Below are 54512 nucleotides of genomic sequence, written 5' to 3'. Positions count from 1 at the left end.
AGCTCCGGCGGGGTCATGGGCAAGATGGTCGACGCCCAGTCGATCGTGGTCGCCTCCACCGCCACCCGCTGGTACGGGCATGAAGGGGAAATCCTGCGTTATGTGTTTTTCCACTCGATCATCCTGGCGATTCTGGTCGGTGGTTTGGTGACGTTGCAGGCGTATGTGGCGCCCTTCAGTCATATGGTGGTGGGTGGGCATTGATGGATGCAGTTCGGCGTGTACACCCCGGTGATCGAATGATCATCGGGGTACGCGGTGTCGACCAACTTCTAGAACTTGAGTAAAAGTCCTCAAAGCCGAAACCGATCCACCGACTGCGAGAGCTTGCCCGCCAGGCTAGACAACTCATCGGTGGTAGAGGCGGTCCGGCCGATGACCTTGCTATTGCCTTCGGACATGCCGGCAATCATTTCGACCTGATGGGCGATTTCATTGCTGGCCAGGCTCTGCTCACCAATGGTGCGGGTGATGTCGTTGACCAGTTGCGTAGTGTTCAGCGTGGCGTCGAGGATTTCGCGGATGGCGCGCTCGACGTCGGCGGTCACCGCCATGCCTTTGTCGACCTGCGCCACGCCCGCCTCCATGCTGGTCACCGCCTCGCGGGTGCTTTGCTGAATGCGTGAAACCATCGTGGCAATTTCCTGGGTGGAGGCGCTGGTGCGTCCCGCCAGGCTGCGCACTTCGTCGGCCACCACGGCAAATCCACGACCCTGCTCACCGGCACGAGCGGCTTCGATCGCGGCGTTGAGCGCCAGCAGGTTGGTTTGATCGGCGATGCCCTTGATCACCTGGATGATGCTGAAAATCCCTTCGGACTCCTTGTCCAGTGTGCGGATCACCTGGGCCGACTGCTGCGCCGAACGCGCAATACCGTCCATGTCGTTGACCACCTGATGGATCACACGACCGCCATCCTTGGCCAATGCCTCGGCCTGATTGGCCATGTTCAACGCACGTTCGGCATGCCGGGTGATTTCCTCGATGCTCGCGGTCATTTCGCTGGCAGCCGCCGCCATGGTGCTGGCGGCAACGCTTTGCTGCTGACTGCTACCGGCCACTTCGTGACAGCCGCTGCTCAATTGTTCACTCATGCCGCTCACGCCGTGGGCGTTGCTGCGCACGGCTTCGATCATGCCGCGCAGGTCGCGCTGCATGGTCGCGAGGCTGCGGATCAGGGCGCTCGCTTCGTCGTTGTGAGTGGGCTCGACAATCGGTTCGCTCAGGTTGCCATGGGCGATGCTGTCGGCGATGCGGCTGGCGGTCTGCAACGGCCCCATGATGCTCAAAATCACCCAGCGGCCTTGGGCCAACAGCAATAGCAGGCTGGCGATCAGGACGCCGCCGAGGGTGAAGTTGGCGTTACTGATGACTGTCTGAGTGCCGACGCTGGTCTGGTGGGTGTTGGTTTCGATCAGCTCACTGAGCGCGGCCATCTGAACTTCCAGCTGGCTGAATACGCTACTGAAACTACCCAGTTGTTGCTGCGCGGCCTCCGGATTTTCCAGCGCCTGCGCGACGATGCGTTCGGCTGCGCTGATGTAGGTATCGAGGCTGGGCTTGATCTTGTTCAGGCCCGCTTTAAGAACGTCGTTGACCGGCAGCTTGAGGTTTTCACCGAGCATTTCACGAAAGTGCGCCGCATGCTCCTCGGTGGAACTGCGCACCTCGGCTTTGCTGCTGGTGCTTTTACCCAGCCCGACCAGCATCGCCGACAGCACGTCGGCGCGTAACGCGTCGTGCATCATGTCGGCTTCGAGGTGATTGCGCAGCAAGGCCATACTGACCTCGTTGTCATTCACCGCCTCAGCCATCCGGGTATTTCCCAGGTAACTGACCAGGCTCATGAGCAACGCAGTAATCAGCCCGGTGCCAATCAGCAGAATCAAACGTAATTTTATGGACACTCTGGGGTTCCTCTCGCGGATTGGGTCGCTCAAGAGGTTATCGACCGGCAAGAGTGGTTAATGAAGCGAATGTCCATACGCGCATGTCTTTACGACATGCGGTATGTTTTTTCGGTTTTGAGGGCGCCTGAATCAGGCAGCGGAGAAGAAGTAGCGCGTCAGGTGAAAGAAGATCGGCGCCGCGAAGCAAATCGAGTCCATGCGATCGAGCATGCCGCCGTGACCTTTGATCATGGTGCCCCAGTCCTTGGCGCTCAGACTGCGTTTGATCGCCGACATGACCAGACCACCGAGGAAGCCCATCACCACGATGACGAACGACATCAGCAGTGACTGCCAGAAGCTGAAGGGAGTCATCCAGAACATGCAGCCACCAATCAGCGTTGCAGACAGCCCGCCACCGACCAGACCTTCGACTGTTTTTGACGGACTCACCAGCGGCGCAACTTTGTGCTTGCCCAAGAGCTTGCCGAACACGTACTGCAACACGTCACTCAACTGAACGACGAACACCAGATAGAACAGCAGCAGCGCGTTTTGGCCGGCGAACCCTTCCAGGTCCAGCAGCAAAAGTGCGGGCGCATGGCTGATGCAATAAATGCAGATCATCACGCCCCACTGGATCTTCGCCGTCCTTTCCAGGAAGCCGTCAGTGTCCTGGCTCAGCACCGCAATCGCCGGTAGCAGGAGGAATGAATACACCGGAATCAGCAGCGTAAACATCGAATACCAGTGCGTGCCGATGAGGATGTATTGCAGCGGGATCAGGATGAAAAACGCCGAAAACAGAGCGTTATGATCACCTCGCCTGGTCGGTGTCAGGGTGATGAATTCCCTGAGCGCGAACAGTGAGATGAAACCGAACAGGACGACTGTTGCATTACCGCCCAGCAGGTAGGACACGAAGAAGATGATGACCATCCCCCACCAGGCATTCACGCGCTGATTGAGGTTTTCGATGGTCGAGACCGCACCTTCCGTTTTGGCCCGCAGGGCTAACAATCGACCGGCCAGCGAAGCAATTGCCAGCAAGCAGGCCAATCCGAAAAAGAACCACAAAAACTTTGCATCAAGAGTCATTTCGACAGCTCCACGATGGCGTTACGCGCGCGTTCCAGAAACACCTGTTTATCCTCGCCAGCAATCCTTTCCATCGGATTGCCGATACGGATCGTGCAGATGATCGGCAGAGGGACGTGTTTGCCTTTGGGCATGGAGCGATGAAGGTTTTCCAGGTAGATCGGCACCAGGTCGACATCGGGAAAGGTCTCGGCCAGCCGGTACAGACCTGATTTGAATTCCCCGGGCAGTGCCTCGGATGAGCGCGTGCCTTCGGGAAAGAAGATGATCGAATGCCCCGCCTGCACCACATCGAAAATGGGCTCCAGTGCGTTTTTACCGGGCGCCGGTTTACGGTCAATCAGCACCGCATTCAGGCCTTTCTGCGAGATGTACGACAGAAACCGGTTCTTTCCCCAGTAATCGGCAGCGGCAATCGGCTTCACATTCAACCGGGCCTCGGGCGGCAGGGCCGCAATGATGGCCAAGGTGTCCATGTGACTGGTGTGATTGGCGAAATAGATTCGCTGACGGGTGAGATCCGGCGGGCTCTCCCATCTGGCCGTGACGCCAATCAACAGTCGAAGAACAGAAATCAGCGCATTACTGATCCACATGGTCGGCCCCTTTCAGCTGCCTGGCGATTGCCAGCGTTCGCGTGACGCAGGTGGCGACGGAGCCGATGGCGATGCCAGCCAGTGCGATCAACAGTACGTAGTGAGTGCCATAAACGCTGGCTTCGACGGCATTCAGCAGCAGTCCTGCGGTCATCACGGCCATTCGATGCTGCTTGGCCATAGGGCCGATGAAGGACTGCTTGAGGCCAATCGAGCCGCCGAACACCCTGACATATGCGGTCAGTGCTGCCGCAAGGGCAGCAAACCATCCGAGGTCGGATTGGCCAATGGCATACCCGAGCCCGACGATCAGCAAGCTGTCGGCGATCCGGTCCGGGAATTCGTTGTAGAGGCTGCCGATATCCGACTTCTTGCCGCCCTCTATCGCCACCATCCCGTCGAAGAGGTTGCACAGCAGGCGCAACTGAATGCCGATCGCGCAGCAAATCGATCCAACGACACCGCTGTCAATATTGAGGGCCACGACGCCGACAAACGCGAAGGCGATGCTGGCGACGGATATCTGATTGGGGGAAATGTCTCTTTTCACCAGCATGTCGGTGAGGTGTCTTGCCCAGCCCGCAGAGCGCGTCTTGATGGGCCTTCTGTTGTCATCCACTGGCCAATATCCCTATAAGTGATGTGTTACTGCGTATTGCATTGTAATGGCGAGTTGCGCTGACCACATCCAGCAATATGAAGACTTTGCCAACAAACCCTGCTTCACCCCATCAAAAATTTTCTGTTCATTTTCGGGATGTCGTTCCGACTTTCAAACCTCGAGACAAGCCCTCAACACCTTGTTCGTTTTTTTCCATGCCTCGTGCTAAGTTGTACGACGACCGACAAGCAACCACCCAAAACAACAAGGAAACCCCCATGAAAAAAGTGAAAGTGCTGATTGGATTCTTGTGCCTCTTCAGTGGCTATGTAGCAGCCGCCCCTGCTTCCGCGGACAAGGATGTTGCGCAAGCCGTCGATCATCTGACACAAGCCATGTTGCACAAGAACATTGCCGAGCTGAACGCGCTGACCGCCGAGAACCTGACCTACGGGCATTCCAGCGGGAAGATCCAGGACAAGAAAGCATTCATCGCCGATATTGAAACCGGCAAAAGCGCGTTCAAAACCCTGGAGATGCAGAACCAGACCATCACCGTATCGGGTGACGTAGCGTTGGTTCGTCATCACTTCTCGGCACAAGCGCTCAAAGGCACCGAAGTGGTTCCAACCGAAATCGAGAACTTCCAGATCTGGCAAAAACAGAAAGGCCACTGGTTGCTGGTAGGCCGACAAGCGTTCAAGTTCTGATTTTTGCGTAACGAAGGGATACCGGTCAGCCCGACTGCGGTGTCCCGACTCTCTCCTTGCTCCGTTCCAGGGCCAGCCCGCTGCCGATCAACTGCTCAGCTTGCCGGTCACTGGGGCGCGGTGAAACGCTACAGCAAAGGCCAGCGAGCCTGATAATTCCGGGCCTTCTGATCGAACAGATCGGGCTGATGATTCACCGGATTGATCCCTTCTTCGACATCTCCGCTTTTCTAGCCAGCAGTCTTAAAAAATAAAATACATCAATGATCTCAGCTCACTCGGTTGCGCCCGCTGCGCTTGGCTTGATAGAGGGCATCATCGGCACGAGTCAGAAGGCTTTCCACATCGTCACCAGATTTGGCGACGGCGACACCCAAAGACGCAGTTACAGTATCCAGCACCTCATCCGTGCCACGAACCTTGATCCGCAGCGCCTGAATTTTCAGGCGCAGCTGCTCAGCAAAAGCATGAGCACTGGTGAGATCAAAACACTCTTGCAGGACTACACAGAACTCTTCACCCCCATAGCGTGCCGCCAAGGCCTGAGGCGGGATTGAGTTCCGTAACACCTGACCAACATGCTCAAGTACGCGGTCGCCCAAAGGATGGCCATAGCGGTCATTGAACTGCTTGAAATGATCGATATCCAACATGACCAATGCCACCCCATGAGGAGCGTTGATCAATGCATGCTCCAGCAAGCGAGTGAAGGTAGCTCGGTTCAACACCTTAGTCAGACCATCCAAAGATGCAGCCAGTTGGGCTCGCTCGAGCTTGTCTCTCAGACTCTTGATTTCATTTTGCGCTGAGTGCAACTGGGACAGGAAAAGCTCTTGCTGATCCTGCATGACCTGGGTGCTCTGTTGCAGCTCGCTCAGAATGGCAGGCAACCTCTGGTCAACCGGCTCCGCGAGCATTTCCATGCAATGGCCAAGACTGGCTTGAAAGTTGGAACTGCCATTCACACTACGCGAGACATTACGCTCCATGTCGTCAACCAGATCGATCGCTTGTTGTTGCCCTGCGCGCGCCTCCTCCAATTCGTCACGAATGATGTAGTCGCGAAAAAGCTTCGTAGCGGATTCTGGAGGGAAACAGTCGAAGTCTTTGACCACCCTGTCCAGATGGCGATTAAGCTCTGGCTCCTGACCTTTGCTGTAGGTGTACCAGAGAGCATAGTGCACGGGGTTTGGTGGAATGTTGTGACGCACCATCAGTGGTACGGCCTGCTTCAGCAGGGCCGCCGCCTCTCGGGAGTCCTCTGGATACAGCGTTAGGGCAGTCGCACGCGTCTCTAGTTGGCTCATAACGTCACTGTGGTTGGTTTTTATTGGCATGCATGAAGTCGGGGGCAGCATATCCTTACGTACACCAACCAGCCATACATAAGGCGTCCCTACCCGGCTGACCCACCGGGATAGCTCGGACGGGTCAACGCGCCCTTGGCCCAAGCCCAACGCAGCATACAGACCAAGAGACGTCACCGAGAATGATCACGCGAGCTTTATGGCTCCGCCCTGGATATCGTCACGCGCCGCTCGTAAGTCCATGGCGTCCTGGTTGAGTCGGTGAATCATGTTGAGCAACCGCTGGCGTAGCACTTCGTCTTGGAGATGCTCTGCTGCGCGCATCATATCTAGCGCCGCTACCTCATTGTTAGTGGCGACGGCGTCGAGCAGTTTGCGCATGCTTCTTGATGGTCGATTCATCTCCAACTCCCTGGATTTCAGTGACGCGAATCATATGGCCAGAATGTTTCGTCAGTATTTCAGCTGCAGGAACCATCTCTGTTTGCAACAACCGCCAGCAGACGCACTGAAGGCGGGTTGTCCGGACGCGTTCAAGTATTAAAACCAGGTTTCCATTTGTATCCCGTATTGCCACACACCTCCGGCGTTGAAGTCCGTCTTGCCGAAGTTGTCTGTGGAACTGTATCTGTCCAGGTCCGAAGACCAGTTCATGAGACTTGCGAACACTCGCAATTCGGGACGTGTGAGAAGGTCTCCAAAATCAGGCTTGAATGTCGGAGCGACCGTGAATTTCCAGAAGTTACCGTCGACCGCATTGCGTTGCATGTAACCCTTGGGGTCGAGGTCCATGGTTTGCCAGCTCATTTCGTAGGCCATCTCGAAATTGCTGTTGATTTCATTGGCCAACCGCACGTTCAGGGTCATCCAGCGGTAGTCGTCACCCTTGACGTATCTGTCCTTGCTCTGTTCGGCCAACAAACTGGGGCCGATACGCCAGCCGGGTGCAATGGGTGTCTCACCATAAAGCGCCAGGCGCAGAGCGCGGGCGTCGTCGATCAGTTCGCCATCCGAACCGATGTTCTTGACCTCTGCCCCCAGACCTTGCCCATAGAGCAGTGCTGTTTTGAAGAAGCCTTCCCTGCCGAAAAAGTTTTTCTGGTGATTGGCCAGCATGCTGTGCAAGCCGGAATCCGCAGGCGCCAGGCCCGCTTCATTGCTGCGAGTGCCAAAGTCGTTTTTCTTTGAGCCAATGCCATTGAACATCCACTGCCACTGACCACTGTCGAAGAACTGGTTGGAGGTCAGGATGTAGCTTTCCACATCGGCGTTGATACCGCCTTCACTGAAATCCCCGTAATTACGCCCGATCAAGGAGTAATTCGAGCGCCAGTCCTTGTTCATCTGCACATCGTAGATCCCACCCCCGGTGCCGGCCAGAAAGACCACGTCCGAGTCCAGCCAGTGGATATCGAAATTGTCCCTGTCGAATCGCTTGCCCGCCCACAGAGTGGAGTTCTCGAACACTGAATTGCCCTTGAAGGCGGCGAGATGATCGAGTTCAGTAAATACCTGACGCACGTTCAGGTTGCTCTCGTCGGCCGTCCAGTCATTGGAGCTTTCCACACCGTCGGCGATGGACACGGTGAATTTGGATCGGGTGCCGTTCTGCGCATGCATCTCTTTCGACAGGTCTATGCGCATGTAGGTGTCGTCTTCGTTACCGAGTCGCCCGACGGCACCACCGACTGAACCGGCAGGCGTTGTATAAGGGCCACCACGACCACCACCCAGCCCATCGTTGATCAGCAATCCGGAGCGGGCGTAGCCCTTGAAGCTGAAGCCGTCAGTGAGGTGTCCGCTGCTGCCCTGCTTTTCCATGCTTTGCTGACGGGCTTCGAGTTTTGCCAGTCGAGTGTCCAAAGCAGGCGCCGAAATGGCTGCTGCAGTAGACGTAGCGGGCTGCAAAGCGGGAGCTGCGAGTTTGATTTGCAGCAATTCCCTGGCAAGTGCCTGGGTTTGCTGTTCGGCTGCGGCTGCACGCTTTTCCGCTGCGCTGGTACGGGCTTCAAACGCAGCCATGCGTTCTTCCAGAGTCGCGGCCTGCGAGGTTGCCGCCGATGTGCCGAGCACGCCTGCGAGTAGCCAGCCTGATGCTTTGTGCATGTGGATTTCCCTGTTTTGTTTTTATTGTTTTGTTCCCGCGACCGGCCATTTTTCGTGAGTTGTAAATTGTCGCAATCAACGAAAAAAAGGATGCCTCATCGCAAATACGCTGCTACATTTGGCGATGTTAACGTTAACTTTTCTAAAAACAAAAATAAAGAGGGCTCTATGAAACAGCTGAAATCTCTTCTTCCAGCAGCACTGCTCACCCTCTGTGCCGGGCTTCCATCCCTCTCGAGCGCGGCCAATTTGACGATCTCGTGCGGTGCGGTGGGTGCTGAGTTACAACTCTGCAAGGAGGCTGTCGAGGCGTGGTCGAAACAGACCGGCAACAACGTCGAGGTGGTTTCCACGCCTAACTCGGCGACCGAGCGGTTGTCGTTCTACCAACAGATCCTCAGTGCGCAGTCCGCCGACATCGACATCATTCAAATCGATATGGTGTGGCCGGGAATGCTGGCCAAACACCTGATGGATCTGCGCGAGGTGCTTCCAGCCAATGCGACCCAGGGTTATTTCCAGGCACAGGTGGATAACGCCACAGTGAACGGACAGCTGGTGACGATGCCGTGGTTCACCGATTCAGGCCTGCTGTATTACCGCAAGGACTTGCTCGAGAAATACGACAAGCAGGTTCCCCAGACCTGGGAGGAAATGACCTCTACCGCAAAGGATGTTCAACAGGCTGAACGCAACGCCGGGAACCCCAATGCGTGGGGTTACATCTTTCAGGGACGCGCCTACGAGGGTCTGACGTGTAACGCGCTGGAGTGGATCAGCAGCCAACCGGAAGGCGGGCTGGTCAATCCAAAAGGTGACATCGTGGTCAACAGTCAGGCCTCAAGAACGGCTTTGACCCTGGCGAAAAGCTGGGTAGGCGACATCTCCCCGCGTGGCGTACTCAATTACACCGAGGAAGAAGGCCGTGGCGTATTCCAGTCGGGCAATGCGCTGTTTATGCGTAACTGGCCGTATGTCTGGGCTCTGGTCCAAAGTCAGGACAGTGCCGTAAAAGACAAGGTCGGGGTCGCTCCCCTGCCCCGCGGCGGCGAGACCGGCAGCCATGCATCCACTCTCGGTGGCTGGGGCCTGGCGGTATCGCGTTACAGCGCCCATCCAAAACTTGCCGCAGAACTGGTGAGCTACCTGACCAGCGCTCAAGAGCAAAAACATCGTGCCCTGATTGGCGCCTATAACCCGGTTATCGAGTCGCTGTATCAAGACCCCGAACTGCTCGCGGCCATGCCTTATTACGCTCAGCTGCACAGCATTCTCAACGATGGAGTCATGCGCCCCGCCTCCATCACTGCCGATCGTTATCCACGGGTCTCCAATGCGTTCTTCGATCGAGTGCATGGCGTGCTGGCGGGCGAGTTGCCTGTCGATCAGGCGCTGGCCGAACTGGAAAACGAACTCACGCGCATCAAACGCCGGAACTGGTAAGCCACAAGGAAGGAAATCACCATGTCTGTCTCTTCTACCCATGCCCCCTGTGATGAGCTGCTGCTCACCAGGGAAACGCCCGTACAACGACGCCGAGTACGCGCTGCCTGGCTGTTTCTGACGCCGATGTTGCTGTGTCTGGCCCTGGTGGCAGCCTGGCCGCTACTGCGCACATTCTGGTTCAGCCTGACCGACGCCAATCTGGCGGATACCGGTGGCGGAACCTTCGTTGGCTTGAGCAATTATCTATTCCACAACGGTACCAACTGGTCGGGCATTCTGGTCGATCCACAATGGTGGAACGCGGTGCGCAACACCTTGCATTTCACCGTGGTGTCGGTGGGACTGGAAGTCGTACTGGGACTGCTGGTGGCGTTGCTGCTGAACATCAAGTTCACCGGCCGTTCGCTGGTGCGGGCGTTGATTCTGATTCCCTGGGCGATTCCGACCATTGTCTCGGCGAAGATCTGGTCATGGATGCTTAACGACCAGTTCGGCATCATCAATCACCTGATGCTGAGCCTCGGCCTGATTGACGCGCCTCTGGCCTGGACGGCCGATGCGGATCTGTCGATGTGGGCGGTGATCATCGTCGATGTCTGGAAGACCGTCCCTTTTGTCACGCTGCTGATGTTGGCCGCCTTGCAGATGTTGCCAAGCGATTGCTACGAAGCCGCCAGGGTCGATGGCATTCATCCACTGAAAGTGTTCTGGCGTGTCACGCTTCCCCTGCTCATGCCCGCACTGCTGGTGGCGGCGATCTTCCGCATCCTCGACTCGCTGCGAGTATTCGACGTGATCTATGTGCTGACCTCGAATTCATCGAGCACCATGAGCATGTCGGTGTATGCCCGCCAGCACCTGGTGGAATTCCAGGACGTCGGTTACGGCAGCGCGGCCTCGACGCTGTTGTTTTTGGTGGTTGCAGTCATCGCCCTGCTTTATCTCTACCTCGGACGCCGTCAACTGGAGGTCCGGTCATGAACCTGCGCCTACTGAAAAAAGCCCTGTTGCGCCTCGGATTCTGGTGTCTGATCGGGGTGTTGCTGCTGTATGCGGTCTTCCCTTTCTACTACGCCATCGTGACGTCGCTGAAGCCGTCCAGCGCCTTGTTCGAGGTGAGTTACTGGATCGAAAACCCCGACTTCTCCAATTACGTGGCAGTGCTCAATCAAGCCTCATTCCTGCGGGCGATCGGCAACTCGCTGGTGGTTGCGCTGTGCGTGGTGACATTGGCGCTGTTCCTCAGCCTGACCGCCGCCTATGCCTTGGGCCGGGTGAAGTTTCGGGGGCGTGGCACGGTCTTGATGATGGTCCTTGGCGTGTCGATGTTTCCTCAGGTCGCGGTGTTGTCGGGGCTGTTCGAAGTGATCCGTGCACTGGGTCTGTACAACACCTCCTGGGCGTTGATCCTGAGCTACACGATTTTCACCCTGCCCTTCACAGTCTGGGTACTGACCACGTTCATGGGGCAACTGCCCCATGAACTGGAAGAAGCGGCAATCATGGATGGCGCCTCGCCCTGGGTCACGCTGACCCGCGTGCTGTTGCCGTTGCTCTGGCCCGCACTGGTCACCACTGGCTTATTGGCCTTCATCGCCGCGTGGAACGAGTTCCTGTTTGCCCTGACCTTCACCCTCACCGACACGCAACGCACGGTGCCGGTCGCCATCGCCTTGATTTCCGGCGGCAGTCCCCATGAGTTGCCTTGGGGGTTATTGATGGCCGCCTCGGTGGTGGTCACCGTCCCACTGGTGATTCTGGTGCTGATCTTCCAGCGCCGAATCGTTTCTGGTCTCACTGCCGGCGCGTTAAAGGGTTGATGCCCAACAAAGACAAGGAACAGCATCGTGATCAAATTGAAACTGGACAACGTGAACAAACAATTGGGCGGCATGCGCATTCTTCGCGACGTCAGCCTGGAAATCGCGGCGGGTGAATTCGTGGTGTTCGTTGGCCCTTCGGGCTGCGGAAAGTCGACCCTGCTGCGACTGATCGCCGGGCTGGATTCGATCTGCGGCGGCGACCTGCTGATCGACGGGCGACGGGTCAACGACCTGGAGCCGCGCGAGCGTGGTGTCGGCATGGTGTTTCAGTCTTATGCGCTGTACCCGCACATGAGCGTCTACGACAACATCAGCTTTGGTCTCAAACTGGCCAAGACGGACAAGACCAGCCTGCGCGAGCGCGTGCTGAAAACCGCACAAATCCTGCAGTTGGACAAACTGCTGCAACGCAAGCCAAAGGAACTGTCCGGTGGGCAGCGTCAGCGTGTGGCCATGGGCAGAGCCATGGCGCGGGAACCGGACATCTTGTTGTTCGATGAGCCGCTTTCCAACCTGGATGCGTCCTTGCGGGTGCAGATGCGCAACGAAATTGCCCGACTGCATGATCGGCTGGGCTCGACCATGATCTACGTCACCCACGATCAGGTTGAAGCGATGACCCTGGCCGACAAAATTGTCGTGCTCAATGGCGGGCGCGTAGAACAGGTCGGCTCACCGCGCGAACTCTATGAACGCCCGGCCAGCCGCTTTGTCGCCGGTTTTCTCGGTTCGCCCAGAATGAATTTTCTGCCGGCGCGCCTACAGACGCCAGGCGAAACCAGCCTGGTGGATACCCTCGTATGGGGTATCACGCCCCTGCCCTTCGACAGCTCGAACCTGGCGACGAGCACGCAGCTGAGCCTGGGGATTCGCCCGGAGCATGTGTCGCTCAAACCGGCAGATGGAACTGCCGGCGTCGTCGTTACCGCGGTCGAATACCTGGGCAGCGAAACCTATGTGCACCTCGAGACAGGTCAAGACGAGCCATTGATCTGTCGTTGCGAAGTCAGCGCCGGATGGCAAGCGGGCGATCGGGTTGAGCTGCAGCTGGACATCGACAACCTGCACCTGTTCGACGCCGACGGCGCGGCCTTGAAGCGTCACCCGCAAACCATTGAAACCCTGCCGGATGGCGTCCCTCTGCGCTCGGCACGAGCAAGCGCCCTATGACTGTGTATTTGAATCCCATGAACGACCCAATGTCTTGCGCCCTTGACCTTGCGCAGCATGCGCTGAGTGATGGCCTGTCTCGCGTCAGCGATGATTATCGTCCCGGTTATCATCTTGCCCCCCCAGCGGGCTGGATGAACGACCCTAACGGGGTGGTGTACTTTCGTGGCGAATACCATGTGTTCTACCAACACCACCCCTTCGACGCGAAATGGGGCCCGATGTATTGGGGGCATGCCAAGAGCGCCGATCTGGTCCATTGGCAGCATTTGCCCATTGCGCTGGCACCCGGCGATGAGTTCGACCGTGACGGTTGTTTTTCCGGCAGCGCGGTGGTGTGCGGGGAGACCTTGGCACTGATCTACACCGGGCACACCTGGCTGGGGGACGTGGGCGACGAGCGCTCGATCCGTCAAGTCCAGTGCCTGGCGACCAGCAGCGACGGCATCCGGTTCGTCAAGCATGGCGCCGTCATCGAGACCGCGCCGCAAGACACGATCATGCACTTTCGCGACCCAAAGGTATGGCAGGAAGATGACTGTTGGTACCTGATTGCCGGCGCACGTCTGGGCGATGTGCCGCTGCTGCCGCTGTACCGTTCCACGGATCTGCACGCCTGGGAATTCCTCGACTATGTGGCCAGCGGCAGCGAGGGTGATGGCTATATGTGGGAGTGCCCGGACCTGTTCCGGCTGAACGGGCGCGATGTGCTGCTCTACTCCCCTCAAGGCATGCAGCCCCAGGGTTACGATCGGCTCAACAAGTACCAGACCGGTTATCGAGTGGGCCGACTCGACAGCGAATGGCACTTTACTGGCGGGCCTTTTATCGAGCTGGATAACGGCCACGATTTCTATGCGGCGCAAACGCTACTGGCCGCCGACGGTCGGCGCCTTGTGTGGGCGTGGCTCGACATGTGGGAAAGCCCGATGCCGAGCCAGGCTCATCACTGGTGCGGCATGCTCGGTTTGCCGCGCGAACTTGAACTGCACGCAGATCGCCTTTGCGTCTATCCGGCACGTGAGCTCACCGCTCTGCGCAAAGCGCCATTGCAGGGCACGCTCTGGTGGGGTGAGTCGGGTACGCGGTCGGTGCCGGAAGTGAATGGCGATATGCTCGAAATCCATGTGCATCTGGATCTGCTCGGCTGCACCGATGGCCACCTCGGAATCGCCTTGCGTTGCAGCGATGATGGCAAGGAAGAAACCCTGCTCTATTACGATGCGTCACTGCAGCGCCTGGTGCTTGACCGCAGCCGCTCGGGTGCGCAAGTCACCGGTCAGCGCAGCGTGGCGATAGACCCGACACAAGGGCAACTGGAACTGCGGGTGTTCCTCGATCGCTCGTCCATCGAGGTGTTCGACGAAAACGGGCGCTTCAGCCTCAGCAGTCGCCTCTATCCGCGGCCCGACAGTCTGGGCGTGAAGCTGCTGGCCAGCGGGAGTGGCGGGCGTGTCTCCATTCCCAAGGCATGGCCTCTGGCCTCGGGATGGTTATGAACAGCGTCAATCGAGTCGCGAGAAGCGCGGGCCCTGTGTCATGATCCTGCGTCAACCTGACCGGCCTCGCCTCGCATGACTTCAGTGAAAGACGTTGCACAGCTGGCCGGCGTGTCCCTGATGACGGTTTCTCGAGCGCTCAACACCCCGGAAAAACTGAGCCCCGAAACCCTTCAGCGGGTACGTCGCGCCATTGATGAACTGCAATTCGTACCGAGCCTGTCGGCGCGCAAGATGCGCGGCGACAACCTCCAGTCGCGCACCATCGGAGTGTTCGCGCTGGACACCGCGACTACACCGTTCGCAGTCGAGTTGCTGCTGTCCATCGAACAGACCGCACAGCAGGCGGGCTGGAATGTGTTCATCCTTAACCTGTTGAGCAACCCGCCCACCGACCAGAACATCGACCTGATGTTGTCGCACCGTCCCGACGGGTTGATCTTCAGCGCCATGGGGTTTCGCCACGTGAACATTCCCGAGCGCTTGAAGAGCAAACCCCTGGTACTCGCCAATTGCCTGGCGGATGACAGTCGCCTGGTGAGTTATGTGCCCGACGACGAAACCGGGCAGTATCGAGCCGTACATCATGCGTTAAGCCAAGGCTATCGGCGCCCTCTGTGTATCAATTTGCCAAAACAGAGTCTGGCCTGGGACCTGCGACAAAAAGGCTTGCTGCGTGCCTGTCAGGCATTCGGTCTTGCGCCTGACGCACTCCTGCAATACGACCTTTCCGATCATGATGCCTATGGTGAAACCGCAGCCATCCTCGACCGGCACATCATTGATGGTCGTCCCCAATTCGACATTCTGATCTGTGGCAATGACCGCATTGCATTTTGTGCCTATCAGCTGTTGTTGGGCCGAGGCCTGAAAATCCCCGACGATGTCGCCGTACTCGGCTATGACAACATGATCGGTATCGCTGAGCTGTTCATCCCGCCGTTGACGACGGTGCAACTGCCGTACTACGAGATCGGTCGCAAGGCTGCCCGGCACCTGATCGAGACCATTGAGGTATCAGGAGCTCAGCCAGTTGATTGTCCATTGGTGGTCAGGGCATCACTGTAAGAATGAGCTCATTCGGTGATTACACGCCCGCTTGCTTTCGATGGGTCGTGAAAGAGCTTCGGGCGGCAACGATGAGGATGCATCAAATCCTGGGGGCTGCCGATGCATTAAAACCGCCTGACGAAAGACCGGGCTCTTGGGTTTCACTCAACCCGGCAGACCGCTAAAGTGGCGCAACCGACACCTGAGAAACGATGAACATGGATGTACTTCACCAAGGAAGTTGCCTGTGCGGCGCAGTGAAATATTACGTGGCCGCCGAGCTGAAAGCGGTTACCCATTGCCATTGCAGCCAATGTCGCAAGGGCCACCGGGCAGCATTCGCGACGTATGCAAGCGCACCCAGGTCGGCGATTACAATCATGGCGGGGGTCGAGACGCTCAAAACCTTTAACTCGTCTGGAGGCGTCGCACGACAGTTCTGTGGCGACTGCGGCTCTTCGCTGTTCTGGTCTGATTCCAAAGGCGAGTTTTCGGATTGGATGTCCGTGGCGATAGGCACGCTGGATACGCTGTTTCTGAATGAAAAACAGAAACACGTGTGTGTTGCATCGAAAGCGCCGTGGTACTCAATCGAGGATCGGTGGCCGCAGACGGAGTGAACGCTTTTGGCCAAAAAAGCGAAAGCACATGAGGTAGATTGAGACCTGATGCCAAATTCACTGATGGGAGGGACCGTACTATGACGACGCGAACTGAAACTGCCATCCTGGCCGGTGGCTGCTTCTGGGGCATGCAGGATTTGCTGAGACGCTACCCCGGCGTAGTGTCCACGCGGGTGGGCTACTCCGGCGGCGATGTGCCCAATGCGACTTACCGCAATCATGGCACGCACGCGGAAGCGATCGAGATTGTGTTCGATCCGGACCAGATCAGCTATCGCCAGATCCTCGAGTTTTTCTTTCAGATTCACGACCCGACGACGAAGAATCGTCAGGGTAACGATGTGGGTATGAGCTACCGCTCGGCGCTCTTCTATCTCAACGATGAACAGAAGCAGGTGGCCGAGGACACGGTGGCCGATGCTGATGCATCCGGCCTCTGGCCCGACAAGGTCGTCACTGAAATCATGCCCGCAGGCCCGTTCTGGGAAGCAGAACCGGAACATCAGGACTACCTCGAACACTACCCCAACGGTTACACCTGCCATTTCATTCGGCCAGACTGGAAACTGCCCAAACGAGGGTAATGGTGCGGCACACTTGCGAAGAGTCGGAGGCAAGATGATTTGTATCGCTCTGTATGTTCGCGGGCGATCTTACACAGCCATACACAACTGCCGGATCAGGACACATACGCAGTACATGAAGGTGAAAAAGTGGGCGGCGTCGCACACCTGATGTTCTCCGATGAACCCAGGCTAAAGAGCCCACCCCCAGCAGGAGTCACCTCATGATCAATGAAATCGAAACCGTGCTTTACACCGGCAAGACCCACACCACCGGAGGCCGTAACGGCGAGGCGCGAAGCGACGATGGACGTTTGGACATCAAGCTTTCCGCCCCTGGTTCGTCAGGGAGTGGCACCAATCCCGAACAGCTGCTGGCTGCGGGTTGGTCGGCCTGTTTCATCGGTGCAATGGCTAAGGCGGCTGTCGCGTTGAAGGTGACCCTGCCGAGTGACGTTGCCGTCGATGCCGAAGTGGACCTGGGCAAGACCGAAGACGCCTTTTTCCTCCAGGCGCGCCTCAATGTCAGCCTTCCGGGTCTGGACCCTGTTGTCGCACGGGCAGTGGTGGATGGTGCCCATCAGCGGTGCCCGTACTCGAAGGCGACCCGTGGCAACATCGACGTCACGATCAATCTGGTTTGATGCTGTTCACTTAGGGTTGGGGGACATATCCGTTTCTGCGGTGATGCCCCCCGACCTTAAGTGAACACCCAGCGGCTGCACCGGCCACTGCAATCAATCATCCTCATGCAACTTGATACCGCGAGCATGCAGCACATACGGAACCAACAGCACCAGCAGCGTCAGCGCAAGGAACGCAGCCGATATCGGTTGCGTCACAAACACCAGCCAGTCTCCCTCGCTGATGGACAACGCATTGCGCAGCTGCTTTTCAGCCATCGGCCCCAGCAGCATGCCGACGATCACCGGCGCGACGGGAAAGTCGAAACGACGCATCAAGACCCCGCCCCACCCAATCGCCAACATCAGCAAAAGATCGAAGGAAGAGTGACGCATGCCGTACACCCCGATGGTGGCAAACACCAGAATCCCCGCGTTCAGGTACGGCCGGGGAATCTGCAGGAGCTTGACCCACAGCCCCACCAACGGAAGATTCAACACCAACAAAATCACGTTGCCGACATACAGCGAAGCCACCAGCGTCCAGACCAATTCTCCCGACGTCTGGAAGAGCATCGGCCCCGGTTGCAGGTTGTAGTTCTGGAACGCGGCCAACAGAATCGCCGCGGTGGCGGACGTCGGAATGCCGAGCGTCAGCAGTGGTACCAAAGAACCCGTCGCGCTCGCGTTGTTGGCCGCCTCGGGTCCGGCAACCCCCTCGATCGCCCCCTTGCCCTTGTTGCCCGCAAACTCTTTCGGGTATTTGCTCAGTTTGCGTTCTGCCGAATAGGACAGGAACGTCGGAATCTCAGCGCCCCCCGCAGGAATCGACCCGAATGGAAAGCCGATCAACGTGCCGCGCAACCAGGCAGGAACCGAGCGTTTCCAGTCAGCGCGCGTCATCCACAACGAGGTTAAACGGTGCCGGCCAGACGCTTCTTCTTTCTGATAAAGCAGGCTATACAACGCCTCACCCACGGCAAACAAACCGACCGCCACGAGCACAACTTCGATGCCATCCACCAACTCCGGCACCGCCAGGGTGTAACGAGCGATGCCCGAGGTTGAGTCCAGGCCGATCAAGCCGATGGTCAGCCCAATCCCGAGCGAAACAAAACCGCGCAGCATCGAAGCGCCGAGTACCGCAGACACCGTGGTGAAGGACAGCACCAGAATCGCGAAATACTCGGCAGGACCAAACCTGAGCGCCAGCGTCGCAACAATCGGGGCAAATAACGTCAGGAACACCGTCGCGATGGTGCCGGCCACAAATGAGCCTATCGCAGCCGTCGCCAGGGCCGGTCCTGCCCGGCCGTTGCGCGCCATGAGATTGCCTTCCAGGGCCGTGACCATGGAGGACGATTCACCGGGCGTATTGAGCAGGATGGAAGTGGTCGAGCCACCAAACTGCGCGCCGTAATAAATCCCGGCGAACATGATCAAGGCCCCCGTAGGATCGACCTTGGCGGTGATCGGCAGCAGCAGCGCAACGGTCAGCGCCGGCCCGATACCCGGCAAGACACCAATGGCGGTGCCGAGCAAACAGCCGATAAAGCCCCACATCAAATTGATCGGGGTCAGCGCAGCGGAAAAACCAATGGCCAGGTTCGCGAGAGTGTCCACCTTGTTTACCTCCTTCGGCCCGGATCAGATCCAGGCGTTGACAAGGGGCGGCAGGGAAACCCCTAGCCCGGCATTGAACAGCCAGTAAATCGGCAGGGTCAGGGCAATGCCGATGGCGAGGTCCTTCACCGGCCGGCGACTGCCAAACCCCCGCGCCGAACAGGCAAACAGCAGCCCGGCAGCCAATACGAAGCCGATGAGGTTAATCAGCACGGCCACCCCCACCAGCCCCGCGGTCACCCAGGCTGCGCCGGCTTTGCCGCCGGGCAGCGCTTGGGCAGATTCGGCGCTGTGGTCTGCCAGCTCGCGAAAACCACCGGTGACGGCCTGATAACACAGCAACAGCCCGACCACACCCAGGAACACCGCGACACCGTACGGATAGACGTGGGCTCCCAGGATGACGAACCCCATCTCGGGCGGAAACCGGAATGCGCCCACCGCCAACACGGCGCTGATGGCAATCACGCCCACGCCGATCGCCAGTTGTACCGGCACGATTGCGCGAGGCTGGGTCATTTCGAAACCAGCCCGACCTCGACCAGCATCGCACGCAGCCGCACATGCTCTTCGTCGACGAATTTGCCGAACTCATCGCCGGTCAGGACGTTGGGTGACCATTTGTTGGTGTCGATATTGTCTTTCCAGACTTTGCTGTTGCTGGCGGCCACGACAGCGTCGATCACTTCCTTGCGCTGCTCGGGCGTAAGGCCTGCGGCACCGTAAACACCCCGCCAGTTGCCAATGGTCACGTCGTAGCCTTTCTCTTTGAGAGTCGGTGCATCGATGCCTTCAACGCGTTCTGGTGCGCCGATGGCGAGTACTCGGAACTGGCCGTTCCTGATGTATTGGCCAAGCTCGGCATAACCACCGGTGATCACCTTGATCTGACCGCCCAATGCCTGAGCAACGACTTCACCCCCACCCGCGAAGGCGACGTAGTTCACCTTGTTGACCGGGACACCCATTTTCGCGGCCAACTCGGCAATACCGATGTGATCGATCGACCCCTTGGAGCCACCGCCCCAGGAAATACTGGTCGGCTTGTCCTTGAAGACTTTCAACAAGTCCTCCAGGGTTTTGAATTCAGACTCCTTGCGCACGGCAATCACGTTGTATTCGGTGAACAGACGGGCAATCGGCGTCACGTCCTTCAAGGTGATTTGCGGCTTGTTCTGTTCAATGGCAGTGACCATGATCGCGCCGACAACCAGCAGCGCATTCGGATCGCCCTTGGTGCTGTTGGCGAACTGCGCCAGCCCCAACGTCCCCCCTGCTCCGCCCTTGTTCTCGAACGTGGTGGATTTGGCCGTGTTGGCCTCGACCATGGCTTTGCCCAGAACCCTGGCGGTCTGGTCATAGCCACCCCCCACGGAACCCGGGGCCATGAACTTGACGGTGTCCAGCGCAAAGGCCGGTGTCGCGAGCGCAGCTGCGGTAACGGCCGTTGCGATGCAGCGGCTGAATCGACGGAACAAAGCGGACATAAGTTGTCTCCCGATTGCATTGTTTTTATAGGTGCCGGGGCAATCGACCAGGGCGAAAAGCCTGCTCGATGCACATTGGCCTGCCAATAAGCGTAGGCCATGGTTAGGGAGACAGCATTTAACGAATTCGCTATCGTCACTCGCCTATGAAACGGACTCGCTCGAACCAGGAAGATGAACACATGACCAACCCTCATACCGATGACCGCAGCAGCGCGTGGTCGGTGTTTTTGATCTTCCTGCGCCTCGGGCTGACTTCTTTCGGCGGGCCCATTGCACACCTGGGTTACTTCCGTGAGGAGTTCGTCACACGACGACGCTGGCTGACCGAGCGCAGCTATGCGGATCTGGTCGCGCTCTGCCAATTCCTGCCGGGTCCGGCCAGCAGTCAGGTCGGCATGGCGCTGGGTCTGTCTCGGGCGGGATATCGTGGGGCGCTGGCCGCCTGGACGGGTTTCACGCTACCTTCGGCCATTGCACTGATCCTGTTTGCACTGGGCATTTCCCATTTCGGCACGGCCCTCGCGCCCGGCGCGTTGCACGGCCTCAAAGTGGTGGCTGTCGCGGTGGTTGCGCAAGCGGTCTGGGGCATGGCACGCAACCTGTGCACGGACGTACTGCGAGTCACCCTCATGGTCAGTGCAGCCTGCGTCGCCCTGCTTGAACCGTCCGCCTGGGGACAGGTCAGCGTGATTGCCGCTGCGGGCCTGGCCGGCCTACTGTTGTTCAAACCCGATCAGAGTGCCAGGCACGAGCCTCTGCCGATCACGATCAGCCCCCGGGCCGGGGCGCTCTGGCTGTCGCTGTTCCTGGCATTGCTGGTTGGCTTGCCGCTCTTGACCCAGTTGCTGCCCAGTCAAACCGTGGCGATGGTGGATGCCTTCTACCGGTCCGGCTCACTGGTATTCGGCGGGGGGCACGTTGTTTTGCCACTGCTGCAAGCCGAGGTGGTGCCTTCTGGCTGGGTCGACAACGAAACCTTTCTTGCCGGATATGGTGCCGCGCAGGCCGTTCCCGGCCCCTTGTTCACCTTCGCCGCGTTCCTCGGCGCCTCGATGAACCTCGCCCCGTCGGGCTGGATCGGCGGCATGATCTGCTTGTTGGCGATCTTTGTGCCGTCCTTTCTGTTGATCGTGGGGGTCTTGCCTTTTTGGGAGCGCTTGCGCCGCAGTTTGCGCACACAGGCCGCGCTGGCCGGCGTCAATGCAGCGGTGGTCGGCTTGTTGTTGGCGGCGCTGTACCAGCCTGTCTGGACCAGTGCCATTTTCAAGCCGCAGGACTTCGGTTTGGCACTGATCGCTTTGGTTGCATTGATGTTCTGGAAACTCCCGCCGTGGCTGGTAGTGGTCGGCTGCGGGGTCGCGGGGTGGCTGTTGAATATGCTGTTGTGAGGAACAGGACAATAGCCGACAAGCAAGCTATTGATATTCAAACATCTACTTCTTCAGAAACATTTGCTCGGCGCAATGCTGAAAAATGTCGGGCTATTCTAAAAACCTCTGTGGCGAAAACACGTCAGGACTCACGTTGATCAATGATCTGCAACAGGAGACTTGCCATGAAAGGCATGCTCGGCAGCATTGGATTGTCACTGTTACTGGCTGCGACGGCGGCGTTCGCGCATCACGGCTGGAGTGAATACGACTCCAGCAATCCCCTGCAGCTGAACGGCACGATAGAAGAATCCGGTTACTCCCATCCGCACGGCTTCGTGCGTCTCAAAACACCAGACAAAACCTGGAACGTCGTCCTGGCACCGCCCTCGCGCATGGAGAACCGCGGCCTTTCCCGGGAGATGCTGAGTGTGGGTAACACCGCCAGCGTGGTCGGCTATCAGAATCGCAACAAACCCGATGAGATGCGCGCCGAACGCATCACGGTCGGCGACAAGACCACCGAGTTGCGGTGATGCAGGCCAGTGATACCAGCGCCGGATCGAGTCCGGGCAGCTGGCTGGACTGGGTCGGCGAGTCGCAGCTTGGCGCGGCCATGCGCGGTGACCTGTGGCTGTATCCGATGGTCGAAGTGGTTCACATCATCGGATTTTCAGTGCTGGTCGGCTCTGTCGTGATGTTCGATCTGCGGGTCCTTGGGCTGTCGAAAGAGATTGCCGTAACGGCCCTGGCTCGCCACCTGCTGACCTGGTCCGTCCTCGCACTGCTGTTGATCGTGCCCGCCGGGCTGATGATGTTTTCCGCCCATCCCCACGACTTCGCATCGAATGACATCTTCATCCTGAAACTATGTCTGATCGCTACTGCCGGGCTCAACGCTGCGCTTTTCCACGTCGGGATATACCGCTCGGTCACCCAGTGGAACACGGGTGCTGCGGCGCCTGGAATCGCAAAAATCCAGGCGCTGCTTTCGATTGGGTTATGGGTCAGCGTGGTGTTGTGCGGTCGGTTATTGGCCTACACCTGATCATCAGGTATTGGTTTTCAACTTGGTCCACAGGCGGGTCGTCAGCCGTGCGATGGCCGCGGGGAGTTCCTCTACGGTAAACAACTTGTCCAGCACACCTGTCGGCGGATAAATCGCCAGGTCCTGCTTCACCGCAGGAACAACATACTGGTCCGCCGCCAGGTTGGGGTTGGCGTAATGGATGCTGTTGCTGATGTTGGCAATGACTTGCGGCGTCAGCAGGTAGTTCATGTAGGCGTAGCCATTCTTTTCGTGCGGCGCGCTCTTGGGCATGACCACCATGTCGAACCACAGTGTCGAGCCTTCGTCAGGGATCGAATAAGCGATTTCGATGCCGTTGTTGGCTTCCTTGGCGCTGGCGGCCGCCTGCACGATGTCGCCGTTGAAACCGATCACCGCGCAGACATTGCCGTTCGCCAGGTCGCTGATGTACTTGGAGGCGTGGAAATACTGGACATAAGGTCTGATCTTGAGCAGCGCCTGCTCGGCTTTCTTGTAATCCGCCGGCTCGTGACTATGGGACGGCAGCCCCAGGTAATTCAGGGTGATCGGCAGGATCTGCGTAGGGTTATCGATAATCGCCACGCCGCACTGGCTCAGTTTCTTGATGTTGTTTTCATCAAAAAACAGATTCCACGAATGGGTGACATCGGTGTTGCCGAAGATCGCCTTGATCTTCTCGACGTTGTAGCCGATACCCGCCGTGCCCCACATATACGGATAACCGTACTGGTTGCCCGGATCATTGACCTCGAGTTTTTTCATCAGCGCCGGATCGAGGTTTTTCCAGTTCGGCAGCTGGCTTTTATCGAGTTTCTGCACCGCCCCGGCTTTGATCAACCGGGACAGAAAATGGTTTGAAGGGCTCACCACGTCATAGCCGGTGTTGCCAGTCATCAACTTGGATTCCAGCACTTCGTTGCTGTCGTGAATGTCGTACGTTGCCTTGATCCCCGATTCCCTGGTGAACGTGGTCAAGGTGTCGTCGGCAATGTAGCCGTTCCAGTTTGAAATATTGACGACTTCGTCAGCGTAGGTGGCTGCCGACAACGTCGTAAGCACGACCATCAGGGAAATGTTATTGACGCGCATGTTCAATCACCGTGTGTTGGATGAGTTTTTATTGTTTGATCGCCGGGTATTCTAGATTTCTGTTTTGGCCCTGATCGCCTCCACGCGCATTCGAAGCATGGCACCGATATCGAGAAAGGGGCGCGGCGGCAGCCACCCCGGTTGGGCCCTGCGCATCACCGATTCGAGGATGGGCGAGCTGTCACCGGATGCCAGTTCGGCGATCAAGCGCCCCCAAAGGGTGCCGCGTGCGACGCCCGAACCATTGCAGCCGGCCACCGCAAACACCCCTTCGTCGACCTTTGAAAAATACGGTTGCCCGGTGCGCGAAGCGCTCAAGTGTCCGGTCCAGGTGTATTGAATGTCCTGCTCGTTCAAGAATGGAAAACGGCGTTGCAAGCCCAGCACATGGTGTTTGCGACGGTGCAGCAGCTCACTGTCGGATATATCCCGGGAACGGTATTCCGCGGTGTTGCGGATCATCACGCGGCGGTCTGGAGTCAGTCGCACCGTAGCGCCCAATGGCCGGGTGGACAGCACGCCCCAAGGCTCAACCGCGCCGATGGACGTGAACTCGGCGTCGCTGAGCGGCCGTGTCAGGCTGGCGCTGAGTTCCATCGGGAACGTCCCGCTGTCCTCTATCCCTGAGCGCGGAATGAACGCGTTCAGGCACACCAGGACTTGCCTGGCCTCGATGCTTCCATCGGCACCATTGGCGCGAATACGCCCTTTGCCCAAGCGCTCCAGGCCGGTGATATCGGTGTTTTCGAACAGGGTTACGTTAGCTGGCAGCGTATCCAGCAGGCCCTTCACATATTTCGCCGGTTGCAGCAATGCGTTGCCATTGCCGCACCAGATCGCGGCCTGGTAATGCGCGGTGCCCAGTTTTTTGCTCAGCGGTTCAGCTTCCAGAAAATCCGCAGAGGCGCTAACAGCACGTAGCGTTGCCAGTTTGGCCGCGACGTCGGTCAACTTGCCGGGATCGTTGACGGCGAAGAAGTAGCCCGATTCCCTGAATTCACATTCGATGCCCAGATGAGCGATGCGCTGACGCACTTCGTCACTGGCGGCACGTGAAATCGAGGTATCGACTTCAAAACCAGCAAACCCCGGGTTGCCGATCAACTCATCCTTGGAGGGATGTTCATGCCCGACCACGAAGCCCGAATTGCGCGCCGAAGCGCCCTGCGCGGCCCGCTGCCTGTCGACAATCACGATCCGCGCCTGCGGGTGCATTTCAGCGAGTGTGTGAGCGGCGCACAGCCCGGTGATACCGGCACCGACAATCAGCCAATCGGCTTTTTGCGTGCCTTTGAGAGCATCGCGAGCGGAAGAATTCCCCGCCTGCGCAATCCAGCCACATACATTGGTCATGCATCACCTCGTCTGCCTGTAGTTCCGCAAGCGCCGCACATGACGTCATCGCATGAGTCTTTCCGGCCGGCGCTGGCTAGAGCTAGAATCTATAAGGCCTGTAGTGATACAACCAACGTTATAAACTCATCGAGCCATTCAAAAAGCGCATGGATAAAATTCACCACGTTCCTTCTCTCCAGGCCTTGCAGGCGCTGGTCGAGGTCGCAGGCTCGGGCAGCTTCACGCAAGCGGCGCAAAAGCTCTGTCTGACCCAAAGCGCAGTGAGTCGAAAAATCCAGCAGTTGGAGAGCCACTTCGACTTGCCGATGTTCGTCAGGAACAGCCGCAGTGTTCGGCTGACACCAGAAGGCGAACAGGTGCTTGCGACCGCCCGAAGTATCCTGGCGCAACTGAAAACCCTGGAAGATCGGCTGACACCGCAAAAACGCCCCTTCCGCATCCGCATGCATGTATCGCTGGCGGTTCGATGGTTGCTGCCAAAGTTGAGCGAGTTCTATCGAAGTCATCCGCAGGTTTCGCTGTCGATCGAAACCGTGGCCACGGAAGTAGTGGAACCGGCCATCGACAGCGACGCCTACATCCTCTATCTGCCCGAGCCGTCCCGCGATCCTGACTGCCTGACCTTGTTCGAAGAGGCGCTGGTGCCGGTGTGCGCCCCTGGCCTGGGCAGCACGACCCAGCCGTTGGAATCGGTGGCCGATCTTATGCGGTTCCCACTGTTGCATCGCTCGGCGGACAAGCATGACTGGGGCCAGTGGCTGCACGCCAATGACGGCCAGTCACTGGAGGACTACCGCCATATCCCCTTCAACCTCGACGAGTTGGCGCTCGATGCGGCGGCGCGAGGGTTGGGCGTCGCCATGACTGACCTGACCCTGGCAGGCGAATCACTGGAACGAGGCGTGCTCGTCGTTCCGTTCGGCCACCCCTTGAAGACCCGCGGCATTTACGCCTTGAACCTGCAACCTTCCGCCGCGGCTCATCCCGCCTGCTCGCTGATCATGCAGTGGTTCGCCCAACAGGCCGAACGGCCAACAGGCGAAGTTTGACCATCAGGATTTGACCCCTACGTTCCGCGCCCCAACCCTTCTGTCGCATTGGCAAAAGCAGCGCTCGCCTCTTGAACCAGCTTGCGCCATTCAACGCTGTTGATGAGCCCGGTGCGCTCCATTTCATCGGCAGCCTTGAGCAACTGGTCATATTGCTCTTCGGCATCCATCCGGATTTCGGGCACTTTCAGCAGCTGATACCAAGCCGCCAGGGCTTCGCTCTTTTGATCATCACTCATGCTCAAACTCCCAAAGACAGTCTTCGTTTCGAAGTTTTTTCATGAGTGACGTTCCTCGCTCCCGACATATGGCAGGCAGGAGCGCGACCACCATCGAGCTGCCATCGAGCCACATGCCTTGAAGCCGCCGGTCGCCCCCCGTCATTTCGGCGCCGTTTCATTACAGAATTGACATTCAACCGTGGGTCGATTGTGCGGATCGACTGGCTGACCTGGCTTCACTGCCAGGCAACCCATCGGCAGCCAACCCGCCCCTGAATAGAGGAAGTCATCATGAAAATGTTAATCCTCGGGTTTGCTGCTCTCCTCGCCACGAGTTCGGCCGTTGCCGATACCCAGACCGCCGAACCTGTCATTCACGACAAGACCGGTTTCTTCGTCCACCTGGATATCGCCAAAGACCTGTCCAGCAACATCATCACGCAGGATTGCGGCATCGTCCCCGCGCAGCTGATATACCTCGACCATCAGGGTCGCAAACACGTGCTGGATTACCAGGTCCAGGGCATGGGTTGCATCGGCGCTAACTGATCAGTCGCCTGTATTCGCAGAGGACCGGGCTACATTGGCGCCACTGGCTGACCTCTGTAGCCCGCCGCTGTGACAGGTCAGGTTGCCGACACCGCTTAAGGTTTGGGTACATATCCGTTTCAGGGAATAGGCTCAATGAAGCTGACGATGTCTCTGTAGCTCCGTCTTCAGCCAGGTGCTCGTCGGCTGAACGCCAGTTGCGCACCGCACTTCATAGGCTTTGCCAGACATGCTGCTTTTAGTGGCAGCAAGATCGATGAAGTCTTCTGCGCTGCTCACCAGGTTCTTGCCTTCGAGATAATTCAGCTTCTTTTCGAGATGTGCCCGAGCCTCGGGTCCAGGGTACTCACTGCCGTTGCGCACGAACTTGCACTCGCTGCGCTCCACAAAATCCAGCAAGCCCTTGATTTCCTGGTTCGCCTGTGTCGAGGTTTGAGCCTGTACACCGCCCGCCACAAAAAGGCCGATAGAAGCAGCGATCAGCCATTGGCGGAAAATGGATTGATTCACCGCTTCTTTCAAAATCCACATGATTACTTCCTTGTCCTGAAAGGGGTGACTTTCTGTGGAAAAAAAGGGGATCAATGAGCCCAATGCCTGTGCGCGAGCAGTTGGCCAAAGTCGCAGTTACTTATCCCTGTATCGGCATCAGACTCATTGATCGTTGCCCAGCTCAATGTTGGGCGATTTCCATCTAACAGAATGGAGATGCATTGGCGCGTCAACAGCGACCATGCACTATTTTTTTAGCAAAACTACTTCTGCACGTCTAATCACCTTTTTCCCCCGCCTTATAGGCTCAGGAAATATCCCGTTAAAGCCCCGCCACCACCATTCGTCGCATCAGAAACCTGGTGCGATTTTTTTGACAATGACTGGCTCAAGGTTTGCACAAGACGCTCCTAGCTGCCCCAGAACGACGTAATTCTGACGCGACAGCACTTACTTAACGCTTAGGACGCCAGCGATGCGCTTGGTCAGTCACCGGGAGATGTAACGTGTCAACTCTCAACGAAATCGCAGCGAACCACGCGAGAATGGCCAAGGCTCTTGTCGAAGCGTCGACCGGGCCGAGTGAGCGCCACACCCAGATTGTGGAGACTTTCGAAGTTCCAACCCTGGATGCGCAACACATGCCTCTGCACCTTATCGCCAGCGTGCAGGACAACCCTTTCGGGCAAGCAACGGCTTATTTGCTCTGACAAAGTTTGATCCGGCCAGCTTGTCGGGCAAGCGGAAAAGGTCCGCTTGCCGGCGCGGTAAGGTCGTGTACCACTTATTGGCCTAAACTCACTTGACTAGCCCGTTGGGGAGCTGCCGGAGTGGCATTCCCATGCTCGAAAATTTAGAGATGTCACGCGTCAAGCGCTTCGCTGCAAACGTTGCCGGCCGGGATTTCGCGGTCGGGGATATTCATGGCCATTTCACTCGGTTGCAGGATGCTCTGGATGCCGCCGGGTTCAACCACCTGGTAGATCGCCTGTTCAGTGTTGGCGATCTGATTGACCGTGGGCCCGAATGCCATGATGCCCTCGATTGGCTGGACAAAGCATGGTTCCACCCGGTGCGAGGCAACCATGACGACTACGTGGTTTACTTCGACACCTGCGACGTCGACAGCTGGCTCGACAACGGCGGTTCATGGTTCATGGACCTCCCTCTGATCGAGAAGCACGCCTTCGCGGCGCAGTTCGCCAGGCTTCCTATCGCGATTGAAGTCGAAACAGCCTACGGCCTGATCGGCATCGTGCATGCCGATTGTCCATTTCCGTCATGGCAGCAATTGCGAAAGGAACTGGAGTCGCCGGAAAGCAACAGGCGTCTGCAGGAGGTGCAGCACTTCTGCATGTGGTCACGACGGCGGCTCGATCAGCAGGAGACCCATGGCGTCGAAGGCCTGCGCGCACTGGTCGTGGGGCATACGCCGCTTTATATGCCCGTCAGCCTTGGCAATGTGATTCACATCGATACGGGAGGCTGGAGGCCGGACCGTGGTTATTTCACCCTGCTGGATCTCGAAACGCTCGAAACCATTCCCGCAAGCTGACTCAACACGGATCGGCCACTCAAAAAAAACCCGGCTTCATCAGCCGGGTTCTTTATTAGCGATTCAGGTGGCATTACTGCCACCGTCCATCAACAGCACTTCGGTCCAGCCTTGCTTCCGTAACGCGCTTCCTGGCGTTCCCGAAAGAACACCTCATAACTCATCACCGGTTTGTCCGGGTGCTTGGTCTGCATGTGCTCGACGTAGGTGTCGTAGTCGGGCATCCCGACCATCAGGCGCGCGGCCTGACCGAGGTATTTACCTAGGCGACTCAGGTCATTGAACATGCTGCACTCCTCGATCAAGCATCCGGCAGAGCCTGGAATGGCGCTTCTTTGTCCGTACGTTCCTTGCTGCCCCAGGCGGCAATACCGACCTTGAGTGCAAAGAACAGGATGCTGAAGACCACCAGCAAGAACAGCGCCGTCAGCGTTGCGTTGGTGTAGGCGTTGTAGATCACGTGTTGCATCTGGTCGATGCTCTTCGCCGGAGCGAGAATTTGACCGTTGGCCAGGGCATCGCTGTACTTCTTGGCCAAGGCCAGGAAACCGATCGCCGGGTTGGCGTCGAACAGCTTGATGAAACCTGCCGTGGTGGTGCAGATCAGCAGCCACACAGCCGGCAGCATGGTGACCCAGACGTAGCGCTGGCGTTTCATTTTGATCAGCACGACAGTCGCCAACATCAGCGCGATACCGGCCAGCATCTGGTTGGAAATACCGAACAGCGGCCACAAGGTATTGATGCCACCCAGCGGATCGATCACGCCCTGGTACAACAAGTAACCCCACATCGCCACACAACCGGCGGTGGCGATCAGGTTGGCGGTCCAGGATTCGGTGCGTTTCAGCGCTGGCACGAAAGAACCGAGCAAGTCCTGCAGCATGAAACGCCCGGCACGGGTACCGGCGTCTACAGCCGTCAGGATGAACAGCGCCTCAAACAGGATCGCGAAGTGGTACCAGAACGCCATGGTGTTTTCACCCGGCAGAAGCTGGTGCAGGATCTGCGCGATACCGACCGCCAGGGTCGGCGCACCGCCGGCACGGGCCAGGATGGTGGTTTCACCGATGTCCCTGGCGACCGCTTGCAGCGCTTCCGGGGTGATTGCAAAGCCCCAGCTGCTGACGGTCTGAGCAACCGTAACAGCATCAGAGCCGACAAGCGCCGCCGGGCTGTTCATGGCGAAGTACACGCCCGGCTCGATCACCGACGCGGCGACCATGGCCATGATGGCAACGAAGGATTCCATCAGCATGCCGCCGTAACCGATGTAACGGGCATGGCCTTCGCTGGCCAACAACTTCGGTGTGGTACCGGAAGCGATCAGCGCGTGGAAACCGGAAACCGCACCACAGGCGATGGTGATGAACAGGAACGGGAACAGACCGCCCTTCCACACCGGTCCGGTGCCGTCGACGAACTGGGTGAGTGCCGGCATTTTCAGGTCGGGCATGGTGATCAGGATGCCGATCGCCAAAGCCACGATGGTGCCGATTTTCAGGAAAGTCGACAGGTAGTCCCGCGGCGCCAGAATCAGCCACACCGGCAATACCGCGGCGACGAAACCGTAGCCGATCAGCATCCAGGTGATCTGGATCCCGGTGAAGGTAAAGGCCTTGGCCCAGACCGGATCAGCAGCAATCTGCCCGCCGAGCCAGATCGAACCGAGCAGCAACAGCACGCCGACGATGGAGATTTCACCGATGCGGCCCGGGCGGATGTAGCGCATGTAAATGCCCATGAACATCGCGATCGGGATGGTCGCCATCACCGTGAAAATCCCCCACGGGCTCTCGGCCAGGGCTTTCACAACGATCAGCGCCAGCACCGCGAGGATGATGATCATGATCAGGAAGCAGCCAAACAGCGCGATGGTCCCGGGGATGCGGCCCATTTCCTCACGGACCATGTCACCGAGGGAACGGCCGTTGCGGCGGGTGGACATGAACAGGACCATGAAATCCTGAACGGCACCGGCCAGCACTACGCCGGCAATCAGCCACAGCGTACCGGGCAGGTAACCCATCTGCGCCGCCAGCACCGGACCGACCAGCGGCCCCGCACCAGCAATGGCTGCGAAGTGGTGACCGAAGAGCACGTGTTTATTGGTCGGCACGTAGTCCAGACCGTCATTGTTAACGACAGCGGGCGTGGCACGATTGGGGTCGAGTTGCATCACTTTGGTAGCGATGAACAGGCTGTAGTAGCGGTATGCAACGAGATAGATAGCGACTGCTGCGACTACGATCCAGAGGGCATTGATCGCTTCGCCGCGGCGCAGGGCCACGACACTTAGCGCAAACGCTCCCAGGACAGCCACGGCAAACCAGGCGAGGTGTTTAGCCAGACGGGGCATAGCGTGTCTCCTGCCGACAGCCAATGGACTGCGGCGGTAATTTTTATAATTGTGTCCGCTGTGCGGAGCTGGCCCAATATCCCCGCATGCCGTCTACAAATAAATCCGCGTTACTACGTACGCGACTTCTACGTAGTTCTACGTAGAAGACCGCGAGCTACTTGTTGGAGCGGCAGTGCGACGATCGACTTGGTCGCTAATGCGAGTTGTCATTCAAGATTGATGTCGTCTGATATACCGCTATCGCGAGCAGGCTCACTCCCACAGGGAAATGGTGTACACCTGCGAGTAATTGGTCGGCTGTCAGGCCGCCTTCGCAGGCAAGCCAGCTCCCACAGGGATTGGATGTTTGGCAGGAAGTGATTGGTCGGCTGTCAGGCCGCCATCGCGAGCAGGCTCGCTGCCACAGGAGATCGGCGTACGCCTTTCGCCTTTCGCCTTTCGCCTTTCGCCCCTCACCACTCATCAGGCCGAGCGTTAGCTCGCCTGCAGCTCTTGATCTTGATCCACCCGCCCCTTCGGGAGGCTGAGTGGAGGTGTTCATCTGGGGGGCAGGCGCGCAGCGCCGTTCGACGCAGTCGAACACATCGAGAGGAGGTCGAAGCGAAGCCGACCGGAGGCGATGCCCCCAGATGAACACCGGAACGAAGGAACGCCGAGCCCAAGCGAGGGGCCGGACGCCGGGGCGAGACTTTTTGGTTCCTTTTGTGGCGTTTGACAAAAGGGACTCGCCGTAAGGGCGAAACCCTAAGCCACCGTTACCGCAGCAATGGATATGTACACCTGAAAGAGATTGGTCGGCTGTCAGGCCGCCATCGCGAGCAAGCTCAGCTCCTACAGAAATCCAAGCCACAAGTCATTCCGTCCAGCACCGCTACTGGCCCCGCATATCTTTGGCATATGATGCCGGGCCTTCGCCTTCCCTCGGTCCGGACAGGAGCACAGATGCAGCTCAAACACAAAATCGTCGCGCTCGGGATTCTGCCGCTGATGCTGGCCATCGCCGTCATCTGCGCGCTGGTGATTTCCATGAACCGGCAACTGGGTGAACAACAGGCGCAACTGATCGAAGACAGCATTCTGGCCAGCAAGCGCGCAGAACTTAAGAACTACGTCGAAATGGCGCAAAGCCTGATCGAACCGCTGTACGACGACGGCCACGGCGACGAACACGCCCAGCAAAAAGTGCTGGAAGAACTGCGCAAGCTCAGCTTTGGCATCAATGGCTACTTCTTCGTCTACGACCACGAAGGCCGCAGCCTGATGCACGCGCGCCAGTCCGAGCTGGTAGGCAAATACCTTTGGGACATGAAGGACCCTCACGGTTTGCCGGTAATCCAGGCATTGCTCAAAAGTGCGCAATCGGGCGAAGGCTTTCAGCGCTACGCCTGGAACAAACCCTCCTCCGGCCAAGTGACCGACAAGCTCGCCTATGTAGTGATGCTGGATCGTTGGGGCTGGATGCTCGGCACCGGCATCTACCTTGAAGACGTTGAACGCGCGACCCAGCAGGCGCGTGACGAAGTGGCCCAGGGCATTCGCAAGACCATGCTGGCGATTGCCGCGGTGGCCCTCGTGGCGGTGCTGTTTGTCTTCGCCAGCGGCATGACACTGAACGTCAGCGAGCATCGTCTGGCCGACAAAAAACTGCAGCGCCTGACCCAGCGTATCGTCAGCTTGCAAGAGGAAGAACGCTCACGGGTTTCCCGTGAACTGCACGACGGCATCAGCCAGTTACTGGTCTCGATCAAGTTTCAGTTCGAACTGGCCAGCCACCTGCTCGAGAATGGCCAAGCACATGACAAGGGTTTGAGTACGCTAAGAGACGCCACGGAGCGCCTGGGCGAAGCGATTGGCGAGGTTCGCAGCCTCTCCCACGACCTGCGTTCCTCGCTGCTCGACACCCTGGGCCTGCCGGCGGCGATCGGTCAACTCGCCGCAGAATTCGAGCAACGCAGCGGCCTGGTGGTGACTTTTAACGACAACGAATTCGACTGCCACCTGGTCGATGGGGCAGCGGTCTCGCTGTTTCGCATCGTGCAAGAAGGCCTGACCAATATTGAACGACACGCCCAAGCTAAAAACGTCTCCATTACCCTGCACGGGTCCGAAGATTCAATTCGGTTGACGGTGGTCGATGACGGTATCGGTTTCAACGTTGCCCAGGTCGAACGTCGTCATACGGGCATTGGCCTGCGTAATATCCGTGAGCGTGTCGAGCATTTTGGTGGACGATTCGATCTGATCTCGATGCCGGGAAGAAGCGAGCTGGACGTTTGGCTGCCAATGAAAACGCCCGGTACAACACACTGACTCGCCCCCACAACAAGAGTGAATACCCGCGATGAACCTGCCCTACCCGATCCGCGTCGCCCTGGTCGACGATCACGCCCTGGTCCGCGACGGGATCAAAGCGCTGCTGGCGGTCATGCCTCCCCTGGAAGTCGTGGGCGAAGCCGAGAGTGGCGCGGATGCCATTGAAATGGTCGGGCGCTGCCAGCCGGACCTGTTGCTGGTCGATATCAGCCTGCGGGACATGAACGGGCTCGAGCTGACCCGGGTATTACGCAGCCAGTACCCGTCGCTCAAGGTGCTGGTGCTGAGCATGTACGACAATAACGAATACGTAAGTGAGTCCGTTCGCGCGGGGGCCAGCGGCTATGTCCTGAAGAACTCACCGTCACGGGAAATCATCGCGGCGATCGAAGCCATCGCCAGTGGCGGCACGTTCTACAGCGCCGAGATCGCCCAGCGGCTCATCGCCGATAAAAATACCGACAACGAGCTGACACCGCGCGAGAGCCAGGTGTTGTACAAGATGGCTCAAGGGCTGAACAACAAGGAGATGGCCCGTGAACTGGACATCAGCGTTCGCACGGTAGAAACCCATCGCCTGAGCATCCGGCGCAAACTCAACATCGACAAACCCGCGGCCCTGGTCAAATACGCGATCGATCACGGGATCATTTCGCGGTAGCGGATATACATTTGTCGCGAATTTCAGGCAAAAAAAATCCCAGGCAGCTGATGGACGCCTGGGACTCAAAATGCATAAACCGTGGTGGTGAACGCGGGCGAATATTACTTAATATTTCTGCCTGCAACAAGATATTTTGGCTCACCAACCAGTTACTAAATCGTCTAACTCATTCAATATCCACACATTTTTTATGGGCGCACCGTAACAAGGACTCACTTAGAGGTACCAGCGATACTCCCGCGCGCTGATGTCCTGCAGGAATGCCAAATGGTCCTGGCGTTTGTTTTCGCAGTAGACATTCACAAACTCGGCCCCCAAACCCTCGCGCAGTTGCACATTGTTTTGCATCGAACGCACGGCCTCCAGCATCTCCAGCGGGAAGTCGACTCCGCTGCCACGATCTTCGTTGAGGGATGCAATCGGTTCACGACCCACTTCCAACCCGTGCTCCAGCCCGACCAGAATCGCCGCCAACACCAGATATGGATTGGCATCCGCGCCCGCCAGGCGATGTTCGATGCGCAGATTCTTCGCGTCCGACTCAGGCACCCGCAGGCAGGCGTCACGATCTTCAAAGCCCCAACTGGCGCGCGTCGCCACATTCACCGTGCCGCTCAAGCGCCGCATGGCGTTGTGATTCGGTGCAAAGATCGGCATGCAATGCGGCAACACTTCAAGGCAACCGGCCACGGCATGGCGCAGCGCCTGCTGATCGTTTGCCGCCAACAGGTTGGTTCCCGCCTCGTCGTAAAGGCTCACATGCACATGCATGCCGCTACCGGGATGCTGCAAATAGGGTTTTGCCATGAAGCTGGCGCGGTGATTGTGCTTGAGGGCCACGCCCCGCGTGCTGCGGCAGAACAGGGCCGCCCAGTCGGCCGCACGCAGGCCATCGTCAAGGTGACCGAAATTGATTTCGAACTGGCCCGGGCCCAGCTCCGCAGTGATCACCGTGGCATCAATGCCTTGCGCCCTCGCCGTCTCGACCATGTCATCGAGTACCGGTGAAAATCTCGACAGCCGTTCGATGTGCATATTCGGCTGATCATCGGCATCGTCAGTCAGCTGATCGCGAGGGAACTGTGGCAAGCCGTCACGTAGCTGTCGATCGAACAGATAGAACTCCAGCTCGAACGCGACGACGGGGAAAATCCCTTTTCGGCCAAGGCGCTCGAGCACCTGCGCCAACACCTCACGCGGCTCGAAAACGATAGGCTTCTCAGTACCGCTCGAGGTAATCAGCATTTGCCCCAGCAGTTGGTTTTCCCAACTCACGGGCTTGAGCGTACCGGGCACCAGGCGGCGGGGAGCATCCGGGTCGCCGTCGTTGAAACAGTAGTCACCGATTTTGAACAGACCGCCCTGCGTACCCAGCAACACGCAGTTTTGCGGCAGCTTGAGCGCGCTGCCAGCGGCGACCTTCTCGAGCATTTCTATCGGGTAGCGCTTGCCATAAAAATGCCCGGGAATATCCAGGGAAATCAGGTCAACGTAACGCACCTGCGGGAAGCGCTGGCGAAACGCGCGAACCTCAGCAACCAGATCAGAGCAGACAGCATCCATCGTTAGTGTTCCTTGTTGTTTTTATCAGGTGTAAACCCAAAGCACCCGGGCGAGCCGATCCGAGAGGTTGCCGTAGCGGCAATGTGTGTGACTGGCCAGCTGGAAACTGTCGCCGGTGCGCAACGTCACCGGTTTGTCGTCATCCAGCCATAGCGTCAGCTCCCCCTCGAGGACATAGCCACCCTGCTCCGAGCTGTCGTTCATGTGCCGGTCACCGCTGCTGGCGCCGGGCTCCAGTTGGCTTTCAAGCATTGAGAAGGACGCCCGCATCTTCGGCGAGACAAGGATGTCGGTGATCCCGTCGGCGTAATACAACGTGCGTCGCTCATCCGGACGGGTCACCCAAGGCAACGCCATGGGCTTGGGCAAGCTATAGAAATAGGTGGTCGGCACGCCGAGGGTTTCGCTGATGGCGGTCAAGTCCGCCACCGTGGGACGTGATAAACCCCGTTCTACTTGCGAAAGAAAGCCCACCGAACGACCGATTTTGTCCGCCAAGTCTTTCAGGGTGTATTTTTTGTGTTTGCGCAGGTCCTGGATCAGGATCGCCAGCGCCGAGATTTCTTCTTGCATGTCCATCAGAAGGTTTCCGGAAATTGATGTTTCAAAGGCTGTCGCGCAGGCGATACCAGGCTTTGCCGATGGCTTCCAGCGGTGCGGCCAAATACTTCCCTCCGGGAAAGCTGCCGTTGATCAACCCCTGGTACAACGCCAGCTCATCGGGCTGGCCAAGAATCGCGTCGGACACAGCACGCGCCCCGGCCAACGTCGGCAGCACGCCATGCCCTGAGTAACCCTGTAGCCAGTAGAGGTCGCCACGTCGACCGATGTCAGGCGTGCGCTTGAGGGTCAGATCGATGTGCCCTCCCCAGGCGAAGTCCAGTTCTACGCCCTTGAGTTGGGGAAACACGCGTTCCAGATAGGGCCGTGTCGCAGCGGCGATGTCCTTCGGCATGCCGCCCAGGTAAGTGCATCCACCGCCGAACAGCAGGCGGTTGTCTGGCGTACGGCGGAAATAATCGAGGACAAACTGGTTGTCGGTGACGCACACATTGCTCGGTATCAGCGCAGTCGCCTGTCGCTCTGAGAGTGGCGCGGTTGCCACCTGATAAGTGCCAACCGGCAACACACAACTCGACAGCTTCGGATCAAGCCGATCAAGGTAGGCGTTGCACGCCAGCACCAGCACGTCGGCGCGAATCTGCCCGCGCTCAGTGGCAACTACATACTGACCGCCCTCTTCGCGATAACTCAGCGCCTTGCTCTGCTCATGAATGCATCCACCGGCCTGCTCAATCGCAGCGGCGAGGCCGAGCGCCAGTTTCAGCGGATTCAAATGCCCGCCTTCAGGATCGAACAGGCCCGCCTGATAGCGCTCACTGGAGACCCAATCAGGCAACGCCTCACGCGAAATGAACTGCAAATTATCGTGGCCCCACTTGTGGCTGGCCTCGTGTTGCCATTCTGTCAGCAGACTCACTCGACGCGGCATCACCGACGTCCACAGGTGACCAGGCCGATAGTCGCAATCGAAACCATGGCGGCCAGGCAAGTCTCGCAACTCCCGGGCAGCCCAACGCATGCTGTCCCATAACCGGCGCGCACGCTCATAACCCAACGCAGCCTCCAACGGCGGCATGTCACACGACCAACCGAGAATGGCCTGACCGCCATTGCGCCCTGAGGCGGCCCAGGCGACCCGACTGGCTTCGAGCAACGTCACGCGCTTACCGGCCAGGGCCAGACGCAACGCCGTATGCAACCCACTGAAGCCGGCCCCGATGATCAACACCTCGGTGTCCTGCTCGCCGTCAAAAACAGCTCGAGCCACCAAGCGATCCGCGCAGGTGTGGGCGTAATAGCTGGCGACGTGCCGGGAAGATTGCTGGAACATACAGCCTCGTGAATTTTTATACTTTTAATTTCATGAAAAAGTACACACTAAATTTCACGACCGCAACCGTTCAAGGCGCAAAAAAAAATCCCTCCCAGGAAACCCTGGCGGGATTTTTTAAACAGACAGCGTTATCGAAGCAACGCTGCCGAGATTTCAGGCAACAGGAATCATCGGATCCGCAGAAGCCAGCGCAGTGACACGATCAGCTGCGGGCGGGTAGATCCACATTGTGTTGATCTGGGTCTTCAACGCCTTGCCTTCCTCCTTGACCAACTTCACCTGGCGGTCCCAACCCTCGGTGTAGACGGCGCCCCAGGCGCCCAGATCCAGGCAGGTCACGTATTTAGGCTGGCTGTATGGAGTCGGGTCCACGCCTAGAATCTGTGCGGCAACGTTGTTGCCGGCATGACGACCCAGCGAAATAGCGTGCTGGCAAGTCATCAATGCGAAGTTGCCGATGTCATCGCTGGCGGCGTAGGCGACGTCGCCGGTGGCGAAGATGTCTTCCTGGCCAATGACTTTCAAGTGCGCGTCGACGTGCAGACGACCGAGGTGATCGCGTTCGGCCGGAATCTGCTCGGTCAACGAGCTGGCGCGCACACCGGTGGTCCAGACCACCGTTTTAGCATCGATGCGCTGGCCATCGGTCAGGGCCACGCCATTTTCATCGACAGCCACGACCGACGATTTCAAGCGCCATGTCACGCCCGTTTCAATACTGGCTTCAACGATCGACTTGGCGATCTCGGCGCCCATGGACCCGCCAACTTTCTCGCCACGATCAACGATGATCACTTCGATGTCGGCGCGATCACCGAGGATGGCGCGCAACCGCGCAGGCATTTCAGTCGCGGTTTCAATCCCGGTGAAGCCACCGCCGGCCACCACTACGGTGTTGCGAGCCTGGCTTTCTGGCAGGTTGACCAAGGACTTGAGGTGATTTTCCAGGCGTATGGCCTGTTCGATCTGATCCACGTCGAAGGCGTGTTCCGCCACACCTGGCGTGTTCGGCAAGGCCAGGCGGCTGCCGGTCGCCAGAACGAGTTTGTCGTAGTTGCACACCCGCTGGTTGCCGGACGCATCAACGTAGCCGACCCGTTTTTGCTCAACGTCGATGGTTTCGGCAGAGCCCTTGATGAACTGGACGCCAACCGCATCGAACAGTTCGCCAATCGGTGCAGCCAACTGGTGCGCATTCGGCTCGTAGAAGCGCGGACGCACTCGCAGCTCGGCCTGAGGAGCCAGAACGGTCACTTCAACGTCGTTGTGGCCATGAATGTCGAACAGACGCGTGGCGCTCAAAGCCGTCCACATGCCACCGAAACCTGCGCCAATAACCAGGATGTGTTGTTTCATTTTTAACTCCGGGGAAAAGACCAAGTGATGAATTCGTTAAAGGTCACGCGCTTCGGTAGCGGCTGCTTCCCAATGCGGACCTGACAACGGCGACTATATTGATCCTAGTTACAGGGCACAAAACGAAATTACTGATGGTTGGTATCGAAAAGTTCGATTTGTCCGAAAAAGGGCTATCGAGAGGCAAAACTGCCGCGCGACGCATAATGAAGAAGCGACAGGACGCGTTGCCCAGCTCGCGTCCCGCTGTTAGCATTTGCGACTACTTTGGTCGGAGATAGATATGTCTCTTTACAGCGCAGGCGTTGAGTACGGCATTCACTGCCTGGTTTTTCTGGTCGGCACCAGCGGCGACACCCGTGAGGCGAGCGTGCGCGACCTTGCCGAACTGCAAGGCGTGCCACAGGACTATCTGGCAAAAATCTTCACCAAACTGGCCAAGGCAAAACTGGTGGTCGCCACTGAAGGCGTGCGCGGCGGCTTCAAGCTGGCCCGGCCTTCTGACGAAATCAGCATTCTGGATATCGTCAATGCCATCGACGGCCAGAAACTCATCTTCGATTGCCGAGAGATTCGGGGGCGTTGCGCTTTGTTCGAAGGTTCCGCGCCAGCGTGGGCGCTGGCGGGTCCATGTTCGGTGCATGCCGTCATGATGACCGCGCAGAAACGCATGGAAGACGCCCTCGCCCAGCAGACCATTCTTGATCTCGCCAGAAAGGTCGGACGAAAAGCGCCAGCGCAATTCAATGCTCAGGTGGACAACTGGATAAACGATCGTCGGGAAAAGAAAATCAATGCGAGCACTCAGGCAAGCGCCGACGCGATCATCCAGGCAACCGATATCACCGACTAAACCTTAAAGACAATCACGCACTGCCTGACGCAACGCCCCGGATTTCGCCCAGGGCGGCCCCTGATAAAGCGATACGTGACTGCCATCCTTGGATTTCACGATATCGACAATTTCGTCGGCCGTGATAATGCTCGGCGCGGTGACTCTGTAGCCATTGGAGATCGCCGATTGGGTCGTGTTGGGTATCTCCCGCTGCCACGCCGGCAGAACGCACGCGGCATAGTCTTTCGGCACCTTGTCGCTGTACTTGCTGACGTTGGGTTCACCCGGCACCAGGGACGCGGGCAATGAACAGCCCGCCAGCAACGCCAACCCCACTCCCCCAATCAATTTGCGCATGACGCTTCCTTATCCCGAAAAAGGGGAATGTAGCGTGTCGCTGTCCAGACATCCATCCGTTGCACTGAACTCAGCAAGGGGCGTTGTGATCGCCGGTTTCCGGGTATGACCTCTCGTTCAGATAAGTCATCCATCTTTCATACGCTTCGTGCTGCCATTGAGTGACCCGCTCCCATTCCGGGCCGCTCAGCTGATGTGCAGAAATCAGTTTCATCATTTCCGTGGTGGCCGCGTCCAGATCAACGATCAGCTCATGGGCATGAAATCTAAACTCATCAGTCGCCGTCATTTGAAGTTGCCTCGCCCTAGCAAAAATTGACTACCTCACTACGACATCAAATCTGCGGGTTCGCGTTCATCTTCCCGACAGAAGGTTGCACCAACGGTCCAGACGAACAAAACGCCCTGGCCCGGGAAATGGGACTAAAATTTTGTAGCGGAGATTGGCAGGAGGTCATCATGTGGCTTAACGAATCTGAAAACGAACTTCGGCGTGACCTGCAAGGGCTTGCGTCGGATCTGAGATGGTCAGCCGTAGAGCTTTTACGCATCGCAGAGCAGCTACGCCTGACTGGCAATGACGTGGATGCGCAAGCAATCCTGAAGCTGTGCGAACTTTTTCAGGGAGATGAAGAACGACTGAAGGGGTATGCCGAGGAAGTGAAGGCCAAGATCATCACTCGAACAAAAGCTCAATAGCAGAGCATTGCCATGCACAAACCTCCAGGCGCGCTGGTCGTTGTACTGGCGGCGTTGGGTGGCTACAGCTCCGAATCGCGTGTCTATCGGGATCGAACGCTGGTTGCAAAGGGCGAGACCGGCATGAGCAAGGATCAAGTGCACAAAGAAAAGCCCCGGCGAACCAGGGCTTAAAGCGTGCTATTTGTCTGATTGCTGGCTGCGTGCAGGCCGACTCGCCTTGGCCTTGTAGCCGGGAAGAGCGGCCGCAAAGGCCAGTGCTTCCTCTTTACTGCCAAAGGCTCCAAGCCGGTCACCTTTGGTGCACACCCGCCACGGGCCGTTGTTCACGCTGAGTACGTCATAACCGTTCATGTGCATTTTGGTCAGCATCGGAACGCTCATAGTCACCTCCATTTCGGCAGTGATGATCCTGGATTCACTTGAATACCTTACACCCGCCCCTTCAAGAAGTGCCGACCAGACGTCGCGCCAGTATTTCGAAACGCGATTGCACTTCCAGCCTCGTCCATCACTCCAACCATTGAGGCAGACACCTCGGCTCGAATATTGCATTTTTATGACTGTTTTATGACAAACAGCAATCGGGTAACACATGAAAGTACGCGCGACCGTCATTTGCGAGCAACACCGACACATTCTCCTGGTGCGCAAGCCAAGGAGTCGGTGGATGCTGCCCGGCGGAAAGGTTGAACGTGGTGAAGCCATTGCCGACGCCGCCACACGAGAGCTCCAGGAAGAGACCGGGCTTGGGGTCGCTGGGATGCTGTACCTGATGGAATTGCAAACGGCCAGCACCCAACACCATGTTTACGAGGCCTCCGTGGAGAACGCGGATGAGGCCCGCCCACAAAACGAAATCTTCGATTGCATCTGGTATCCGCTGGACGCGGTCCAGAACCTGAACACCAGCAACGCCACGCTCAGAATCATCAAAGCGTTTCAGCGTCGCTTGTAAGTGAATCAACCGAGGTCGCCGCCACCGACCGGCATGATCATGCCGGTAATGTAAGACGCTTCGTCGCTGGCCAGAAACAGAATTGCGCTTGCCTGTTCATCCAGCGTGCCATAGCGCTTCATCAAACTGCTGTCGAGCGTCTGGTCGACTATCTGCTGATACCAGACCTTCTCTTGTTCGCTCTGATCAGCGCTGTTGCGCGGAATGACCCGCGGCGGCGCTTCAGTGCCACCGGGCGCGGTGGCATTGACCCGAATCCCGCGACCGGCGGTTTCAAAGGCCAGGCAAGCGGTCAGCGCGTTGACCCCTCCCTTCGCCGCACCGTACGGCACGCGATTGACACTGCGCGTGGCGATGGACGAAACATTGACGATGGCGCCGCTGCCCTGCTCGAGCATGAACGGCAGCGCGGCATGACAGCACCACAGCGTCGGAAACAGTGAACGGCGCACCTCAGCCTCAATCTGCGACGCTTCGTAATGCTCAAAAGGCTTGGCCCAGATCGTCCCCCCCACATTATTGACCAGCACATCCAGACGCCCGAAACGCTCGACGGCGGTTTGCATGACGCGGCTGCATTCGCTGTATTGCTCAAGATCGGCGGTCAGCGCGAGCACCTGGCTGCCCTGCCCCAATTGCTGCTGAACCTCGAACACCCGCTCGGAGCGATCGACCAGAATCAACCGCGCACCTTCCACCGCCATGCGCTCGGCAACGCGCCGACCAATGCCTTGGGCTGCGCCGGTAATCAGCGCGACTTTATCTGTGAATCTGTTCATAAATACCTCGATGCGAAAATCAATTTCGCAGGGAACGGCTATCTGTAGCAGCTGCCGAGCCTGCGAGGCTGCGTTCGGCTGCGAAGCAGTCGTGAGATCAAACAATGCGGTGTTTCAGGAACACCGTGTCGTCAGGTTTTACGACTGCTTCGCAGCCGAACGCAGCCTCGCAGGCTCGGCAGCTGCTACAGAGACGGTGTCGTGCTGATGCTTATGCGGCGCTGGCGGCAAATTTCTCGTAGTAAAAGTTTGTCGGCGCGATGCCTTTTTCACGGATGAACTGGCTGACCGCCTCGACCATCGGCGGCGGGCCGCACAGGTAGACATCGACGTCGCCTTCGTTCAGATGCTGCGGCTCGATGTGCTGGGTCACATAACCCTTGAGCGGATGCTGACTCTCTGGGTTGGCGACGCAGGCACTGAAGCTGAAGTTCGGGATTCGCGCGGCAAAGGCTTCCAGTCGATCCATTTCCACCAGATCGAAATCGTTGGTCACGCCGTAGATCAAATGCAACGGGTGTTCACTGCCCTGCTCGGCAATTTTTTCCAGCATCGCGGTAAACGGTGCCAGCCCCGTACCGCCGGCCAGCAGCAACAACGGACGGCGAATGTCGCGCAGATAGAAACTGCCCAACGGCCCCGCCAGGCTCATGCTGTCGCCGGCTTTGGCCATGCCGGTGAGGAAGCTGCTCATCAAGCCGCCGGGCACGTTGCGGATCAGGAAACTGACCTCGCCGTCGCGCTGCAACGAGCTGAACGAATAGGCGCGGGTCTGCTCGCTGCCGGGAATCCCCAGGTTCACGTATTGCCCCGGCAGGAACGCCAGTTTGCTCAGGGCTTCGCCCTTGATCGACAGCGCGATGGTGCTGTCGGACAACTGGCGCACGGCACTGATGGTCGCGTCGTAACTGGCCTGGCGGGTGCGGCATACCTCGGATGAGGTCGGCACGCGCACTACGCAATCGCTCTGGGCGCGCATCTGGCAGGTCAGGACAAAACCTTGTTCGGCCTCTTCCGCGCTGAGTGCATCTTCGATGTATTCCTCGCCCAAATCATAACGGCCGGCCTCGGCGAAGCATTTGCAGGTACCGCAAGCGCCGTCGCGGCAATCCAGTGGAATATTGATGCCCTGGCGATACGCGGCATCGGCCACGGTTTCGCCGACATTGGCGTCGATGAATCGGGTGACACCGTCTTCGAAATTGAATGCGATGGAATGAGTCATGACCGCTGCCTCACAGGTGGTAGACATCGATGACCTGGCGAACGTAATCGTTCTTCAGGATCACTTTCTTGGCCTTGATCAGCGGGTTTTCACCGCGCACATCGAGGGTGTAGAAACTGCTGCCGAAATAGCTGTCGACGGTCTTGTAGCGAAAGCTCAGGGTGTGCCAGTTGAAACGCACCTTACACATGCCGTCGGCCTGTTCGAGCAGCTCGATGTTGCTGATGTTGTGCGAGGTGCGGGTGTCCGGCATGGTGGCGCTGGAACGCTCGGTCTTGATGCGGAAGACGCGGTCTTCCAGGCCGGTGCGGTTGCCGTACCAGATCAGCGAGATTTCCCGCTGCGGGTCTTCGGTCAGCTCGTCGTTGTCGTCCCAGGACGGCATCCAGAACGTTGCATCCTGGGCGTACAACTCCAGCCATTCGTCCCACTGCCGGTCGTCGAGGTAGCGCGCTTCGCGGTAGAGAAAATCACGCACGGCGTCATAGGTGATGGTCATTGCACGGCCTCCACAGGAATCAGTTCGGACTGCTCGGCGGCCAAGGCCTTGAGCATGGTCTGCTGCCAATACTTGTGTTGCAGCACGAACAGGCCTTCGTCTTCGGTGCGCACACCGCTGAGCAGCGGATGCAGGTCGATTTCCCTGGCCGCCTCATCGGCGCCTTCGATCCAGTGTTCGGCGCCACGGGACATGTCGTTCCAGGCGGTCACGCTGCCCTGATAACTGGTCTGGCAGGAACGAAACTCTTCCAGGTCGTCCGGGGTCGCCATGCCGCTGACGTTGAAGAAGTCTTCGTACTGACGAATCCGGCTCGAACGGGCGTGGTCGCTTTCGCCTTTGGGGGCGATGCAGTAAATGGTGATTTCCGTGCGGTTGACCGAGATCGGCCGGGCGATACGGATCTGCGAACTGAACTGGTCCATCAGGTACACGTTCGGGTACAGGCACAGGTTGCGCGAGTTCTCGATCATCCAGTCGGCGCGGGCCTTGCCGAAGTCCTGGGCCAGTTCATCGCGACGCTCGTACAACGGGCGATCTTCAGGGTTGGCCCAACGGGTCCAGAGCAGCATGTGGCCCTTGTCGAAGGAATAGAAACCACCGCCCTGCTTGGCCCAACTGCCGGCACTCATGGTCGGGTTGCAATCGCCGGCCTCGCGTTGCTTGCGCTGGTTCTGGGTAGCGGCGTAATTCCAGTGCACGGAGCTGACGTGATAGCCGTCGGCACCGTTTTCGGCGGTGAGCTTCCAGTTGCCTTCGTAGATGTAGCTGGAAGAACCACGCAGCACTTCCAGGCCATCGGCGGACTGGTCGACGATCATGTCGATGATCTTTGCCGACTCGCCCAGGTGTTCAACCAGCGGCACGACATCGGCCTTGAGGCTGCCGAACAGGAAACCGCGATATGACTCGAAACGCGCGACTTTGGTCAGGTCGTGGGAGCCTTCGCAGTTGAAGCTCGCCGGGTAGCCCGCTTCGGCCGGATCCTTGACCTTGAGCAGCTTGCCGGAGTTGTTGAAGGTCCAGCCGTGGAATGGGCAGGTGTACGAACTCTTGTTGCCGGATTTGTGCCGGCACAGCGTCGCGCCGCGATGGCTGCAGGCGTTGAGGAACGCATTGAGTTCACCGTCCTTGTTGCGCGCGATGAAGATCGACTGGCGCCCCATGGTGGTGGTGTAGAAATCGTTTTTGTTGGGGATCTGGCTTTCGTGGGCCAGGTACAGCCAGTTGCCTTCGAAGATGTGCTGCATCTCGAGATCGAACAGCCGCGGGTCAGTAAACATTTCGCGCTTACAGCGATAGATACCCTGTTCTTTGTCATCTTCGAGCAGGGAGTGAAGGTATTCGGGTCGCAGGGACATGGCCGCCGCCTCCATTGTTTTTATTCAGGCAGGGCCATGCTAGGACGGGGGGATGGGGTGGACTATCCGCTGGGTGCAGACCTGTATCCGTTTTGTGCAGCAGGATTTTTGATCGTTCCCACGCTCTGCGTGGGAATGCCTCAAGGGACGCTCCGCGTCCGCTTTTGGGACGCAGAGCGTCCCGGGCTGCATTCCCACGCGGGAGCGTGGGAACGATCAGCAGCCATGCTCCCACAGGGATGGGCGGTGTTTGCCAGGTCAGTGGCGGCGTTTGAGGGTGTCCGACGGCAACTCGCCGAACTGCTTGCGGTAGCTGTCGGAAAACCGCCCCAGGTGCAGGAAGCCGTAATCCATCGCCACTTCCGTGACATTGCGCACGTTGCAGGTCGGGTCGCTCAGGCAGGCGTTGATGCGCTCGAGGCGTTTTTGCCGGATGTAGTTTTTCGGCGTGGTGCCGGCGTTGCGTTCGAACAATCCGTACAGCGAGCGCAGGCTCATCCGCGCCTGGCGTGCCAGTTCTTCGCTGTCGATGTCCTGTTTGAGGTGGCCGGCGATGTAGTCGGCAATCACCTCGAACGTGGCCGTCTGTGAGCCGAGACTGATCCGGCTGACGTTGGTCTTCATCAGGCTGAGCATCTTGCTGACGATGATCTGCGCGTAGTGCTCCTGCACCTTGGGAATCTGTTCGGTGGCCTCGGCTTCCTGGCAAATCATCGCCAGCAGACCGACAAAGCCTTCCAGCTCATCGAGCTGGTAACGGTTCTCCAGAAACCGCACGCCCTGCCCCGGGTACCGCCAGCGCTGCTCATCGCATACGGATTCCAGCAACGGGGTGGGGACTTTGAGGATGAATTTTTCGCAATCGTCGGAATACGTCAGGTCCACCGGATCATCGGGATTGATCAGCAACAGCTCGCCGGGCGCGAAGTAGTGTTCCTGGCCATGACCGCGCCACAGGCAGTTGCCGCGCAGCAACACTTGCAGGTGATAGATGCTTTCCAGCGCACCCGACGTGACGCGCACGCTGCCGCCATAGCTGATGCGGCACAGGTCGAGGCTGGCAAACTTGCGGTGATTGAGGCTGGCCAGCGGTCGCCCGGCCCGGGGCATCAGAATGCAATGGTTACCGACATGCTGATTGACGTAGCCCGACACCGCGTAAGGGTCGGCATGGTCGAATACGGTGCTGCGCTGACTCAACAGTTGCGCTTGCATCATCGGGGCACTCTCATTGTTGTTATAGGTTACGTCGGGCCAATCCAGGGCAATGATCGAAACGCCGAAGACCACGAGATAAACGGTCGGTTATCTCGTGGCCCGGTTCCGCTGTTCGAGGATATCAGTCCTCGAGTGCGCGGACCCGCTCGTGGCGTTGCTGCTCGTCGGGTTGCGCGGTGGTCTGCAAGGTGAAATCGAAGTCGATTTCGGCAAAACGACCGCTGACACCATGGGCCGCCGCGCGCTGTGGATCGTCACTGAAGGTGATTTTGGCAATCAGCTCATCGCGAGTGGCATAGGCGAAATCGTCGTGCAGGTACTGATCGCCATCGAGGTTGATCTGGGTGGTCAGGTGACGATGATCCGGCGCGGAAATGAAGAAGTGAATGTGCGCCGGCCGTTGCCCATGACGGCCCAGTTGATCGAGCAGTTGCTGGGTCGGACCGTCCGGCGGGCAGCCATAGCCCGACGGCACGATGCTGCGAAAGCGATAACGACCCTCGGCATCGGTGACGATACGACGACGCAGGTTGAACTCCGATTGAGTGGTATCGAAGTAGGAGTAAGTGCCGCCAGTGTTGGCGTGCCAGACGTCCACCACCGCACCGGCCAACGGTTCGCCGGCGGTGTTCTTGACCTGGCCCTGCATGAACAGCACCACCCCCGGATCGACGCCGTCATCCAGTCGCGCTTCGCCTTCCGACAGCGGCGCACCCGCCACGTACAGCGGGCCTTCGATGGTCCGCGGCGTGCCGCCGGCCTTGCCGGCCTGCTCGTCTTCGGCGTCCATCAGCAGGTCGAGGTAGTGTTCGAGACCGAGCCCGGCCACCACCAACCCGGCCTCTTGACGCGCGCCCAGCACGTTGAGGTAGTTGACGGCTTTCCAGAATTCTTCCGGGGTCACGGCCAGGTCTTCGATGATGTTCACCGAATCGCGCAGAATGCGGTAGACCAGCGCCTTGACCCGCGGGTCGCCGGCCTCGTTATGCAGGCCGCTGGCCTCTTCGAGAAACTTCTGGACACCGGCAGTGTGGGAAATCTTGACGTTCATTTTGGTGGGTTCCTCATCTTGTAATTATTAGCGTAGCGAACTGAACAGGCTGGGTTCAGCGGTCATCCTCGCGAATGGAAGAAGGATGCCGGCACAGCGCCTCGACCTCGATCGCCATGTACGGAAACAACGGCAATTGCATGAGCAGGTCGTGCAGCTCCTGCACGCTGTCGACGTCGAAAACGCTGTAATTGGCATAGTGTCCGGCGATGCGCCACAGGTGACGCCACTTGCCTTGCTCTTGCAGGCGCAGGGCCAGGGCCTTTTCGTCAGCCTTCAGCTTCGCGGCTGCTTCGGGATTCATATCGACCGGCAGGTTCACGGTCATTTTTACGTGGAACAGCATGATGCTCTCCTCAGGCTTGATGAATGGCAGTAGACGTTTTGTCTCGGCGGAAGAACGCCAGACGTTCTTCATCGAGGTTCAGGCCCAACCCCGGCGTTTTCGGCACGTGCAGCTCGAAATCGCGATAAACCAGCGGCTCGCTGAGAATGTCTTCAGTCAGCAGCAGCGGACCGAACAGCTCGGTGTCCCACGCCAGTTTGTTCAGCGTGACAAAAGCATGGGCCGAGGCCAGGGTGCCGACGCCGCCTTCGAGCATGGTGCCGCCATACAGACCGATACCGGCCGCTTCGGCGATGGCCGCAGTTCGCAGCACGGCGCGCGGGCCGCCGTTCTTGGCGATTTTCAGGGCGAACACCGAGGCCGCGCCTTCACGGGCCAGGTTGAAGGCGTCTTCCACGCACTCGATGGATTCGTCGGCCATGATCGGCGCCGGGCTCATGGCATTCAGGCGCGCCATGCCGGAGCGGTTATTGCGCGAGATCGGCTGTTCGATCAAGTCGATGCCGTTGGTTCCCAGGATCCGGCAGGCGCGCAGCGCGACCGCTTCGTCCCAGGCCTGATTGACATCGACCCGCACGCTGGCGCGGTCGCCCAAGGCTTTCTTGATTGCAATGACGTGAGCCAGGTCGCGGTTGACTTCGCCGGCACCGATTTTCAGTTTGAAAATCCGATGGCGTCGCAGGTCGAGCATTTTCTCCGCTTCGGCGATGTCCCTGCCGGTGTCCCCACTGGCCAGGGTCCACGCCACTGGCAGGGCATCGCGAACGCGGCCGCCCAGCAACTCGCTGACCGGCAGCCCAAGGCGTTTGCCCTGAGCGTCGAGCAAGGCGGTTTCGATACCTGATTTAGCGAACGTGTTGCCACGGATGCTGCGCTCCAGACGCAACATCGCAGCATTCACGTTGGCGCTGTCCTGGCTCAGCAACAGCGGCGCGAAATGTTTGTCGATGTTGGTCTTGATGCTCTCAGGGCTTTCGTTGCCGTAGGCCAGGCCACCGATGGTGGTGGATTCGCCAATGCCTTCAATGCCGTCGGCGCAACGCACGCGAATGATCACCAGGGTCTGGTTCTGCATGGTGTGCATCGCCAGCTTGTGCGGGCGGATGGTCGGCAGATCGACGATGATCGTCTCGATCGATTCAATGGCTGTTGCAAGCATGTCGATACCTGTCAGGTTCTTAAAGTTCTGGAACCGATTCTGGTACGGCTTTTTTCGGGAAGCCAATATAGAATTGGTCTGACTTGATACCTTTAAGGTATGCAACCGACTTGCGACTGGAGGCCCCATGGAACTGCGTCACCTGCGGTATTTTCAGGTGTTGGCTCAAACCCTCAATTTCACCCGTGCCGCCGAACTGCTGCACATCGCCCAGCCGCCACTGAGCCGGCAGATGCAGCAATTGGAGGATGAACTGGGCGTGTTGTTGCTGGAACGCGGGCGGCCGCTGAAGCTGACCGATGCCGGGCGGTTTTTCCATGAGCACTCCACCGCCCTGCTCGAGCAACTGAGCAAGGTATGCGACAACACGCGGCGGATCGGTCTGGGCGAAAAGACCTGGCTGGGCATCGGTTTTGCACCGTCGACGCTCTACGGAGTGCTGCCGGAACTGATTCGCCGTTTGCGCAGCGGCGAGCCCCTGGAGCTTGAACTGGGGCTCTCGGAAATGACCACGCTGCAGCAAGTGCAGGCGCTCAAGGCCGGGCGCATCGACATTGGTTTCGGCCGAATCCGCATCGATGATCCGGCGATCATCCAGACGGTTTTGACTGAAGATCGACTGGTCGCCGCCCTGCCCGCCGGGCACCCCTTACTGGCCGGGCCGATCAGCCTTCGCGAATTGGCGAAAGAACCTTTTGTGCTGTACCCCGGCAATCCGCGCCCGAGCTACGCCGACCATGTGATCGCGTTGTTCGAATCCTATGGCGTGAGCATTCATGTGGCGCAATGGACCAACGAGCTGCAAACAGCCATCGGTCTGGTGGGAGCGGGAATCGGTGTCACCCTGGTGCCGGCCTCGGTGCAATTGCTGCACCGCGACGACATCGGTTTCACGCCGTTGCTGGAAGACAACGCGACCTCACCGATCATTCTCAGCAGGCGCGTGGGCGACGTATCGCCGGGGTTGAATCATTGCTTGCAGATGATCGATGAACTGCAACCGCGGGCCTGATCCGCGATGCGATCCGCTTCAGCCGGCGAAGGCCCGGCGACCGGCGCGCATCTCGATGCGCAACTCGCCAATCAGATTGGCGATAGCGCGAACGCTGGTCAGTCGTTCGGGCGATACACCGGTAATCAACAGAGCAATGCGCCCGGTGGCGGGTTCATAGACTTTGATCCGTAACGTTCCGTCGGGATTCACTGTGCAGGCGCAGGAAAGCGGTTGAAAACCGGACTCGACAATGCGGCAAAGCTCAGGAACTGAAACCATGACTGGCGCCTCCGTGGCAGGTTAATCGGATCCAACTTGCTCAGCATAGATGGGCTTTCCCCATCCTGCGCCCGCCAATGCTCAAAATAAGTGTTAGCTGTTTCTCATTTTGGCGACCTTTCAGTGAGAATCCGCACCCCAGATCCAATTCCAGAGCCCGGGTAATTTGACCGGCTCTGAACTGTCGCGAACCGTACGCGCCATGGCGGCCCGTTGCAGCGCAGCCGTGTCGTCGTAAAACGGCTTTTCTGCGGTTTTCACACCGGTAGCCCGTGCGCTGTCGAGGAGGATTTGCAGGTACTCGCGAGTATGCCGGGCGGTGTAGCGATTGAGGTCGTGGAAGGTCACCACCACCGGAATCACCCCGTCCACCACCGGTAATTCGCCAAGGGCGATGCGTTCGCGCACTTCGGACATTGTGCGCAAGAAGTGGGCCCGCCGCTGGGGGCTGGCGTTGAAGCCCCAGATCTTGCCGTCATTGGCGCTCAGGTCGGTCAGCAATAGGTGCATGCCGTGCTGCTGATAGGCGGCGAAAACCCGGTTGTCATAGCTCCAGAATGGTGGGCGCACCAGGGTCGGCGGCGCGCCGGTGATCGCGGCGATGTCTGCGGCGCCTTTGCTCAGTGACTGCTCCAGTTCTTCCGGGCTCAGGGATCTGTGATTGGTGTGCGAGCGGGTCGCCGAGTGGAAGCCCAGAATCTGCCCGTCTGCGTGTTCACGGCGCATGACCTCGCGTCCGATTTCGCTGTTGCCGGCACGTGGCGCACCGGTCTGCACGAAGAACACCGCTTTAAGGTTCGGTTGCACCGGGTTGGTGGCCAGACTGTCGAGCACCGTCATCGTCGGATTCCAGAAACTTGAGGCGCTGGGACCGTCGTCGAAGGTCAGCAGAAAACGGATCGGCGGTTGCGCGCTCAGGCGCTGTTCGGTCTGCGACGTCATTTCAATGGGAGAAGCGATGCACCCCACCAGCCCAGTGGCGATGATGAGTGCAGATAGAACCTTGAACAGCTGTTTCATGTTTTGCCCATTTATCCTTCGTCGTCCGCAGGTCGCTGCGGGCCGAGGTTGGATAAGGGTACACAGTGTTTGGTTCCAGTGCGCATCCTGTGGGAGCGAGCCTGCTCGCGAAAGACGTGAACGATAACGTGTGCTGTCTGAATGAATGCGGTGTCCGGACGTTTTTCGCGAGCAGGCTCCCACACAGGTACCGCGTCAGGCTTTGGCTTTTGATCTTGATCTGCTTGCCCCTTTCCCAGAGGCCGAACGCAGGTATTGCGCAGTCAAGGCTTCAACGGCCATTCCTGATCGCGATCCGACAGTTCTTTCCCATCGTCGGGATGCTTCCAGTCCGGCGTCGAACGCCGCTGCCGCTCAATCTCCTCTTCCGTGGGTTCGTCATCCACCTCTTCATCCGGGTCCGGACGCTTGGGATCATTAGCCATGCTCACCTCTCTTCCTGTAGGGGTCCCTTTTAAGCGTAGAACAGTTTCGACAGGGACGACTTAGAACCACCAACGCAGCAAAAAGAAGAACCCCATGCTCAACAACATGCTGAGCAAGGTATTGCGGGTGTAAAGCACCAACCCCACCGCCACCAGCGAACTGAGCAGGTACGGGTTATCCCATTGCAGATTCAGCTGCTTGTCCGGCATGAACACGATCGGCCCGCAGATCGCCGTCAGCATGCCCGGCACCGCAAAACCCAGGAATTGCCGCGCATTGCTGCTCAAGCGCACGGGCAGCCGCGGCTCCAGAAACACATAGCGATTGAGGAACACCAATAGCCCCATGCCGAAAATCACCGCCCAGACCATCATGTGCGTCCACCGTAGAATTTGTTGCAGATAAAGCCCGCGATCATGCCCGCCAACCCCGACAGCACCAGCGCCGAGCCCCATTGCCAATAACTGAACAGCACCGAGCAAAACAACGACACCGCCACGCACACCACGGTCGGCACGTTCCGCACCACGGGGGTGATCAGGGCGATAAAGGTCGCGGCAATGGAGAAGTCCAGTCCCAGGTGTTCCAGCCCCGGAATGCTGCTGCCGAGCACGATGCCGGCCAGGGTGAAGAGGTTCCAGGCGATGTAGAACGTCAGGCCGACACCCAACGCGTACCAGCGGTTGAACTGTTGTTTGTCATGCGCACTGGTCAGGGCGAACAGCTCATCAGTGAGCAAAAAACCCAGCCCCACACGCCAGCGTCCAGGCAACGGCGAAATCACCGAACGCATGCTCATCCCGTAGAGCAAATGCTGGGAGGTCAGCAGCAGCGTGGTCAGCAGAATCGAAAAGATCCCGGCACCGCCCTTGAGCATGCCGATCGCCACCAGTTGCGCCGCCCCGGCAAACACGATGCTCGACAGCCCCTGGCCTTGCAGGGGCGTGAGGTTGGCCTCGATGGCCATGGAGCCGGCCAGCAAGCCCCAGGGCGCGGTGGCCAGGGACAACGGCATGATCGCCGCGGCGCCGCGAAGAAAGGCGCTGCGCGGCATGAGTGAATTGGACATAACGCTCTACAACCAGGGAAAGACCCCAGACTGTGCCAGCAGTCGCGGCCGCTGGCTTGAACGATCTTGCGCACTTGGTACGCGAACTTGTTCCATTCATCGGCTACACGCTTGATTCACTCCAGTAGTAGCAACATGATGGCGCAGTTTTTTCATCTTTGAGATCCGGCCCCCTCATGAGCTCAATCGAAACCGACAGCGACGTCTACAAAACCCTGCTTGAGTCGACCAAAGCAATACCATGGCGGATCGACTGGAAGACCATGACTTTCAGCTACATCGGTCCGCAGATCGAGCGTCTGCTGGGCTGGAAACAGGACAGTTGGGTGGGGGTCAATGACTGGGTCGAACGCATGCACCCGGATGATCGCGACTACGTGGTGGAGTTCTGCGTATCGCAATCGCGGGCGGGTGTGGATCACGAGGCAGACTATCGGGCGCTGACCCGCGACGGTGACTATGTGTGGATCCGCGATGTGGTGCACGTGGTGCGCAAGGACGGTGAAGTGGAAGCGCTGGTGGGTTTCATGTTCGACATCAGTGAGCGCAAGAAAACCGAAGAGCACTTGAGCCGCCTGCAAAAGCAACTCGAAGAATATTCCTTCCAGGACGGGCTGACCGGCATCGCCAACCGGCGCATGTTCGACACCGTGCTGGAGCGCGAATGGAGCAGCGCTCAACGCACGGGATCAGCGCTGTCACTGCTGATCCTGGATATCGATTACTTCAAACAGTTCAACGACCATTACGGGCACATCAAGGGTGACGAATGCTTGCGGCGCGTCGCTCAGACCTTGTCCCTGGCGGCCAATCGGCCACGGGATTTCATCGCGCGGATCGGCGGTGAAGAGTTCGTCTGGCTGCTGCCGGAAACCGACGCCGAATCCGCCAGGCTGGTGGCAAATAAATGCCTGCTTCTGATTCGCCAGCAGCACATTCCCCATGAGTTTTCTGCGGTATCGAAGCGGCTGAGCCTGAGCCTGGGTGTCGGCACCACCACCGCAACGCCGCACGCGACGGCGCTGGAATTCGTCGAGCAGGTCGACAAGTTGCTCTACAGGGCCAAGCACAACGGCAGGATGCGTGCGGAGTTCGTTGATTTTCGCGATTGACGAAAGGCGTGCTCGCAGCGC

The 54512-nt window shown here is 58.5% G+C and carries 62 protein-coding genes and 1 pseudogene (1 of these 63 running past the window's edge); 26 read left to right on the top strand and 37 right to left on the bottom strand.

Annotated features, from left to right (window positions below):
- Positions 1-204: the 3' portion of an L-lactate permease gene (locus BLW70_RS16960; protein WP_074875801.1), read on the top strand. It extends 1560 nt beyond the left edge of the window; the window shows 204 of its 1764 coding nt (coding positions 1561-1764); the start codon falls outside the window, past its left edge; it ends in the stop codon at positions 202-204.
- 89 nt (positions 205-293) lie between these two features.
- Here the strand turns inward: BLW70_RS16960 and BLW70_RS31510 are convergent, their stop codons facing one another.
- The 5 genes and pseudogenes from BLW70_RS31510 to BLW70_RS16940 form a co-directional block, all read right to left on the bottom strand.
- Positions 294-1019, bottom strand: a complete 726-nt coding sequence (locus BLW70_RS31510) for a methyl-accepting chemotaxis protein (RefSeq protein WP_371917987.1) — start codon at positions 1017-1019, stop codon at positions 294-296.
- Between the two features lie 132 nt (positions 1020-1151).
- Positions 1152-1907 (bottom strand): annotated as a pseudogene (locus BLW70_RS31505) (MCP four helix bundle domain-containing protein); the annotation flags it as partial.
- Positions 1908-2039: 132 nt separating this feature from the next.
- The gene (locus BLW70_RS16950; protein WP_074875798.1) at positions 2040-2987 is read right to left on the bottom strand and encodes a phosphatidate cytidylyltransferase; all 948 of its coding nucleotides are present in this window, start codon (positions 2985-2987) and stop codon (positions 2040-2042) included.
- The gene (locus tag BLW70_RS16945; RefSeq protein WP_074875795.1) at positions 2984-3583 is read right to left on the bottom strand and encodes a lysophospholipid acyltransferase family protein; all 600 of its coding nucleotides are present in this window, start codon (positions 3581-3583) and stop codon (positions 2984-2986) included. Before BLW70_RS16945 ends, BLW70_RS16950 begins: the two co-directional genes overlap by 4 nt.
- Positions 3570-4202 (bottom strand): CDP-alcohol phosphatidyltransferase family protein, encoded by a 633-nt coding sequence (locus BLW70_RS16940; RefSeq protein WP_074875792.1) that lies wholly within the window; start codon positions 4200-4202, stop codon positions 3570-3572. The genes BLW70_RS16945 and BLW70_RS16940 overlap by 14 nt, the downstream gene beginning before the upstream one ends.
- Positions 4203-4462: 260 nt before the next feature.
- Between BLW70_RS16940 and BLW70_RS16935 the strand changes: the two genes are divergently transcribed.
- Positions 4463-4894, top strand: coding sequence for a nuclear transport factor 2 family protein (locus tag BLW70_RS16935; protein WP_074875790.1), 432 nt, complete (start codon positions 4463-4465; stop codon positions 4892-4894).
- 269 nt (positions 4895-5163) lie between these two features.
- On the opposite strand, the gene BLW70_RS16930 is transcribed toward BLW70_RS16935, so the two are convergent.
- The 3 genes from BLW70_RS16930 to BLW70_RS16920 all read right to left on the bottom strand — a co-directional run bounded on the left by BLW70_RS16930 (position 5164) and on the right by BLW70_RS16920 (position 8307).
- Positions 5164-6201, bottom strand: a complete 1038-nt coding sequence (locus BLW70_RS16930) for a GGDEF domain-containing protein (protein WP_173860492.1) — start codon at positions 6199-6201, stop codon at positions 5164-5166.
- Positions 6202-6387: 186 nt separating this feature from the next.
- A complete protein-coding gene (locus BLW70_RS16925; RefSeq protein WP_074875786.1) occupies positions 6388-6603 on the bottom strand; it encodes a hypothetical protein in 216 nt (71 codons plus the stop codon).
- Between the two features lie 138 nt (positions 6604-6741).
- Positions 6742-8307: a carbohydrate porin gene (locus tag BLW70_RS16920; protein WP_074875784.1), complete on the bottom strand. Its 1566-nt coding sequence runs from the start codon at positions 8305-8307 to the stop codon at positions 6742-6744.
- Between the two features lie 168 nt (positions 8308-8475).
- Here BLW70_RS16920 and BLW70_RS16915 point away from each other — a divergent pair, with 168 nt between their 5' ends.
- From BLW70_RS16915 to BLW70_RS16875, 9 genes are all read left to right on the top strand, one after another.
- A complete protein-coding gene (locus BLW70_RS16915) occupies positions 8476-9750 on the top strand; it encodes an ABC transporter substrate-binding protein (protein ID WP_074875781.1) in 1275 nt (424 codons plus the stop codon).
- Positions 9751-9771: 21 nt separating this feature from the next.
- Positions 9772-10734, top strand: coding sequence for a carbohydrate ABC transporter permease (locus BLW70_RS16910; protein ID WP_074875779.1), 963 nt, complete (start codon positions 9772-9774; stop codon positions 10732-10734).
- A complete protein-coding gene (locus BLW70_RS16905; protein ID WP_074875776.1) occupies positions 10731-11573 on the top strand; it encodes a carbohydrate ABC transporter permease in 843 nt (280 codons plus the stop codon). Before BLW70_RS16910 ends, BLW70_RS16905 begins: the two co-directional genes overlap by 4 nt.
- A 27-nt stretch (positions 11574-11600) precedes the next feature.
- Positions 11601-12746 (top strand): ABC transporter ATP-binding protein, encoded by a 1146-nt coding sequence (locus tag BLW70_RS16900; protein ID WP_074875774.1) that lies wholly within the window; start codon positions 11601-11603, stop codon positions 12744-12746.
- The gene (locus tag BLW70_RS16895; protein WP_074875772.1) at positions 12743-14245 is read left to right on the top strand and encodes a glycoside hydrolase family 32 protein; all 1503 of its coding nucleotides are present in this window, start codon (positions 12743-12745) and stop codon (positions 14243-14245) included. The genes BLW70_RS16900 and BLW70_RS16895 overlap by 4 nt, the downstream gene beginning before the upstream one ends.
- Positions 14246-14320: 75 nt before the next feature.
- Positions 14321-15313, top strand: a complete 993-nt coding sequence (locus BLW70_RS16890) for a LacI family DNA-binding transcriptional regulator (protein WP_074875770.1) — start codon at positions 14321-14323, stop codon at positions 15311-15313.
- Between the two features lie 200 nt (positions 15314-15513).
- On the top strand, positions 15514-15915 hold the full coding sequence (locus BLW70_RS16885) for a GFA family protein (protein ID WP_074880623.1): 402 nt from the start codon (positions 15514-15516) through the stop codon (positions 15913-15915).
- 80 nt (positions 15916-15995) lie between these two features.
- Positions 15996-16502, top strand: coding sequence for a peptide-methionine (S)-S-oxide reductase MsrA (gene msrA, locus BLW70_RS16880; protein ID WP_074875768.1), 507 nt, complete (start codon positions 15996-15998; stop codon positions 16500-16502).
- 203 nt (positions 16503-16705) lie between these two features.
- A complete protein-coding gene (locus BLW70_RS16875) occupies positions 16706-17125 on the top strand; it encodes an organic hydroperoxide resistance protein (RefSeq protein ID WP_074875765.1) in 420 nt (139 codons plus the stop codon).
- Between the two features lie 93 nt (positions 17126-17218).
- Here the strand turns inward: BLW70_RS16875 and BLW70_RS16870 are convergent, their stop codons facing one another.
- The 3 genes from BLW70_RS16870 to BLW70_RS16860 are packed head-to-tail and all read right to left on the bottom strand — an operon-like array spanning position 17219 to position 20214.
- On the bottom strand, positions 17219-18727 hold the full coding sequence (locus tag BLW70_RS16870) for a tripartite tricarboxylate transporter permease (protein WP_074875763.1): 1509 nt from the start codon (positions 18725-18727) through the stop codon (positions 17219-17221).
- 24 nt (positions 18728-18751) lie between these two features.
- Positions 18752-19246, bottom strand: coding sequence for a tripartite tricarboxylate transporter TctB family protein (locus BLW70_RS16865; protein WP_074875760.1), 495 nt, complete (start codon positions 19244-19246; stop codon positions 18752-18754).
- A complete protein-coding gene (locus BLW70_RS16860) occupies positions 19243-20214 on the bottom strand; it encodes a tripartite tricarboxylate transporter substrate binding protein (RefSeq protein WP_074875758.1) in 972 nt (323 codons plus the stop codon). Before BLW70_RS16860 ends, BLW70_RS16865 begins: the two co-directional genes overlap by 4 nt.
- A gap of 182 nt (positions 20215-20396) precedes the next feature.
- Here BLW70_RS16860 and chrA point away from each other — a divergent pair, with 182 nt between their 5' ends.
- The 3 genes from chrA to BLW70_RS16845 all read left to right on the top strand — a co-directional run bounded on the left by chrA (position 20397) and on the right by BLW70_RS16845 (position 22635).
- Positions 20397-21605, top strand: coding sequence for a chromate efflux transporter (gene chrA, locus BLW70_RS16855; protein ID WP_074875756.1), 1209 nt, complete (start codon positions 20397-20399; stop codon positions 21603-21605).
- 167 nt (positions 21606-21772) lie between these two features.
- The gene (locus BLW70_RS16850) at positions 21773-22123 is read left to right on the top strand and encodes a DUF6152 family protein (RefSeq protein ID WP_074875754.1); all 351 of its coding nucleotides are present in this window, start codon (positions 21773-21775) and stop codon (positions 22121-22123) included.
- Complete coding sequence (locus tag BLW70_RS16845; protein WP_074875752.1) at positions 22123-22635, top strand: DUF6644 family protein; 513 nt, start codon at positions 22123-22125, stop codon at positions 22633-22635. The genes BLW70_RS16850 and BLW70_RS16845 overlap by 1 nt, the downstream gene beginning before the upstream one ends.
- Positions 22636-22638: 3 nt before the next feature.
- Here the strand turns inward: BLW70_RS16845 and BLW70_RS16840 are convergent, their stop codons facing one another.
- Together BLW70_RS16840 and BLW70_RS16835 are read right to left on the bottom strand one after the other, a co-directional pair.
- The gene (locus BLW70_RS16840) at positions 22639-23727 is read right to left on the bottom strand and encodes a polyamine ABC transporter substrate-binding protein (RefSeq protein ID WP_074875750.1); all 1089 of its coding nucleotides are present in this window, start codon (positions 23725-23727) and stop codon (positions 22639-22641) included.
- A gap of 51 nt (positions 23728-23778) precedes the next feature.
- Positions 23779-25080 (bottom strand): NAD(P)/FAD-dependent oxidoreductase, encoded by a 1302-nt coding sequence (locus tag BLW70_RS16835; protein WP_074875748.1) that lies wholly within the window; start codon positions 25078-25080, stop codon positions 23779-23781.
- A 149-nt stretch (positions 25081-25229) separates the two neighbouring features.
- Between BLW70_RS16835 and BLW70_RS16830 the strand changes: the two genes are divergently transcribed.
- Entirely contained in the window at positions 25230-26132 is a 903-nt protein-coding gene (locus tag BLW70_RS16830; RefSeq protein ID WP_074875746.1) for a LysR substrate-binding domain-containing protein, read from the top strand.
- Positions 26133-26149: 17 nt separating this feature from the next.
- Here BLW70_RS16830 and BLW70_RS16825 read toward each other — a convergent pair whose 3' ends face one another.
- Positions 26150-26371: a hypothetical protein gene (locus BLW70_RS16825; RefSeq protein WP_074875744.1), complete on the bottom strand. Its 222-nt coding sequence runs from the start codon at positions 26369-26371 to the stop codon at positions 26150-26152.
- A gap of 273 nt (positions 26372-26644) precedes the next feature.
- On the opposite strand from BLW70_RS16825, the gene BLW70_RS16820 reads away from it, so the two are divergent.
- On the top strand, positions 26645-26902 hold the full coding sequence (locus BLW70_RS16820) for a DUF2790 domain-containing protein (RefSeq protein WP_074875742.1): 258 nt from the start codon (positions 26645-26647) through the stop codon (positions 26900-26902).
- Positions 26903-27034: 132 nt separating this feature from the next.
- Here the strand turns inward: BLW70_RS16820 and BLW70_RS16815 are convergent, their stop codons facing one another.
- Positions 27035-27433, bottom strand: a complete 399-nt coding sequence (locus BLW70_RS16815) for a YfeK family protein (protein WP_074875740.1) — start codon at positions 27431-27433, stop codon at positions 27035-27037.
- 467 nt (positions 27434-27900) lie between these two features.
- Here BLW70_RS16815 and BLW70_RS16810 point away from each other — a divergent pair, with 467 nt between their 5' ends.
- Together BLW70_RS16810 and BLW70_RS16805 are read left to right on the top strand one after the other, a co-directional pair.
- The gene (locus BLW70_RS16810; protein WP_074875738.1) at positions 27901-28104 is read left to right on the top strand and encodes a hypothetical protein; all 204 of its coding nucleotides are present in this window, start codon (positions 27901-27903) and stop codon (positions 28102-28104) included.
- A 131-nt stretch (positions 28105-28235) separates the two neighbouring features.
- Positions 28236-28949, top strand: a complete 714-nt coding sequence (locus tag BLW70_RS16805) for a metallophosphoesterase (protein WP_074875736.1) — start codon at positions 28236-28238, stop codon at positions 28947-28949.
- 89 nt (positions 28950-29038) lie between these two features.
- Here the strand turns inward: BLW70_RS16805 and BLW70_RS16800 are convergent, their stop codons facing one another.
- Positions 29039-29236 (bottom strand): YbdD/YjiX family protein, encoded by a 198-nt coding sequence (locus tag BLW70_RS16800; RefSeq protein WP_007900300.1) that lies wholly within the window; start codon positions 29234-29236, stop codon positions 29039-29041.
- 14 nt (positions 29237-29250) lie between these two features.
- Positions 29251-31308, bottom strand: a complete 2058-nt coding sequence (locus BLW70_RS16795; RefSeq protein WP_074875734.1) for a carbon starvation CstA family protein — start codon at positions 31306-31308, stop codon at positions 29251-29253.
- A gap of 945 nt (positions 31309-32253) precedes the next feature.
- On the opposite strand from BLW70_RS16795, the gene BLW70_RS16790 reads away from it, so the two are divergent.
- On the top strand, positions 32254-33621 hold the full coding sequence (locus BLW70_RS16790; RefSeq protein WP_074875732.1) for a cache domain-containing protein: 1368 nt from the start codon (positions 32254-32256) through the stop codon (positions 33619-33621).
- Between the two features lie 31 nt (positions 33622-33652).
- Entirely contained in the window at positions 33653-34285 is a 633-nt protein-coding gene (locus BLW70_RS16785; RefSeq protein ID WP_008154581.1) for a response regulator, read from the top strand.
- A 219-nt stretch (positions 34286-34504) separates the two neighbouring features.
- On the opposite strand, the gene BLW70_RS16780 is transcribed toward BLW70_RS16785, so the two are convergent.
- From BLW70_RS16780 to BLW70_RS16765, 4 genes are all read right to left on the bottom strand, one after another.
- Entirely contained in the window at positions 34505-35851 is a 1347-nt protein-coding gene (locus BLW70_RS16780) for a glutamine synthetase family protein (protein ID WP_074875730.1), read from the bottom strand.
- 24 nt (positions 35852-35875) lie between these two features.
- Positions 35876-36430: a helix-turn-helix domain-containing protein gene (locus BLW70_RS16775; RefSeq protein WP_074875728.1), complete on the bottom strand. Its 555-nt coding sequence runs from the start codon at positions 36428-36430 to the stop codon at positions 35876-35878.
- 25 nt (positions 36431-36455) lie between these two features.
- Positions 36456-37745, bottom strand: coding sequence for an NAD(P)/FAD-dependent oxidoreductase (locus BLW70_RS16770; RefSeq protein WP_074875726.1), 1290 nt, complete (start codon positions 37743-37745; stop codon positions 36456-36458).
- Between the two features lie 156 nt (positions 37746-37901).
- Positions 37902-39104 (bottom strand): NAD(P)/FAD-dependent oxidoreductase, encoded by a 1203-nt coding sequence (locus tag BLW70_RS16765; RefSeq protein WP_074875724.1) that lies wholly within the window; start codon positions 39102-39104, stop codon positions 37902-37904.
- Between the two features lie 283 nt (positions 39105-39387).
- Between BLW70_RS16765 and BLW70_RS16760 the strand changes: the two genes are divergently transcribed.
- Complete coding sequence (locus BLW70_RS16760) at positions 39388-39957, top strand: RrF2 family transcriptional regulator (protein ID WP_074875722.1); 570 nt, start codon at positions 39388-39390, stop codon at positions 39955-39957.
- 3 nt (positions 39958-39960) lie between these two features.
- On the opposite strand, the gene BLW70_RS16755 is transcribed toward BLW70_RS16760, so the two are convergent.
- Positions 39961-40296, bottom strand: coding sequence for a hypothetical protein (locus BLW70_RS16755; RefSeq protein WP_074875721.1), 336 nt, complete (start codon positions 40294-40296; stop codon positions 39961-39963).
- 70 nt (positions 40297-40366) lie between these two features.
- Positions 40367-40585, bottom strand: a complete 219-nt coding sequence (locus tag BLW70_RS16750) for a hypothetical protein (RefSeq protein ID WP_074875719.1) — start codon at positions 40583-40585, stop codon at positions 40367-40369.
- A 170-nt stretch (positions 40586-40755) separates the two neighbouring features.
- Here BLW70_RS16750 and BLW70_RS16745 point away from each other — a divergent pair, with 170 nt between their 5' ends.
- Both BLW70_RS16745 and BLW70_RS16740 read left to right on the top strand, forming a co-directional pair.
- Positions 40756-40995 (top strand): hypothetical protein, encoded by a 240-nt coding sequence (locus tag BLW70_RS16745; protein ID WP_074875717.1) that lies wholly within the window; start codon positions 40756-40758, stop codon positions 40993-40995.
- Between the two features lie 12 nt (positions 40996-41007).
- A complete protein-coding gene (locus BLW70_RS16740; RefSeq protein WP_413037945.1) occupies positions 41008-41169 on the top strand; it encodes a hypothetical protein in 162 nt (53 codons plus the stop codon).
- A gap of 6 nt (positions 41170-41175) precedes the next feature.
- On the opposite strand, the gene BLW70_RS16735 is transcribed toward BLW70_RS16740, so the two are convergent.
- A complete protein-coding gene (locus tag BLW70_RS16735) occupies positions 41176-41379 on the bottom strand; it encodes a DUF2188 domain-containing protein (RefSeq protein WP_074875715.1) in 204 nt (67 codons plus the stop codon).
- A gap of 211 nt (positions 41380-41590) precedes the next feature.
- On the opposite strand from BLW70_RS16735, the gene BLW70_RS16730 reads away from it, so the two are divergent.
- Complete coding sequence (locus BLW70_RS16730) at positions 41591-41953, top strand: NUDIX hydrolase (RefSeq protein WP_074875713.1); 363 nt, start codon at positions 41591-41593, stop codon at positions 41951-41953.
- Between the two features lie 5 nt (positions 41954-41958).
- Here the strand turns inward: BLW70_RS16730 and BLW70_RS16725 are convergent, their stop codons facing one another.
- From BLW70_RS16725 to BLW70_RS16690, 8 genes are all read right to left on the bottom strand, one after another.
- Positions 41959-42732 carry a 1,6-dihydroxycyclohexa-2,4-diene-1-carboxylate dehydrogenase gene (locus tag BLW70_RS16725; RefSeq protein WP_074875711.1) on the bottom strand — a complete coding sequence of 258 codons (774 nt, stop codon included), beginning with the start codon at positions 42730-42732 and terminating at the stop codon, positions 41959-41961.
- A 211-nt stretch (positions 42733-42943) separates the two neighbouring features.
- Positions 42944-43957, bottom strand: coding sequence for a benzoate 1,2-dioxygenase electron transfer component BenC (gene benC / locus BLW70_RS16720; protein ID WP_074875709.1), 1014 nt, complete (start codon positions 43955-43957; stop codon positions 42944-42946).
- Positions 43958-43967: 10 nt separating this feature from the next.
- Positions 43968-44456, bottom strand: coding sequence for a benzoate 1,2-dioxygenase small subunit (gene benB, locus BLW70_RS16715; RefSeq protein ID WP_074875707.1), 489 nt, complete (start codon positions 44454-44456; stop codon positions 43968-43970).
- A complete protein-coding gene (gene benA, locus BLW70_RS16710) occupies positions 44453-45817 on the bottom strand; it encodes a benzoate 1,2-dioxygenase large subunit (RefSeq protein ID WP_074875705.1) in 1365 nt (454 codons plus the stop codon). Before benA ends, benB begins: the two co-directional genes overlap by 4 nt.
- Before the next feature lie 258 nt (positions 45818-46075).
- The gene (locus tag BLW70_RS16705; protein WP_056740468.1) at positions 46076-47035 is read right to left on the bottom strand and encodes an AraC family transcriptional regulator; all 960 of its coding nucleotides are present in this window, start codon (positions 47033-47035) and stop codon (positions 46076-46078) included.
- A gap of 121 nt (positions 47036-47156) precedes the next feature.
- Positions 47157-48086, bottom strand: coding sequence for a catechol 1,2-dioxygenase (gene catA, locus BLW70_RS16700; protein WP_074875703.1), 930 nt, complete (start codon positions 48084-48086; stop codon positions 47157-47159).
- Between the two features lie 55 nt (positions 48087-48141).
- Positions 48142-48432, bottom strand: a complete 291-nt coding sequence (catC, locus tag BLW70_RS16695) for a muconolactone Delta-isomerase (protein WP_074875701.1) — start codon at positions 48430-48432, stop codon at positions 48142-48144.
- Between the two features lie 10 nt (positions 48433-48442).
- On the bottom strand, positions 48443-49591 hold the full coding sequence (locus BLW70_RS16690) for a muconate cycloisomerase family protein (protein ID WP_074875699.1): 1149 nt from the start codon (positions 49589-49591) through the stop codon (positions 48443-48445).
- Positions 49592-49718: 127 nt separating this feature from the next.
- Between BLW70_RS16690 and BLW70_RS16685 the strand changes: the two genes are divergently transcribed.
- Positions 49719-50603 (top strand): LysR family transcriptional regulator, encoded by an 885-nt coding sequence (locus tag BLW70_RS16685; RefSeq protein WP_008154539.1) that lies wholly within the window; start codon positions 49719-49721, stop codon positions 50601-50603.
- A gap of 18 nt (positions 50604-50621) precedes the next feature.
- Here the strand turns inward: BLW70_RS16685 and BLW70_RS16680 are convergent, their stop codons facing one another.
- The 5 genes from BLW70_RS16680 to BLW70_RS16665 all read right to left on the bottom strand — a co-directional run bounded on the left by BLW70_RS16680 (position 50622) and on the right by BLW70_RS16665 (position 53379).
- Positions 50622-50864: a DUF1652 domain-containing protein gene (locus BLW70_RS16680; RefSeq protein ID WP_074875697.1), complete on the bottom strand. Its 243-nt coding sequence runs from the start codon at positions 50862-50864 to the stop codon at positions 50622-50624.
- A 120-nt stretch (positions 50865-50984) separates the two neighbouring features.
- Positions 50985-51884: a polysaccharide deacetylase family protein gene (locus BLW70_RS16675; RefSeq protein ID WP_074875696.1), complete on the bottom strand. Its 900-nt coding sequence runs from the start codon at positions 51882-51884 to the stop codon at positions 50985-50987.
- A 263-nt stretch (positions 51885-52147) separates the two neighbouring features.
- Positions 52148-52309: a hypothetical protein gene (locus tag BLW70_RS30830; RefSeq protein ID WP_162842857.1), complete on the bottom strand. Its 162-nt coding sequence runs from the start codon at positions 52307-52309 to the stop codon at positions 52148-52150.
- A 60-nt stretch (positions 52310-52369) separates the two neighbouring features.
- Entirely contained in the window at positions 52370-52681 is a 312-nt protein-coding gene (locus tag BLW70_RS16670) for an AzlD domain-containing protein (RefSeq protein ID WP_162842873.1), read from the bottom strand.
- Entirely contained in the window at positions 52681-53379 is a 699-nt protein-coding gene (locus BLW70_RS16665) for an AzlC family ABC transporter permease (RefSeq protein WP_074875691.1), read from the bottom strand. Before BLW70_RS16665 ends, BLW70_RS16670 begins: the two co-directional genes overlap by 1 nt.
- Positions 53380-53555: 176 nt before the next feature.
- Here BLW70_RS16665 and BLW70_RS16660 point away from each other — a divergent pair, with 176 nt between their 5' ends.
- Positions 53556-54491, top strand: a complete 936-nt coding sequence (locus BLW70_RS16660; protein ID WP_074875689.1) for a sensor domain-containing diguanylate cyclase — start codon at positions 53556-53558, stop codon at positions 54489-54491.
- Positions 54492-54512: the final 21 nt, after the last annotated feature.

Source organism: Pseudomonas frederiksbergensis, assembly GCF_900105495.1.
Lineage (GTDB): Bacteria > Pseudomonadota > Gammaproteobacteria > Pseudomonadales > Pseudomonadaceae > Aquipseudomonas > Aquipseudomonas frederiksbergensis.
Note: the sequence above shows the minus strand (reverse complement) of the source record. Positions and strands in the feature narration are given on the sequence as shown.

Coding starts and splice junctions, on each gene's coding strand:
- BLW70_RS31510 (WP_371917987.1), bottom strand. CDS start 1,019: ATGGCGGCGGCTGCCAGCGAAATGACCGCGAGCATCGAGGAAATCACC.
- BLW70_RS16950 (WP_074875798.1), bottom strand. CDS start 2,987: ATGACTCTTGATGCAAAGTTTTTGTGGTTCTTTTTCGGATTGGCCTGC.
- BLW70_RS16945 (WP_074875795.1), bottom strand. CDS start 3,583: ATGTGGATCAGTAATGCGCTGATTTCTGTTCTTCGACTGTTGATTGGC.
- BLW70_RS16935 (WP_074875790.1), top strand. CDS start 4,463: ATGAAAAAAGTGAAAGTGCTGATTGGATTCTTGTGCCTCTTCAGTGGC.
- BLW70_RS16930 (WP_173860492.1), bottom strand. CDS start 6,201: ATGAGCCAACTAGAGACGCGTGCGACTGCCCTAACGCTGTATCCAGAG.
- BLW70_RS16925 (WP_074875786.1), bottom strand. CDS start 6,603: ATGAATCGACCATCAAGAAGCATGCGCAAACTGCTCGACGCCGTCGCC.
- BLW70_RS16920 (WP_074875784.1), bottom strand. CDS start 8,307: ATGCACAAAGCATCAGGCTGGCTACTCGCAGGCGTGCTCGGCACATCG.
- BLW70_RS16915 (WP_074875781.1), top strand. CDS start 8,476: ATGAAACAGCTGAAATCTCTTCTTCCAGCAGCACTGCTCACCCTCTGT.
- BLW70_RS16910 (WP_074875779.1), top strand. CDS start 9,772: ATGTCTGTCTCTTCTACCCATGCCCCCTGTGATGAGCTGCTGCTCACC.
- BLW70_RS16905 (WP_074875776.1), top strand. CDS start 10,731: ATGAACCTGCGCCTACTGAAAAAAGCCCTGTTGCGCCTCGGATTCTGG.
- BLW70_RS16895 (WP_074875772.1), top strand. CDS start 12,743: ATGACTGTGTATTTGAATCCCATGAACGACCCAATGTCTTGCGCCCTT.
- BLW70_RS16890 (WP_074875770.1), top strand. CDS start 14,321: ATGACTTCAGTGAAAGACGTTGCACAGCTGGCCGGCGTGTCCCTGATG.
- BLW70_RS16885 (WP_074880623.1), top strand. CDS start 15,514: ATGGATGTACTTCACCAAGGAAGTTGCCTGTGCGGCGCAGTGAAATAT.
- msrA (WP_074875768.1), top strand. CDS start 15,996: ATGACGACGCGAACTGAAACTGCCATCCTGGCCGGTGGCTGCTTCTGG.
- BLW70_RS16875 (WP_074875765.1), top strand. CDS start 16,706: ATGATCAATGAAATCGAAACCGTGCTTTACACCGGCAAGACCCACACC.
- BLW70_RS16865 (WP_074875760.1), bottom strand. CDS start 19,246: ATGACCCAGCCTCGCGCAATCGTGCCGGTACAACTGGCGATCGGCGTG.
- BLW70_RS16860 (WP_074875758.1), bottom strand. CDS start 20,214: ATGTCCGCTTTGTTCCGTCGATTCAGCCGCTGCATCGCAACGGCCGTT.
- chrA (WP_074875756.1), top strand. CDS start 20,397: ATGACCAACCCTCATACCGATGACCGCAGCAGCGCGTGGTCGGTGTTT.
- BLW70_RS16850 (WP_074875754.1), top strand. CDS start 21,773: ATGAAAGGCATGCTCGGCAGCATTGGATTGTCACTGTTACTGGCTGCG.
- BLW70_RS16845 (WP_074875752.1), top strand. CDS start 22,123: ATGCAGGCCAGTGATACCAGCGCCGGATCGAGTCCGGGCAGCTGGCTG.
- BLW70_RS16840 (WP_074875750.1), bottom strand. CDS start 23,727: ATGCGCGTCAATAACATTTCCCTGATGGTCGTGCTTACGACGTTGTCG.
- BLW70_RS16835 (WP_074875748.1), bottom strand. CDS start 25,080: ATGACCAATGTATGTGGCTGGATTGCGCAGGCGGGGAATTCTTCCGCT.
- BLW70_RS16830 (WP_074875746.1), top strand. CDS start 25,230: ATGGATAAAATTCACCACGTTCCTTCTCTCCAGGCCTTGCAGGCGCTG.
- BLW70_RS16825 (WP_074875744.1), bottom strand. CDS start 26,371: ATGAGTGATGATCAAAAGAGCGAAGCCCTGGCGGCTTGGTATCAGCTG.
- BLW70_RS16820 (WP_074875742.1), top strand. CDS start 26,645: ATGAAAATGTTAATCCTCGGGTTTGCTGCTCTCCTCGCCACGAGTTCG.
- BLW70_RS16815 (WP_074875740.1), bottom strand. CDS start 27,433: ATGTGGATTTTGAAAGAAGCGGTGAATCAATCCATTTTCCGCCAATGG.
- BLW70_RS16805 (WP_074875736.1), top strand. CDS start 28,236: ATGCTCGAAAATTTAGAGATGTCACGCGTCAAGCGCTTCGCTGCAAAC.
- BLW70_RS16800 (WP_007900300.1), bottom strand. CDS start 29,236: ATGTTCAATGACCTGAGTCGCCTAGGTAAATACCTCGGTCAGGCCGCG.
- BLW70_RS16795 (WP_074875734.1), bottom strand. CDS start 31,308: ATGCCCCGTCTGGCTAAACACCTCGCCTGGTTTGCCGTGGCTGTCCTG.
- BLW70_RS16790 (WP_074875732.1), top strand. CDS start 32,254: ATGCAGCTCAAACACAAAATCGTCGCGCTCGGGATTCTGCCGCTGATG.
- BLW70_RS16785 (WP_008154581.1), top strand. CDS start 33,653: ATGAACCTGCCCTACCCGATCCGCGTCGCCCTGGTCGACGATCACGCC.
- BLW70_RS16780 (WP_074875730.1), bottom strand. CDS start 35,851: ATGGATGCTGTCTGCTCTGATCTGGTTGCTGAGGTTCGCGCGTTTCGC.
- BLW70_RS16775 (WP_074875728.1), bottom strand. CDS start 36,430: ATGGACATGCAAGAAGAAATCTCGGCGCTGGCGATCCTGATCCAGGAC.
- BLW70_RS16770 (WP_074875726.1), bottom strand. CDS start 37,745: ATGTTCCAGCAATCTTCCCGGCACGTCGCCAGCTATTACGCCCACACC.
- BLW70_RS16765 (WP_074875724.1), bottom strand. CDS start 39,104: ATGAAACAACACATCCTGGTTATTGGCGCAGGTTTCGGTGGCATGTGG.
- BLW70_RS16760 (WP_074875722.1), top strand. CDS start 39,388: ATGTCTCTTTACAGCGCAGGCGTTGAGTACGGCATTCACTGCCTGGTT.
- BLW70_RS16755 (WP_074875721.1), bottom strand. CDS start 40,296: ATGCGCAAATTGATTGGGGGAGTGGGGTTGGCGTTGCTGGCGGGCTGT.
- BLW70_RS16750 (WP_074875719.1), bottom strand. CDS start 40,585: ATGACGGCGACTGATGAGTTTAGATTTCATGCCCATGAGCTGATCGTT.
- BLW70_RS16745 (WP_074875717.1), top strand. CDS start 40,756: ATGTGGCTTAACGAATCTGAAAACGAACTTCGGCGTGACCTGCAAGGG.
- BLW70_RS16740 (WP_413037945.1), top strand. CDS start 41,008: ATGCACAAACCTCCAGGCGCGCTGGTCGTTGTACTGGCGGCGTTGGGT.
- BLW70_RS16735 (WP_074875715.1), bottom strand. CDS start 41,379: ATGAGCGTTCCGATGCTGACCAAAATGCACATGAACGGTTATGACGTA.
- BLW70_RS16730 (WP_074875713.1), top strand. CDS start 41,591: ATGAAAGTACGCGCGACCGTCATTTGCGAGCAACACCGACACATTCTC.
- BLW70_RS16725 (WP_074875711.1), bottom strand. CDS start 42,732: ATGAACAGATTCACAGATAAAGTCGCGCTGATTACCGGCGCAGCCCAA.
- benC (WP_074875709.1), bottom strand. CDS start 43,957: ATGACTCATTCCATCGCATTCAATTTCGAAGACGGTGTCACCCGATTC.
- benB (WP_074875707.1), bottom strand. CDS start 44,456: ATGACCATCACCTATGACGCCGTGCGTGATTTTCTCTACCGCGAAGCG.
- benA (WP_074875705.1), bottom strand. CDS start 45,817: ATGTCCCTGCGACCCGAATACCTTCACTCCCTGCTCGAAGATGACAAA.
- BLW70_RS16705 (WP_056740468.1), bottom strand. CDS start 47,035: ATGATGCAAGCGCAACTGTTGAGTCAGCGCAGCACCGTATTCGACCAT.
- catA (WP_074875703.1), bottom strand. CDS start 48,086: ATGAACGTCAAGATTTCCCACACTGCCGGTGTCCAGAAGTTTCTCGAA.
- catC (WP_074875701.1), bottom strand. CDS start 48,432: ATGCTGTTCCACGTAAAAATGACCGTGAACCTGCCGGTCGATATGAAT.
- BLW70_RS16690 (WP_074875699.1), bottom strand. CDS start 49,591: ATGCTTGCAACAGCCATTGAATCGATCGAGACGATCATCGTCGATCTG.
- BLW70_RS16685 (WP_008154539.1), top strand. CDS start 49,719: ATGGAACTGCGTCACCTGCGGTATTTTCAGGTGTTGGCTCAAACCCTC.
- BLW70_RS16680 (WP_074875697.1), bottom strand. CDS start 50,864: ATGGTTTCAGTTCCTGAGCTTTGCCGCATTGTCGAGTCCGGTTTTCAA.
- BLW70_RS16675 (WP_074875696.1), bottom strand. CDS start 51,884: ATGAAACAGCTGTTCAAGGTTCTATCTGCACTCATCATCGCCACTGGG.
- BLW70_RS30830 (WP_162842857.1), bottom strand. CDS start 52,309: ATGGCTAATGATCCCAAGCGTCCGGACCCGGATGAAGAGGTGGATGAC.
- BLW70_RS16670 (WP_162842873.1), bottom strand. CDS start 52,681: ATGGTCTGGGCGGTGATTTTCGGCATGGGGCTATTGGTGTTCCTCAAT.
- BLW70_RS16665 (WP_074875691.1), bottom strand. CDS start 53,379: ATGTCCAATTCACTCATGCCGCGCAGCGCCTTTCTTCGCGGCGCCGCG.
- BLW70_RS16660 (WP_074875689.1), top strand. CDS start 53,556: ATGAGCTCAATCGAAACCGACAGCGACGTCTACAAAACCCTGCTTGAG.